Source organism: Paracoccus sp. SY, from assembly GCF_002901215.1.
GTDB classification, from domain to species: Bacteria; Pseudomonadota; Alphaproteobacteria; order Rhodobacterales; family Rhodobacteraceae; genus Paracoccus; species Paracoccus acridae.
Genome location: NZ_NWMQ01000012.1, coordinates 1 through 55409, shown reverse-complemented (window position 1 = coordinate 55409; position 55409 = coordinate 1). Strand labels below are relative to the sequence as shown.

The window sequence follows — 55409 nt, the reverse complement described above, 5'->3', positions numbered from 1 at the left end:
CGGCGACAGCCTGTTCGGGGAACCTGCGCTGGAACTGGCAGACCTCATCCGTCAGGATGCCTCGGGGAAGGGGATGATCAACATCCTGGCGGCCGACAAGCTGATGCAGTCGCCCCGGCTTTATGCGACCTTCCTGTTGTGGCTGTTGTCCGAACTGTTCGAACAACTGCCCGAAGTCGGGGATCCCGACCGCCCGCGCATCGCCTTCTTCTTCGATGAGGCGCATCTGCTGTTCGACGACGCGCCCAAGGCGCTGATCGAGAAGGTCGAACAGGTTGCGCGGCTGATCCGGTCAAAGGGGGTCAGCGTCTGGTTCGTCAGCCAGAATCCGACGGACATTCCCGATGCGATCCTGGGGCAGCTTGGCAACCGCATCCAGCACGCGCTGCGCGCCTTTACCGCCAAGGACCAGAAGGCGCTGCGCATGGCGGCCCAGAACTATCGCGCCAATCCCGATTTCGACACGGCGGATGCCATCCAGAACGTCGGCACCGGCGAGGCCGTCACCTCGCTGCTGGAAGCCAAGGGCGTGCCAGGCGTGGTGCAGCGGACGCTGATTCGTCCGCCCTTCAGCAGCCTTGGCCCCATCAGCGATGCCGAACGGGCCCAGATCATGAACGCATCCCCCATGGGCCTGAAATATGGTCAGGCCGTGGACCGCGATTCGGCCCACGAGATGCTGGCCCGGAAGGCAGAGGAAGCTGCAAGGGCCGTGGCACGCGCCGAGGCCGAGGCCAGGGAAAACGATGCGCTGTTCGACATGACGCGGGATGAATACCGCAACGCGCGCCGTTACAAGCCACGGGACGAAGGGCGCACCCGGTCGTCCCGCAGCGATTCGATCGTGGAAACATTCGGCAAGAGCCTGGCACGGCAGCTTGGCACGAAATCGGGCCAGGCCATCGTCAGGGGCGTGCTGGGATCGCTGTTCCGGGGCCGCTGATCGCCGCGCCCACCTGCGCCAGCATCGCCGCCCCCATCTGCGCGGCCGACCTGACCGCCACGGGGGCATCCGCGACTGCGGCGCGCATTTCGGCCAGGATGGCGATCATCAGCAGAACGTGCCGGTGCATGTCGTATTCCGCCGCACGTTGCAGACGGGCATCGTTCAGCAAGGCCTCTTCCGCCCGCAGGCGCGGCAGGGCGGCGCCCGGCGCGGGGCAGCGGTCGGTGCGAAGCAGCCGTTTGAGGTCACGATCGTGCTTCCATCCGGCCTGGCCTTCGCGCGCCGCGCGGATCAGGCAGCGCGGGCGGCGCAGCGGTTCGGCCACGGGGCGGGGGCGGAAGGCGATCACGTTCGACATGTAGCTCATTTCAGAACTGTCCCATTCAAGTTGGTGCGACCAGCTTCACACAACTTGGGCGGGTGTTGCCTGCCGCGTTGACGCAGCGTGCGCTGAGGCAACGCATCTTTAGGGTTTGTTAGGGAATGTTGCGGCTATCTGCTGAATATCAGCCGTTCCATTAACCACGCTTAACGCAACCCAAGGTAGTTAAGTTCCTTAAGCTGCCTAAGGATGACAAGGGACAAGACATGACGCTTTTGACCGGTGATTTCGCCATCGACAGCCTAGCAGCGGAGCACCGTTCGCCGACCGAGGCCATAGACACCCCCGCCAGCGACCTGCCGGATGATGCCAGGCTTTACCTTCGCCATGTCGAGGGAGGCCAGTCGATCCGCGCCCTGGCCCGGTTGGAAGGCTGCCACGCGTCGACCATCCTGCGGCGCATCCGCCGGTTCGAGGCGCGGCGCGACGACCCCCTGATCGACGGCGCCCTGACCGAGATCGCCGAAAGCCCGCGCAAGCTGGACGAACGCCAGGCGCTGCGCCTGTTGCGGCGGCTGGCCGAACCGGGGGCCGTTCTGGTGACGGCCGATGGGATGGACAAGGCCATCATCAGCCGCGACGACATCCGAACGGCGGTTCTTGAACGCTGGATCGCCGAAACCATGGCCCTGAAGGGCTGGGTGACGCCCTCGGCCGCGCCGGGACGGGTTCAGCGTTACGCGATCGCCCCTGCCGGGCGGGATGCCCTGCGCGCGATGCTGCGTTCGCCCCGGCAGCGCAAGGCGGTGCCCGGTCCCGCCGATTTCACCGACGCAAGCCCCGTCGCCAACGACAATGCCCCCGGCATGGCCGAGGCGCCTGCGGCCTTCGATCATGCCGACCGTCATCGCGTCTGGGAAAAGCGGGTCATCGAAGACCCCGAGGATGGTCGCCGTCGCCGCACCCGCGTCAACATCGCGGAAAGCCCGCTTCTGCTGCTGGCGCGCCGCCGCGATGGCGCGGGGAAACCCTTCCTGTCGCCCGGCATGGTCGCCGCCGGCGAACGCCTGCGCGAGGATTTCGAACTGGCGCAGATGGGTCCGCGCGTCACGCAGAACTGGACCGGCTTCATGACTTCGGGCATCGATGTCAGCCGCAGCGGCGGGGGCTATCGCGGCGGATCGGAATCGGCGCGCGACAGGGTGGCGATGGCCCTGCGCGATCTTGGTCCCGGCATGGGCGATATCGTCCTGCGCGTCTGCTGCTTTCTGGAAGGCATCGAATTGACCGAACGCCGCCTGGGGTGGTCGGCTAGGTCGGGAAAGATCGTGCTGCGTTTGGCGCTGATGCGGCTGGAACGGCATTATCAGGAAACCTATGGCAGCGGATCGCGTCTGATCGGATAAAGAAAAAGGGGCGCCTGTCGGGCGCCCCTTTCATAACAGGTCACTGGTTAACAAAACGCGTGCGAAGGATCATTCGGCAGCATGGCGATGCGCAGCCTTTTCCGCGCGCGCGGCACGGATCCCTGCCGCGTAAGCCGGGCTGATCCGCTCGAAATGCACAAGCACCCGTTCCAGAACATCCTCGTCCGCGCCTTCCATGGCGGCGGCGATGTTCTTGTAAAGCCGCACCCGTTCCTCGTCGTTCAGCACCTTGTCATGCAGCGCGCGGGGCTGTTCGTAATCGTCGATCAGTTGGCGATGCGGCTGGCGCGCGGCCACGCCGGACAAGCGCAGCGGCGGTTCGGCGAAGGACGGATCCTCGACGGCGCCGCCCCGGCTGTTCGGCTCGTAATAGGCATCCGTGCTGCCCGTCACCTGGCCGAAGAAGTTCATCTGCCCGTCCTTGTGGTAATGATGCACCGGGCATTTCGGCGCGTTCACCGGCAGGTGTTCGTAATGCGTGCCCAGACGATAGCGATGCGCGTCGGCATAGCTGAAGACACGAGCCTGCAGCATCTTGTCGGGCGAATAGCCGATGCCGCGCACCTTGTTGGACGGGCTGAAGGCCGCCTGCTCGATCTGCGCGAAATAGTTGTCGGCGTTGCGGTTCAGTTCGAACTGGCCGACCTCGATCAGCGGGTAATCCCCATGCGGCCAGACCTTGGTCAGGTCGAAGGGATCATAGGGCGTCTTTTCCGCGTCCAGCTCGGGCATGATCTGGACATACATCGTCCAGCGGGGGAACTCGCCCCGCTCGATCTTGCCGAACAGCGCTTCCTGATAGCCTTCGCGGGTGTGGCCGATGATCTCGGCGGCCTCGCCGTTGGTGTAATGGCGGTGGCCCTGCTGGGTCTTGAAGTGGAACTTGACCCAGAAGCGTTCGCCGTCCTTGTTCCAGAAGGAATAGGTGTGGCTGCCAAAGCCGTCCATGAAGGTCGGATCCTGCGGCAGCCCGCGGTCGGACATCAGGATGGTGACCTGGTGCAGCGATTCGGGCACCTGGCCCCAGAAATCCCACATCGCCGTCGCGCTGCGCAGGTTGGTGCGGGGATGGCGCTTCTGGGTGTGGATGAAGTCCGGGAACTTCAGCGGGTCGCGCACGAAGAAGACGGGCGTGTTGTTGCCCACCAGGTCCCAGTTGCCTTCGTCGGTATAGAATTTCAGCGCAAAGCCGCGCACGTCGCGTTCATGGTCGGCCGCGCCCATTTCGCCCGCCACGGTGGAAAAGCGCGCCAGCATCGGGGTGGTCTTGCCGACCGCCCCGAAGATCGAGGCGCAGCTGTATTGCGTGATGTCATGGGTCACCGTGAAGGTGCCGAAGGCGCCCCAGCCCTTGGCGTGGACGACACGTTCCGGGATCCGTTCGCGGTTCTGGTGGGCCAGCTTTTCCAGAAGCTGATAGTCCTGCATCAGCACCGGACCACGATCACCCGCGGTTTCGGTATGCTGGTTCGAGGCGATCGGCGCGCCTGCGGTGGTGGTCATCCTGGGGCGAAGGGTATCCTGGCTCATGCTGCGGCTCCTTGAAGTGGGTTTGGTTGCTTTTGGCATCACCTTGAAATAAAGGGAAATCGGATCTGGCGATCACATCCATAAGGACTGCTGATGAACCTTACCTTGCGCCAGTTGCGGTACTTCCTGGCTTTGGCCGAACAGGGGCATTTCACCCGCGCGGCCGAAATGATGCATGTCACCCAGCCCGCATTATCCATGCAGATCCGCGCGCTGGAGGATGAGGTCGGCAACCCCGTCGTGGAACGGACGCCTTCGGGGGTGGTGCTGACGCCCCAGGGCCGGGCGCTGGAGCTTCATGCACGGCGCGTCATGGCGGCAATGGCGGGGCTGGACCAGGCGATGCGCCAGCCGGGGCGGGGCGGGCGGCTGATGCTGGGCATGATCCCGACCGTAGCGCCCTATCTGCTGCCCGAGGCGCTGCCGATCCTGCGCGCCCGCGACATCGGCCGCGACCTGCATCTGCGGGAAGCCCAGACAGACAGGCTGATCGAGGAATTGTCCCAGGGGCGACTGGATGCGGCGGTCGTGGCGACGCCGCCAGATTCCGACGAACTCGCTGCCGTTCCGCTGTTCACCGACCCCTTCCTTCTGGCGGGCAGCCAGGACCGCATCGCCCGTCTGGGCACGCTCTGTCCCGAGCCGCGCGATCTGGATCCCGGCCAGTTGCTGCTTCTTGACGAAGGCCATTGCCTTGGTGACCAGGCGCTGGAGGTGTGCGGTCTGGGCCGCCGCAGCGCGCGGCTGGATCTGGGGGCTGCATCGCTGCCCACCCTCTGCCGTCTTGCCGCGCAGGGGATGGGGCTGACATTCCTGCCCCGGCTGGCCGCCCATCAGGAATGCGCCGCTGCCCCCGGCCTTGTGACAGTGGCCTTTCCCGATCCCCAGCCCTGCCGAGAAGTGTTGCTGCTTCGCCGTGCCACGACCCCGGCCGGCGGCTGGTTCGACGATCTGGCCGGGATCCTCGTCCAGGCGGCGGAACGGGTGATGGCGGGATAGCATAGGCCGCTTCCAAGCCCTTGTCCGCTTCACTTGACAGCGATGGCTGCAAGGCCGCAAAGGCGTCGCCGCAGGGCAGGGGATGGAACCGAACCTTCCATTTCGGCTTTGCCATCCATCGTCTTCACATCAGGAAATCCCCATGCAGGACATCATCGCCCTTACACAGCAACCCGAAGCCTGGGTGGCGCTGGGAACCCTTGTGGTGATGGAGGTGGTGCTGGGGATCGACAACCTGCTGTTCATCTCGATCCTGTCGAACAAGCTGCCGGAACATCAGCGCGAACGTGCCCGCAAGATCGGGATCGGGCTGGCGCTGATCATGCGGCTTGGCCTTCTGGCGACGATTGCCTGGATCGTGCAACTGACGCAGCCGGTGGTCACCATCCTGGGGAACGAGCTTTCCTGGAAGGACATCATCCTGATCCTGGGCGGCCTGTTCCTGGTCTGGAAGGCCACAAAGGAAATCCACCACCACGTCGATCCCGTCGATCACGAGGATACCATCGTCGGCACGGCAGCCATCGGTTTCGGCAGCGCCATCGTGCAGATCCTGATCCTGGATCTGGTGTTTTCCATCGACAGCATCATCACCGCCGTCGGCATGACCCCCCATGTCGAGATCATGGTCGTGGCCGTCGTCACCGCCGTGACCGTGATGCTGCTGGCCGCCAATCCGCTGGCGACCTTCATCGGCAAGAACCCGACCATCGTGATGCTGGCGTTGTCCTTCCTGCTGCTGATCGGCACGACGCTGATCGCGGAAGGCTTCGGCGTCCATGTCCCGAAAGGCTATATCTACGCCGCGATGGCCTTCTCGGCCATTGTCGAGGGATTGAACATGTGGGCGCGGAATGCGCGACTGCGCAGAAAGGCGCATTGAAGCACCAGGGGCCGCATCTTGCGGCCCTTCCCACCTTGATGTTCAGGAAAGGCTGGTACCCGAGGTCGGACTCGAACCGACATGCCTTGCGGCGGCGGATTTTGAATCCGCTACGTCTACCATTCCGTCACTCGGGCCTTCTATGCCTGCCCTAGCGCGGGGCAGGCGTCTTTGCAAGGGGGGTCACGCGCGGCCCAGTTTCCGCAGGCGGGCGTCGCGCAGCCGCGCGAAATCGTCGCCCGCATGATAGGACGACCGCGTCAGCGGCGTGGCCGAGACCATCAGGAAGCCCTTGCCATAGGCCGCCTTTTCATAGCCCGCGAATTCCTCGGGGGTGACGAAGCGGTCAACGCGGTGGTGCTTGGGCGTGGGTTGCAGGTACTGGCCGATGGTCATGAAGTCGATGTCGGCCGCGCGCATGTCGTCCATGACCTGCAGCACGCTGCCGCGATCCTCGCCCAGGCCGACCATGATGCCCGACTTGGTGAACATCGCCGGGTCCAGTTCCTTGACCTTCTGCAACAGCCGCAGCGAATGGAAATAGCGCGCGCCGGGGCGGACGGTCGGATAAAGGGCAGGGACGGTTTCCAGGTTGTGGTTGAAGACGTCCGGACGCGCCTCGACCACGATTTCCACCGATCCCGGTTTCGACTTCAGGAAGTCGGGCACCAGCACCTCGATCGTGGAATCGGGGCTGCGGTGGCGGATGGCGCGGATCGTCTGGGCGAAGTGGTCCGCCCCGCCGTCGTCCAGGTCGTCGCGGTCCACGCTGGTGATGACCACATGCTTCAGCCCCAGTTTCTGCACGGCATGGGCCACCCGGCCCGGTTCGAACACGTCGAGCGCGTTCGGCTTGCCGGTGGCGACGTTGCAGAAGGTGCAGCCGCGCGTGCAGATTTCGCCCATGATCATCATGGTGGCGTGGCCCTGCGACCAGCATTCGCCCACGTTCGGGCAGCCCGCTTCCTCGCAGACGGTGGACAGGCGGTTGTCCTTCATGATGTCGCGCGTGCGCTTGTAGCCTTCCGAGGTCGGCGCCTTCACGCGGATCCAGGCAGGCTTCTTGGGCTGTTCCTGATCGGGCCGATGGGCCTTTTCCGGGTGTCGCTGGTCGGGAATCCGAAGATCGCGCAAGGCATGTCCTTTCGGTCGCGGTTCGGCCAGAAATAACCGCTTCGCCGGTCCAGTGCAACGCATGGTCGCCATGCGCGGGTCGAAGATCAGGATGCCTGCCTGCCGCGCCGGACCAGCCGCGATACGAACCGAAGCGGCGCCGTCACCCGCCACGACGTGCTTGCCAGGAACGCAGCCTCGCACTGGCTTGTCTCGGCGCGGGCCTGGTCGCGCTCGGCCGTCAGCCGCTGGCAATTCGCTGCAAGGTCGTCGCGTTCGGCACGCAACTTCTGTTCAGCCTGCCGCGCCGCCTTCAAGTCGGCCGCAAGACGCGCGCGTTCCGCCGAAAGTCTGCTCGACTGGGCCTCCAGGCTGTCGCGTGTCTCTACGGCCCTGGCCAGTTCGGCCGAAAGCCTGTCCGCCCTTGCCTTTTCTTCCTGCGAGAGGGCAGAGGCTTCCTGAACCCTGCCGATCAGGTCCACCATGCGCAGCGACGCCACAGTGGGATCGTTCAGGGCGATCGACAGTTCCTGTCTTTCCGCCTGTTCCTGTTCCTGCTGGTCGGCGAATGTCTTCAACTGCCGTTCGGCGGTCTCGTGGCGTTCCATCAAGGTGCCGTGGCGCGCATTCAGTTCGTCGAATTCTGCCCTGCGGCGATCCAGCTGCCCGCCAAGATCGTCCAGCTTCCCCTGGAGGCTGGTGACCTCTTTCGCGCGCAACACGGATTTCCGTGCCAGGGCATCGTACAGGGGGCCGACCTGATCCATGGCGGCACGCATTTCGTCCAGGGTCGCATGATCCTCGCGGGCCTCGCCGTCGCGCGCCCAGCGATCCATGATGTCCAGCGTTTGCGTCAGCAGGGGCGGCAGGTCGTCCGCAGGCCTGTTCCGGTCCCGATCTTGGAAATGCTGCAAGTCGCGGCTGAGGAAGTCGTCAACCACCGACTGGACCGTCTCGGGCGGGCAGGGCCAGGCCAAGTCCAGCACCTGTGCGATGCGGACCATCTCGGACCGCCAGTCCGTCAGAAGCGACTCGTAGCAGGTAAAGGCCCGGGGCAAGTCGCGGCTTTCGGCCTCGGCATCCAGGATATGCCGTTCCCACAGAAGCAGCCCGTATTCCGCATCATAGCCCGTCCAGCGTGTCAGCGAAGGGGCAACATCCAGGGGCGGGCGATGGGTATGGATGACCAAGGGCCGGGCACCGAACCGGGTCAACGCCTTTCGCCAGAAGGGCATCAGCCGACAGACGCGCGGATCCTTCATGACGAAGACCGGCGCCTCGCCGTAATCCAGGGCCAGGGTATCCACGGCCTCGGCCAGGAACGGCTCGGCCGCGTCACTGTCAAGCCAGTCGTCTGGAAAGCGGCGCGGATCCCACCAGGTGGTGCCGGCTGCATCCAGCAGGCTGTCGTTCAACTTCATGATGCGGTTCGATTCGAAGAACCCCTTGGCGTTCATCTCGGTCCCGGCCATCAGGTCCTGGGGCAGCGCCGCCCCCAGATGGCCCACGACCCCCGCCAGCGCCGAGGTGCCCGACCGGTGCATCCCCAGGACGATCAGGGCGGTTTTCGCAAGCTTGGGATCTTCCATCATCTGCTCCGGCGCATTCCACGATACGGGCCAGGGCCCCGAGGCTGTTTGTTGGATAGGGGAAGGTTTGGCAAGTCCGGCCGGCAAGCCATGGGCGCTTGGTCCCAGACGCGCCCGAAGAACCGAAATGCCCCATGCGCCATCCGGGTTCTGGCCAGGTCGTCAACGATGTCGTGTAGGGGCGCGAACGGAACAAGTTCTTCGTCAAGAGGTTGGTTCGCCAATGCACCCTTTTTGAACGTAACGGAGGAAGGTATGTCTATCAAATCGCTTACCGCGCCGCTGGCGATCGCGGCCGCCCTCGGCTTTGGCTCCACCGCCTTTGCGCAGACGATGGTGGGGACGCAGGAAATCAGCGAAGCCGACATGGCTGCCGTTGCCGAACATTGCCGGACCCTGGCCATGGGTTCGGACGATCAGGCCACCAGCGCGACCGAGCCGGGCGGCGATGCCGGCAATTCCGGCAATGCGGACAACGATTCGGTGGCCGGAACCACCCCCGACACGGATGCCGGAACCATGGATGGCGCGCAGCCGACCACGGGCAATGAAGGCAACCAGGACAACGACTCGCCCGATCCGGCCATGGCTGCGACGGCTTCCGACAACACGGCCACCGCGACGACCGGGCTGGAAGGCAACCAGGATGCCGACCAGTTCTCGGGCACGATCAACATGGAGGTCATCACGCTGGCCGATTGCCAGGCTGCGGGGATGTAATCCTTCGGTCTCATCCTGCGACAGAAGGCAGCCTTTCGGGGCTGCCTTTTTTGATGGATCACGTCCCCGTGGCGGCCATTGGACGTCTTGAAACCGGGGCCGCCGGGAACCATCTGAGCGACAGGCGACCGGGAAGCGACTTTCCGTATCGCCTTGCAGCCAATGTTGAAGCGCCGCGAATTGCACCTGAGCCAGGGTCTGCCGCCCGTTGACCCCGCTGGCCCACAGGTCTAAACGGACGCCTAGCTAACCCGTCGCGGGCAGCCACAGCTTTTCCGCGGCCGACAAGGGAAACTTGCCCGTGGAAACCTTGCTCCAGGACTATCTGCCGATCCTCGTTTTCGCGGGAATGGCCTCGGCGCTGGCACTGATCCTGATCCTTGCGGCCGTTGTCGTCGCCGTGCGCAACCCGGACCCGGAAAAGGTCAGCGCCTATGAATGCGGCTTCAACGCCTTCGACGACGCGCGGATGAAGTTCGACGTGCGCTTCTATCTGGTGTCGATCCTGTTCATCATCTTCGACCTTGAAGTGGCCTTCCTGTTCCCCTGGGCGGTCAGCTTCGCGGGCCTGTCGGACGTGGCCTTCTGGTCGATGATGGTGTTCCTGGCCGTGTTGACCGTGGGCTTTGCCTATGAATGGAAGAAAGGTGCGCTTGAATGGGCGTGATGACCGGAATGAATACCGCCGGTCCCGACCGCGAGGTCGCGACCGCCGCGCTGAACCAGGAATTGCAGGACAAGGGTTTCCTGCTGACCAAGACCGAAGACGTCATCAACTGGGCGCGCAACGGCTCGCTGCACTGGATGACCTTCGGTCTGGCCTGCTGCGCGGTCGAGATGATGCATACCTCGATGCCGCGCTATGACGTGGAACGCTTCGGCACGGCGCCGCGCGCGTCCCCGCGCCAGTCGGACCTGATGATCGTCGCGGGCACCGTGACCAACAAGATGGCCCCGGCGGTCCGCAAGGTCTATGACCAGATGCCCGAGCCGCGCTATGTCATCAGCATGGGAAGCTGCGCCAACGGCGGCGGCTATTACCATTACAGCTATTCGGTGGTGCGCGGCGTGGACCGGATCGTGCCCGTGGACATCTATGTCCCCGGCTGCCCGCCGACGGCCGAGGCGCTGCTTTATGGCATCCTGCAACTCCAGCGCCGGATCCGGCGCACCGGCACGCTGGTGAGGTAAGTCATGGCCGTCTATCCCGACATCGACGCGCTGGAACAGCTTGCCGACCATCTTCGCCTGCGCTGCGGGGACCAGGTTCTGGATGCGACCGTCGCCTTCGGCGAGCTGACCGTGACCTCGACGCTGTCCAGCATCGTGGACCTGATCGAGTTTCTGCGCAGCGACAGCAGCTGCCGTTTCTCGACCCTGATCGACATCACCGCCGTTGATCATCCCGAACGGGTGCAGCGGTTCGACATGGTGTGGCACCTGCTGTCCATGTACCAGAACCAGCGGATCCGCGTGAAGGTCGCCATCCGCGAGGATGAAGTCGTGCCGTCGATCACGCGCATCCACCCCTGCGCCAACTGGCTGGAACGCGAAACCTTCGACATGTTCGGGATCCTGTTCTCGGGCCACCCGGACCTGCGCCGCATCCTGACCGATTACGGCTTCAGCGGCTTCCCCCTGCGCAAGGACTTCCCGACCACCGGCTATGTCGAGGTTCGCTATGACGAGTCCGAGAAGCGGGTGATCTATGAGCCCGTGCGCCTGACGCAGGAATACCGCCAGTTCGACTTCCTTTCGCCGTGGGAGGGCGCAAAATACGTGCTGCCCGGCGACGAAAAGACCAAGGGGTAAGGCCATGGACGGCGATATCCGCACCAACCAGTACGACGATGGTTCCGCCGACACCCTGGTCGGCGAACAGAAGATCCGCAACTTCAACATCAACTTCGGTCCCCAGCACCCGGCGGCGCATGGCGTGCTGCGCATGGTGCTGGAACTGGATGGCGAGGTCGTCGAACGCGCCGACCCGCATATCGGCCTGCTGCATCGCGGCACCGAAAAGCTGATGGAAAGCAGGACTTACCTGCAGAACCTGCCCTATTTCGACCGGCTGGACTATGTCTCGCCCATGAACCAGGAACATGCCTGGTGCCTGGTGATCGAGCGTCTGACCGGCACGGTCGTGCCGCGCCGCGCCAGCCTGATCCGGGTCCTGTATGCCGAAATCGGGCGGATCCTGAACCACCTTCTGGGCGTGACCACGGGGGCGATGGACGTGGGCGCCCTGACGCCGCCCTTGTGGGGCTTCGAGGCGCGCGAGGATCTGATGATCTTCTATGAACGCGCCAGCGGGTCGCGCCTGCACGCCAACTATTTCCGTCCGGGCGGCGTTCACCAGGACCTGCCGCCGGATCTGATCGACGACCTCGACGCTTGGTGCGACCGTTTCCCCAAGCTTCTGGACGACCTGGATACGCTTCTGACCGAGAACCGGATCTTCAAGCAGCGCCTGGTCGGCATCGGCATTGCCACCGAACAGGACGCGCTGGACTGGGGCTTTTCCGGGGTCATGGCGCGCGGTTCGGGCTTGGCATGGGACCTGCGTCGCTCTCAGCCCTATGAATGCTATGACGAATTCGACTTCAAGATCCCGGTCGGCCGGAATGGCGACAGCTATGACCGCTATCTGATCCGCATGCAGGAAATGCGGGAATCGACCAGCATCATGAAGCAGGCCATTCAGAAGCTGCGGGCAGAACCCGTGGGCGACGTGCTGACGCGCGGCAAGCTGACCCCGCCTCGGCGCGGAGAGATGAAGCGCGACATGGAAAGCCTGATCCACCATTTCAAGCTTTACACCGAAGGCTTCCGCGTTCCCGCAGGCGAGGCTTATGCCGCGGTCGAGGCCCCCAAGGGCGAATTCGGCGTTTATCTGGTCAGCGACGGGACCAATAAACCCTATCGCGCCAAGCTGCGCGCGCCGGGCTTTGGGCATCTTCAGGCCATGGACTTCCTGGCCAAGGGCCATCTTCTGGCCGACGTGCCCGCCCTGATCGCCACCCTTGATATCGTGTTCGGAGAGGTTGACCGCTGATGCTCCGCCGTCTTTCGCCGGTTCAGCCGGACAGCTTCGCATTCACGCCCGCCAACCTGGAATGGGCCTATGCCCAGATGACCAAATACCCGGAAGGCCGCCAGCAATCGGCGATCATCCCGGTTCTGTGGCGCGCGCAGGAACAGGAAGGCTGGCTGTCGCGGCCTGCCATCGAATACTGCGCCGAACTGCTGGGGATGCCCTATATCCGGGCGCTTGAAGTGGCTACATTCTACTTCATGTTCCAGCTGCAGCCTGTTGGCAGCATTGCGAATATCCAGATTTGCGGCACCACGACCTGCATGATCTGCGGGGCCGAGGATCTGATCGAGGTCTGCAAGCGCAAGATCGCGCCGACCCCGCATACCTTGTCCGCCGACGGCCGGTTCAGCTGGGAGGAGGTCGAGTGCCTGGGCGCCTGCACCAATGCGCCCATGGCCCAGATCGGCAAGGACTATTACGAGGATCTGACGTCCGCGAAGCTGGAAGAACTGATCGACGCCTTCTCGGCCGGTCAGGTGCCGCTGCCCGGCCCGCAGAACGGCCGCTATTCGTCCGAGCCTCTGGGCGGTCCGATCACGCTTGCCGACCTGAAGGGGCAGGGCGACCCGCTGAACGCAAGCGCCGCCCTAGCGCGCGACATCGGCGAGACGGTCAAGCGCATCGACGGGACCGAGGTGCCGATCCTGACCAAATGGCTACGCAACCCCGAAGCCGCCGTGGACGACCGGACTGGCGTGGATAGCGCGCCGGAAGCCGAACCGCGCCCCTCGGAAGGCGTGCCTGCGGATGCGACCGGCATAACCGAGCAGGAGGCGCAGGCCGCATCTGCCGCGCGTCCCGTATCGGACCGCAATCCCGCCGGTATCCGGGGGATCGAGGAAGCGGAACAGAAGGACGAGACGACGGACCGATAGGCCACGGGGAAGGCGATGGGCGGAACAGGGCAGGATCGTGATGCGGGCCAGATGCGGCTGGCGGCCCTTGTGATCGCCGGCGCCATGGGCCTGTGGCTGCTGGTCCAGGCGCTTGGCAGTTATTACGACTGGGCCGGGAAATGGGCCTATCTGGCGGATCTGGCCGCCATCGGAGCTTTTGTCTGGTCGCTGATCGTGACCTGGCGTATCTGGCGGCGCAGGAAGTCCTGACGCCCGGATGAGAGGATTGAGAACAGGATGCTGAAAGATCAGGATCGCATTTTTACCAACCTCTACGGGATGGGCGACCGTAGCCTGGCGGGCGCACGCAAGCGCGGCCACTGGGACGGCACGGCCGAGATCCTTGCCCGTGGCCGCGACAAGATCGTGGAACAGGTGAAGGCATCCGGGCTGCGCGGCCGGGGGGGCGCGGGCTTTCCGACCGGCCTCAAGTGGTCCTTCATGCCCAAGGAATCGGACGGCCGTCCGTCCTATCTGGTCATCAACGCCGACGAATCCGAACCCGCGACCTGCAAGGACCGCGAGATCATGCGCCACGATCCGCATACGCTGATCGAAGGCGCGCTGATCGCCAGCTTCGCCATGGGCGCGCACGCGGCCTATATCTATATCCGGGGCGAATTCATCCGCGAAAAGGAAGCCCTGCAGGCCGCGATCGACGAATGCTATGACGCAGGGCTGCTGGGCGCGAATGCTGCCAGATCGGGCTGGGACTTTGATATCTACCTCCATCACGGCGGCGGGGCCTATATCTGCGGCGAGGAAACAGCCCTGTTGGAAAGCCTGGAAGGCAAGAAGGGCATGCCCCGCATGAAGCCGCCGTTCCCGGCGGGCGCGGGTCTCTACGGCTGCCCGACGACTGTGAACAACGTGGAATCCATCGCGGTGGTCCCGACGGTGCTGCGGCGCGGCCCGGAATGGTTTGCGGGCTTTGGCCGCCCGAACAACGCAGGCGTCAAGCTGTTCGGCCTGACCGGGCATGTCAACACGCCCTGCGTGATCGAGGAAGCCATGTCGATCCCCATGAAGGAGCTGATCGAGAAGCATGGCGGCGGCATCCGCGGCGGCTGGAAGAACCTCAAGGCGGTGATCCCCGGCGGCGCCTCTTGTCCGGTGCTGACGGCGGAACAGTGTGAAAACGCCATCATGGATTACGACGGAATGCGGGAACTGCGGTCGTCCTTCGGCACCGCCTGCATGATCGTGATGGACCAGCAGACCGACATCATCAAGGCGATCTGGCGGCTGTCCAAGTTCTTCAAGCATGAAAGCTGCGGTCAGTGCACGCCCTGCCGCGAGGGCACCGGCTGGATGATGCGCGTGATGGAGCGTCTGGTGCGCGGCGATGCCGAGGTCGAGGAAATCGACATGCTGTTCGACGTGACCAAGCAGGTCGAGGGCCACACCATCTGCGCCCTGGGCGACGCCGCCGCATGGCCGATCCAGGGCCTGATCCGCAATTTCCGTGAGGAGATCGAGGACCGCATCAAGGCCAAGCGCACCGGACGCATGGGGGCGATGGCCGCGGAATGAGGGCAGGGGCGGCATATCACGCCCCTGTCGCGGGGTCGTGTCGGGCGAAAGTCCACGCCGGTGGTTATGTCGGAAGACGCAACCAACCAAGGACGCCTGCCATGATCCGCGCTGCCTTCGCTTCAATCGCCACGCTTGCTGCCCTGATGGGCCCTGCCGCCGCCCTGCCGCCCTTGTCGCAGGAACGCCACATCAACGACAGCCTGGTCCAGGCGCGTGTGGCCGACGTCCTGCGCAAGGGCTGCCCGACCCTTGACGCGCGCCTGGTCCGGGCCTTTTCCGAGGCCCGCAAGCTCAAGCGTTATGCGCTGGACCAGGGCTACAGCGAGTCGCAGATCGACGCCTTCCTTGACAGCAGGGACGAGCGTCGTCGCATCTATGCCGAGGCCGACCGCTATATGGTCGCCAATGGGGTGGTGAACGGCCAGCCCGACACGTTCTGCCGTCTGGGGCAGCAAGAGATAGAACGGAAGACGATCGCCGGATCGCTTCTGGTTGCCAGGTAAGGAAGAAACCGATGGCCGACTTGCGGACAATCAAGATTGACGATGTTGAGATCGCGGTCGATCCCAACCTGACCCTGATCCAGGCCTGCGAGATGGCGGGTATCGAGATCCCGCGCTTTTGCTATCACGAACGGCTGTCGATTGCCGGCAACTGTCGGATGTGCCTGGTCGAGGTGGTGGGCGGCCCGCCCAAGCCTGCCGCAAGCTGCGCCATGCAGGTCAAGGACTTGCGCCCCGGTCCCGATGGCGCGCCTTCGGAAATCCGCACCAACAGCCCCATGGTCAAGAAGGCCCGCGAGGGCGTGATGGAGTTCCTGCTGATCAACCATCCGCTGGACTGCCCCATCTGCGACCAGGGCGGCGAATGCGATCTGCAAGACCAGGCAATGGCTTACGGCGTGGACTTCAGCCGCTATCGCGAACCCAAGCGCGCGGCCGAGGAGCTGAACCTGGGTCCGCTGGTCGAAACCCACATGACCCGCTGTATTTCCTGCACCCGCTGCGTGCGCTTCACGACCGAGGTCGCGGGCATCAGCCAGATGGGCCAGACCGGGCGCGGCGAGGACAGCGAGATCACCAGCTATCTGAACGAGACGCTGGCATCCAACCTGCAGGGCAATATCGTCGATCTGTGCCCGGTGGGCGCTTTGGTCAGCCGTCCCTATGCTTTCCGCGCACGGCCCTGGGAGTTGCGCAAGACCGAAAGCGTCGATGTGATGGATGCGCTTGGCAGCAATATCCGCATCGACGTGAAGGGGCGCGAGGTCATGCGCATCCTGCCGCGCAACCATGACGACGTGAACGAGGAGTGGATCAGCGACAAGACCCGCTATGTCTGGGACGGGCTGCGCCGCCAGCGGCTGGACAAGCCCTATATCCGCGAGAACGGCAAGCTGCGCCCGGCCACCTGGGCCGAGGCTCTGTCGGCGGCGGCCGCTGCGATGAAGGGCCGCAAGGTCGCCGGTCTGGTGGGCGATCTGGCCCCGGTCGAGGCCGCGTTCAGCCTGAAGCAACTGGTCGAGGGTCTGGGCGGCAATGTCGAATGCCGCACCGATGGCGCACGGCTGCCTGCGGGCAACCGGGGCGCCTATGTCGGCAACGCGACGATTGCCGACATCGACGGCGCGAAACGCATCCTGCTGATCGGCACCAACCCGCGCGACGAAGCGCCCGTCCTGAACGCTCGCATCCGCAAGGCCTGGGCGCATGGCGCGCAGGTCGCGCTGATCGGCGATCCGGTCGATCTGACCTATGACTATCACCACCACGGCAATGATCGTGCCGCGCTGACCCATCTGGTCAAGGACGACCTCAAGTCCACCGCAGGCACGCCCGGCATCGTGATCGTGGGCCAGGGTGCCCTGCGCGAGGCGGACGGGGAAGCCGTGCTGGCCAATGCCATGCGCATCTGCGAACTGGACGACTGCAAGCTGATGATCCTGCACAGCGCGGCTTCGCGTGTTGGCGCCATGGATGTGGGCGCCGTGACCGAGGGCGGGCTGGCTGCGGCCATCGACGGGGCCGAGGTGATCTACAACCTCGGCGCGGACGAGGTGGATGTCGCGCCGGGTGCCTTCGTGATCTATCAGGGCAGCCACGGGGATCGCGGCGCGCATCGGGCCGATATCATCCTGCCCGCCGCCTGCTATACGGAAGAAAACGGCCTGTTCGTGAACACCGAGGGGCGTCCGCAACTGGCCCTTCGCGCGAACTTTGCGCCTGGCGAGGCCAAGGAGAACTGGGCGATCCTGCGCGCACTGTCCGCCGAATTGGGACAGGCGCTGCCTTGGGACAGCCTGACGCAACTGCGTCGCGCGTTGGTGCAGGCCGTGCCGCATCTGGCGATGATCGACCAGGTGCCGGAAAACGAATGGCGCCCGCTTGATCGGCTGGATCTGGGCAAGGCCACGTTCCGCTATGCGATCACGGATTTCTACCTGACGAATCCGATCGCCCGATCCTCGCCCCTGATGGGAGAGTTGTCGCGGATGGCGGCGGCCCGCAGGCAATCGCCCGCCATGGCGGCCGAGTGACCACCATGCGGCCAGCGTCCTGCCAGCCACGGTTCGCGGTCGCAGCCCTTGCCGGGGCTGCGATCCTGTCCGGCTGCGCAGGCGATGCCGGCGGCGAACGCCCTCCGGCCAAGCCCGCCACGATGACGGCAAGGGTCGCGACCCCTGGCGCCGCGCCGGGCAAGGCACCGCTGACGCTGGCCCGCATCTCGACCAAGTCGGGCGAGATCCTGATCCTGGAACCCGATGGCAAGGTCACGACCATGGCGCTCGACAGCCCGGAAGGGCAGGACGCCTTCGCCGTGACCGAGGCCGATCTGATGGCGCTGAACGCGAACCTGGATCTGGACCTGGGCGGGATGGTTGCCGCAGACCTGCCGCCGCGGCAGACCGCGCAGGAAAAGGCGCTCGAGGAATTCGCGGCCCGGACCCAGCCCGCGCTGCCGAGCTGGGTCGAGGGCACCGAACTTGACCCCGAGGATTTCCTGGGCGCCCGCGTGGCATCGCTGGATCCGAAGGGGTCCGGCGATCTTGTCGAGGTGACGGCAAATCTGCGCAAGGGGGTGGACGCCGATATCGCCTTCTCGTATGCCACCTGCGCACTGGCCGGTTGGGCCAAGCGGAATGGCGAGGCATATGGCCGCCATGTGCGCACGCTGCAGGACACGCGGGATGGCAAGCTGACTATCGGGGCCGCGTTCACGCTGTCGGATCAAAGGCCGATGGGTTTGCGTGTGATGGAAACGGAAGACACCTTGCGCGAATGCAAGGAACGCGGCATTCCCGCCGCGTAACGGGATAGGGACGGGCATGGCTGAATTCTGGGCATCCTCTCTGGGCATGACGATCCTGATGCTGGCGCAGGGTCTGGCGGTGATCGCCTTTGTCATGCTGTCGCTGATCTTCATGGTCTATGGCGACCGCAAGATCTGGGCCGCCGTGCAGATGCGGCGCGGACCGAACGTGGTCGGCCCCTGGGGGCTGCTGCAAACCTTCGCCGACGCGCTGAAATATGTGCTGAAGGAAATCGTCATTCCTGCGGGCGCGGACAAGTTCGTCTTCTTCCTGGCGCCCTTCCTGTCGATGACCCTGGCCCTGCTGGCCTTTGTGGCGATCCCCTTCGCGCCCGGCTGGGTGATGGCCGACATCAACGTGGGCATCCTGTTCATCTTCGCCGTCTCCTCGCTCGAGGTTTACGGCGTGATCATGGGCGGCTGGGCCTCGAACTCGAAATATCCGTTCCTGTCCTCGCTGCGGGCGGCGGCGCAGATGATCTCGTATGAGGTCAGCCTGGGCCTGATCATCATCGGGGTCATCATCTCGACCGGGTCGATGAACATCACCGCCATCGTCGAGGCGCAGGCCGGCGCGGGGCTGCTGTCCTGGTACTGGCTGCCGCATCTGCCGATGCTGGTGCTGTTCTTCGTGTCGGCCCTGGCCGAGACGAACCGCCCGCCCTTCGACCTGGCCGAGGCGGAATCCGAACTGGTCGCGGGCTTCATGGTCGAATACTCGTCCACGCCCTATCTGCTGTTCATGGCGGGCGAATACATCGCGATCTGGCTGATGTGCGCGCTGATCAGCCTGCTGTTCTTCGGGGGCTGGCTGTCGCCCATTCCGGGCATCCCGGACGGCGCGCTGTGGATGTTCCTGAAGATGGTCTTCTGGTTCTGGATGTTCGCCATGGTGAAGGCCATCGTGCCGCGGTACCGCTATGACCAGTTGATGCGGATCGGCTGGAAGGTGTTCCTGCCCCTGTCGCTGGGCTGGGTCGTCCTGGTCGCCTTCCTTGCCCGCTTCGAGGTCTTCGGATCGTTCTGGGCCCGCTGGGCAGGGGCATAAGACATGGCTTATTCCAACAAGATCGCCGAAATGCTGGCCAATGCGTCCGAAACAGACAAGGTCGAGTTCGCGCATTTCCTGGCCAACAATCTGGACAGTGCCGAACAGTCCCGTGACGGCGCCAGGGTCCGCGCCTATGTGGCGGCATTCGACCGCTTCGCCGCGCCCAAGCAAGGGGAAGAATTCTGATGGCTTTCGACATCGCCCGCGCGACCAAGTATTTCCTGCTGGTCGATTTCCTGAAAGGGTTCGGCCTTGGCGTGAAGTACTTCTTCGCGCCCAAGGCGACCATCAACTATCCGCACGAAAAGGGGCCGCTGTCGCCGCGCTTCCGGGGCGAACACGCGCTGCGCCGCTATCCCAACGGCGAGGAACGCTGCATCGCCTGCAAGCTGTGCGAGGCGATCTGCCCCGCCCAGGCGATCACCATCGACGCAGAACCGCGCGAGGATGGATCGCGCCGGACCACGCGCTATGACATCGACATGACCAAGTGCATCTATTGCGGCTTCTGCCAGGAAGCCTGCCCGGTCGATGCCATCGTGGAAGGCCCGAACTTCGAATTCGCGACCGAGACGCGCGAGGAGCTGTTCTACGACAAGCAGAAGCTTCTGGACAACGGCGCCCGCTGGGAGGCCGAGATCGCCCGCAACCTGTCCATCGACGCGCCCTACAGATGAGCGACGCCTTCACCAAGCTGTTCCAGCAGATGATGCAGTCGGGCCAGGAAATGGCCCGCGCATTCAATCCTGCCTTGGAAACCTTCGATCCGCGCGCGTTCGAGAAGATGATCCCGACCATGCCGGCGGACATGCTGGAGATGTGGTTCGGGCGCACCTTCAACCGGGACGGGCTGGACGCCAAGACCCGGCTGCTGGTGACCCTTGCCGCGCTGACCGTCCAGGGCGCCCACGCCGAGCCGCAGTTGCGCCTGACCATTCGCCACGCCATCGAGGCAGGCGCGACCGCGCGCGAGGTGGCCGAGGTCATCTATCAGATGGGCATGTTCGGCGGCATCCCGGCCATGCAGAAGGCGCTGGAAATCGCCCAGGGCGTATTCACCGAACATGAAGGGAAACAGGCCGAATGATCACCTTCGCCTTTTATCTGTTCGCCATCTCGGTCTGCACGGCGGGCTTCATGGTGGTCCTGTCCAGGAACCCGGTCCATTCGGTGCTGTGGCTGATCCTGGCCTTCATCGCCTCGGCCGGTCTGTTCGTTCTGCAGGGCGCCGAATTCGTGGCGATGCTTCTGGTGATCGTCTATGTCGGCGCGGTCGCGGTGCTGTTCCTGTTCGTCGTGATGATGCTGGATGTCGATTTCGCGCAGCTTCGCGGGGAACTGGCGGGCTATCTGCCGCTGGCGGGGCTGATCGGTCTTGTCCTCTTGGCATTGCTGGTCATTGCCTTTGGCGGTTGGGAAATTGCCGGCCAGGCCACGGATCTGCGTGCCGCGCCTGTCCTGGACCAGGCGATGAACACCAATGCCATCGGCAGCATTCTTTATGACCGCTATCTGCTGCCGTTCCAGATTTCGGGGCTGATCCTGCTGGTCGCAATGATCGGCGCGATCACCCTGACCATGCGTCACCGGCGCGACATCAAGCGCCAGGACGTGCTGGAACAGATGTATCGCGATCCGGCCAAGGCCATGGAACTGCGCGACGTGAAGCCGGGGCAGGGGCTATAAGCCCCCCTTGCCTGGCCGACAGACATTGAACGGGTAACGACCCGAAGGGACGAAAGACGATGATAGGCTTGACACATTACCTTGTCGTGGGGGCGATCCTGTTCGTCGCCGGGATCTTCGGCATCTTCGTGAACCGCAAGAACGTCATCGTCATCCTGATGTCGATCGAACTGATCCTGCTGTCGGTCAACATCAACTTTGTGGCCTTCTCGGCCCATCTGGGCGATCTGGCGGGGCAGGTCTTTACCATGTTCATCCTGACCGTCGCCGCGGCCGAGGCCGCCATCGGCCTGGCGATCCTTGTGGTGTTCTTCCGCAACCGCGGCTCGATCGCGGTGGACGATGTCAACGTGATGAAGGGGTAAGCGGTCATGGTGCAATTCATCCTGTTCGCGCCCCTGGTTGCCGCCCTGATCGGCGGCTTCGGCTGGCGCATCATCGGCGAAAAGGCCGCGCAGTTGCTGACCACGGGCGTGCTGTTCGTCTGCGCCCTGTTTTCCTGGATCGTCTTTCTGGGCTTCAACGGCGAGACCCAGCACATTCCGGTCATGGACTGGATCGTCTCGGGCGATTTCAGCGCCGAATGGGCGATCCGCCTGGACCGCCTGACGGCCATCATGCTGATCGTGGTGACCACGGTCTCTGCGCTCGTTCACCTGTATTCGATGGGCTACATGGCCCATGACGACAACTGGACACATCACGAACACTACAAGGCGCGCTTCTTCGCCTATCTGTCCTTCTTCACCTTCGCCATGCTGATGCTGGTGACGGCGGACAACCTGCTGCAGATGTTCTTCGGCTGGGAAGGCGTGGGCGTCGCATCCTACCTGCTGATCGGTTTCTATTACCGCAAGCCGTCCGCCAACGCCGCCGCCATCAAGGCCTTCATCGTCAACCGCGTCGGCGACTTCGGCTTCCTGCTGGGCATCTTCGGCCTGTGGTGGATGACGGGTTCCATCCAGTTCGACGCGATCTTCGCGCAGGTGGCGGAACTGGCGAATGTGCAGATGCGCTTCCTGTGGACCGAATGGAATGCGGCAAACCTGCTGGCCTTCCTGCTGTTCGTGGGCGCGATGGGCAAGTCGGCGCAGCTGTTCCTGCACACCTGGCTGCCCGATGCCATGGAAGGCCCGACCCCGGTGTCCGCGCTGATCCACGCCGCGACCATGGTGACGGCCGGCGTGTTCCTGGTCTGCCGCATGTCGCCGCTGTTCGAGTTCGCGCCCGAAACCAAGATGTTCATCACGATCATCGGCGCCTCGACCGCGTTCTTCGCGGCGACGGTCGGCCTGGTGCAGAACGACATCAAGCGCGTGATCGCCTATTCGACCTGTTCGCAGCTGGGCTATATGTTCGTGGCGGCGGGCGTGGGCGTCTATTCGGTGGCGATGTTCCACCTGTTCACGCATGCCTTCTTCAAGGCGATGCTGTTCCTGGGCGCGGGTTCCGTGATCCACGCGATGCACCATGAACAGGACATGCGGAACTATGGCGGGCTGCGCAAGAAGGTGCCCTATACCTTTGCGGCCATGCTCATCGGCACGCTGGCCATCACCGGCGTGGGCATTCCGCTGACCCATATCGGCTTTGCAGGTTTCCTGTCCAAGGACGCCGTGATCGAAAGCGCCTATGCATCCGGCGTGGGCTATGCCTTCTGGCTGCTGGTGATCGCGGCGCTGATGACCAGCTTCTATTCCTGGCGGCTGATGTTCCTGACCTTCTGGGGTGCGCCGCGCCCGCAAAAGGTCTGGGACGCCGAGATCAAGGCCGAGGAAGAGGTCCAGCCCGTTCCCGCCGCCCATGGACATGGCCTGCACGGCCACGATGACCACGGTCATCACGACCCGATGCACGCGCATCACCATGCCCATGAAAGCCCGCCGGTGATGACTGCGCCTCTGGCCGTTCTAGCCCTGGGTTCGATCTTCGCGGGCATGATCTGGTACGGCAGCTTCTTCGGCGACGACGTGCAGCGCTTCTTCGGCCTGCCCGAAGCCGCGCATGAGCAGGCCGAGGGCGGCCATGGCGAGGCGCTTGACGGCGCCGTGGCCGAGGCGCCGCATGGCGAGCCTGCAGGTGCCGCGACCCATGCCGCCGCCGGTGCCGCCAGCGACCCGGCCGAGGAGACCGCGGCGGACGGCCACGAGGCCCTTGCAGGATACGAGCAGGGCGCGATCTTCATGCGGTCCGATAACCACGTCATGCATGACGCGCACTACGTCCCGACCTGGGTGAAGCTGTCGCCCTTCGTGGCGATGCTGATCGGGCTGGGTCTGTCCTGGCTGATGTATATCCGCTACCCGAATGCGCCGGCGAAACTGGCCGCTCAGCAGCCCGCCTTGTACCAGTTCCTGCTGAACAAGTGGTATTTCGACGAGATCTATCACTTCGTCTTCGTCCGGCCCGCCTTGTGGATCGGCCGCAAGCTGTGGACGGGCGGCGACGGAGCGGTTATCGACGGCGCCATCAACGGGGTGGCCATGGGAATCATCCCGCGCCTGACGCGCTTCGCCGGTCGCGTGCAGTCGGGCTATGTGTTCCATTATGCCTTTGCGATGGTCGTGGGCATCGTGGGCTTGCTGATCTGGGTGATGATGCGGGGCGCGCACTGACATGACGAACCTTCTTTCGATCATCACCTTCCTGCCGATCGTGGCAGCGGGGATCCTGGCCCTGTTCCTGCGCGGCGACGACGAGGCCGCGCAGCGCAATGCCAAGTGGCTGGCGCTGATCGCCACCACGGCCACCTTCCTGATCTCGCTGTTCGTGCTGGCGGGCTTCGACCCGGCCAATACCGGCTTCCAGTTCGTCGAGGATCATCCCTGGATCATGGGCCTGCGCTACAAGATGGGCGTGGACGGCATCTCGGTCCTGTTCGTGATGCTGACGACCTTCCTGATGCCGCTGACGATCCTGTCCACCTGGGACGTGAAAACCCGCGTCAAGGAATACATGATCGCCTTCCTGGTGCTGGAAGGCCTGATGATCGGCGTCTTCACGGCGCTTGACCTGATCCTGTTCTATCTGTTCTTCGAGGCCGGCCTGATCCCGATGTTCCTAATCATCGGCATCTGGGGCGGGGCGAACCGCATCTATGCGACGTTCAAGTTCTTCCTTTACACCTTCCTCGGATCTGTCCTGATGCTGGTGGCGATGATCGCGATGGCGCGGATGGCGGGCACGACGGATATCGTTGCCCTGCTGGATCCCGCACGGACAGCGTTCCCGTCGGACACCATGCGCGTGCTGGGCATCACCGTGGTCGGCGGAATGCAGACGCTGCTGTTCCTGGCCTTCTTCGCCAGCTTCGCGGTCAAGATGCCGATGTGGCCGGTCCATACCTGGCTGCCGGACGCGCACGTCCAGGCCCCGACCGCTGGGTCGGTCGTGCTGGCGGCGGTGCTGCTGAAGATGGGCGGATACGGCTTCCTGCGCTTCAGCCTGCCGATGTTCCCCGTGGCCAGCGACATGCTGCAACCGCTGGTCTTCTGGATGTCTGCCATCGCCATCGTTTACACCTCGCTGGTGGCCTTGGTTCAGTCCGACATGAAGAAGCTGATCGCCTATTCGTCGGTCGCCCACATGGGCTTCGTCACCATGGGAGTCTTTGCCGCGAACCAGCAGGGCCTGGACGGGGCGATCTTCCAGATGGTGTCGCATGGCTTCATCTCGGGCGCGCTGTTCCTGCTGGTCGGCGTGATCTATGACCGGATGCACACGCGGGAAATCGACGCCTATGGCGGGCTGGTGAACCGGATGCCGGTCTATGCACTGGTCTTCCTGTTCTTCACGATGGCGAACGTGGGCCTGCCCGGCACCTCGGGCTTCGTGGGCGAATTCCTGACCCTGATGGGCACCTTCAAGGCCAATACCTGGGTCGCCTTCGTCGCGGCGACCGGCGTGATCCTGTCGGCCGGCTATGCGCTGTGGCTTTACCGCCGCGTGACGCTGGGCGCCCTGATGCGCGAAAGCCTGAAGACCATCACCGACATGACCCCCCGCGAAAGGTGGATCTTTGCGCCGCTGATCATCATGACGCTGTATCTGGGCGTTTATCCGCGCGCCGTCACCGACATCACCGGCCCCGCCGTCGAGGCGTTGCTGGTCAACTATCACGAAGCCCTGCCGCATGACGGACGCGACGGGCTGGCCGTGACCGCCCAGGCGGACGCGGCCGATGCCAGCCATTGAGGAAAGCACGATGACCGCGCTCGATTTCTCGACCATCCTGCCGGAACTTGTGCTGGCGATCTATGCCATGGCGGCCCTGATGGCCGGCGCTTATTTCGGCAAGGACGCGATCGCGCGTCCGATCCTGTGGGCCACCGTCGCTGCGCTGCTGCTGGTCGGGCTTTACGTCGGCTTTGCCGACCGCCCGGCGCAGGTAGCCTTTTTCGGCATGTTCACCGACGATGCCTTCGCCCGGTTCGCCAAGGTGACGATCCTGATCTCGGCCGCCGCCGTCCTCGCGATGAGCGCCGAGTATATGGAGCGTCACAACCTGCTGCGCTTCGAGTTTCCGATCCTGATCACCCTGGCCGCCATCGGGATGATGATGATGGTCTCGGCCAGCGATCTTCTGTCGCTGTACATGGGATTGGAACTGCAGTCGCTGGCGCTTTACGTCGCCGCCGCCATGCGCCGGGACAGCGTGAAATCGTCCGAGGCCGGGTTGAAGTATTTCGTCCTCGGTTCGTTGTCCTCGGGGATGCTGCTTTACGGCGCCTCGCTGGTCTATGGCTTCTCGGGCACCACCAGCTTTGCCGGCATCGTGCAGGTGGTGGTCGGCGGGCAGTTGTCCGTGGGCCTGCTGTTCGGCCTGGTGTTCCTGCTGGTCGGGCTTGCCTTCAAGGTCTCGGCGGTGCCGTTCCACATGTGGACGCCCGACGTCTATGAAGGTGCGCCGACGCCGGTGACCGCCTTCTTCGCCACCGCGCCCAAGGTCGCGGCCATGGCGCTGATCGCGCGGCTGATGTTCGATGCTTTCGGCAACGTGCCGGGCGACTGGGGCCAGATCATCGCGGCGCTTGCCGTGCTGTCGATGTTCCTGGGATCCATCGCCGGGATCGGTCAGCGCAACATCAAGCGCCTGATGGCCTATTCCTCGATCGCGCATATGGGCTTTGCCCTGGTCGGCCTTGCGGCCGGGACGGCTTTCGGCGTCCAGTCGATGCTGCTGTATATGGCGATCTATGCGGTGATGAACGTGGGCACCTTCGCCTTCATCCTGTCGATGGAACGCGACGGGCGGCCGATCACGGATCTGGAAAGCTTGAACCGCTTCGCTCAGGTCCATCCGGTCAAGGGCTTTGCGGTCCTGTTCCTGATGTTCAGCCTGGCAGGCGTGCCGCCCTTCCTGGGCTTCTTCGCCAAGTATGGCGTGCTGACGGCGGCCGTGCAGGCGGGCATGTCCTGGCTGGCGATCCTGGGCGTGATCGCATCGGTCATCGGGGCGTTCTATTACCTGCGCATCGTCTATTACATGTGGTTCGGGGCCGAGAGCGAGGGCGTGGAAAGCCGCATGGGCGCGGTGCAGTATCTGGCGCTGATCGTCCCAGCCGCGATGCTGCTGATCGGCGCGGTGTCCATGTGGGGCGTCGATACCGCTGCGGCGACCGCCGCGGACTCGCTGGTGGCCATGGCCACCGTGCCTGCCGATGCGGCGCTTCTTCCCGACACCTCGGCCGAGATTCCTGCCGTTGAGTAGCGGCACCTCGCTGTCGGTCTGGCCCCAGGGCGTGGCCCGCCACGTCCTGGAACAGGTTGACAGCACGAATGCCGAGGCAATGCGGATGGCGCCCGCGCTGTCCGGTCCGACCTGGATCATGGCGCGCCGCCAGACGGCGGGCCGCGGCCGGCGGGGCCGGGCCTGGACGGATCCACCCGGCAATTTCGCGGCGACCCTTGTCCTGCGTCCCGAAGGCGGTCCGGCGGATGCCGCGCGGCTGTCCTTTGTCGCGGCGCTTGCCGTGCATGACGCCCTGCGCCAGCTTTGCGGGCCGCAGCTGAACGTGGCGCTGAAATGGCCGAACGACGTGCTGCTGAACGGCGGCAAGCTGTCGGGCATCCTGCTGGAAAGCATCGGGTCCGGCGGCGCGATCCAGGCCCTGGCCATCGGCATCGGCGTCAACCTGGCCGCCGCGCCGGAGACGGGCCTGCTGGAACCCGGCGCGACCCGTCCGGTCGGCCTGCTGGGCGAAACTGGCCTGACCGTCAGGCCCGACGATTTCCTGGCGACGCTTGCCCGCGCCTTCGACGACTGGCACCGGCAGATGCGGACCTATGGCTTCGGCCCCATCCGCGAGGCATGGCTGGCCCGCGCCACCCGCCTGGGCGAGACGATCATCGCCCGCACCGGCACGACCGAAACGACCGGGCGCTTTGACGGGATCGACGAAACAGGCGCGCTGATCCTCTCCGGCCCGAGGGGCAGGCAGGCGATCCCAGCGGCCGACATCTATTTTGCGGGGGTATGACCCGTGCTTCTGTGCATCGACACCGGAAACACCAACACGGTCTTCTCGATTTGGGACGGCGGGCGTTTCCTGGCGCATTGGCGCATCTCGACCGATCATCGGCGGACGGCGGATGAGTACTTCGTCTGGCTGTCCACGCTGATCGAAGGGCAGAAGTTCGGTCTGGACATCGACGCCTGCATCATCAGCTCGACGGCGCCCCGCGTGGTCTTCAACCTGCGCGTGCTGTGCAACCGGTACTTCGACACCCGGCCGCTGGTCGTGGGCAAGCCCGACTGCCTGCTGCCGGTCGATCCGCGCGTGGACGAAGGCACCGTGGTTGGTCCCGACCGGCTGGTCAACACGGTGGCGGCCTTTGCGCGTCACGGGCCGGATCTGATCGTCGTGGATTTCGGCACTGCGACCACCTTCGACGTGGTGGACGTGGACGGCGCCTATATCGGCGGGGTGATCGCGCCCGGCGTGAACCTGTCGCTTGAAGCCCTGCACATGGGCGCGGCCAGCCTGCCGCATGTCGATGTGACCATGCCTGCCCGCGTGATCGGCACCAATACCGTCGCCTGCATCCAGTCGGGTATCTTCTGGGGCTATATCGGTCTGGTGGACGGGGTCGTGCGCCAGATCCGCGCGGAACGGGACCGCCCGATGAAGGTCATTGCAACCGGAGGGCTTGCGCCGTTGTTCGATCAGGGGTTTGACCTGTTCGACGCAATCGAAGACGATCTGACCATGCACGGGCTGCGGCTCATTCACGATTACAACAAGGAGATGGGCAATGGCTGAGCGCCTGATCTATCTGCCGCTGGGCGGCGCGGGCGAAATCGGCATGAATGCCTATGTCTATGGCTATGGCACGCCTGGGCGCGAAAGGCTGATCCTGGTCGATCTGGGCGTCAGCTTCGGCGACATGGACAGCAGCCCGGGCATCGACCTGATCATGCCCGACCTGTCCTGGCTGGAACAGAACCGCGACCGGCTGGAGGCGATCTTCGTCACCCATGGGCACGAGGATCACCTGGGCGCCCTGGGGCACCTTTATGGACGCCTGAACGTTCCCATCTATGCCCGGCAGTTCACCGGTGCCCTGGTCCGCCTGAAGTTGGAGGAACAGGGGCATTCGCCCTCGGTCGTCAACATCGTGGGCGCGCGCCCGGAAGTGACGCAGGTCGGCCCCTTCACCGTGCAGTTCGTCCCTGTCAGCCACTCCATTCCCGAAAGCGCCGCGCTGATCATCGACACGCCCGCGGGCCGGGTCGTTCATACCGGCGATTTCAAGCTGGACGGAACGCCGGTGGTGGGCGATCCCTTCGATCCGATCGCCTGGCACCACATCGCGGCCGAGGGGCGGGGCATCAAGGTCCTGACCTGCGACAGCACCAACATCTTCTCGACCCATCCCGGCCGGTCCGAGGCGATGCTGGCCAATCCGATCCTTGAATGGGTCGTGGCGCAGAAGAACATGGTGGTCGCCACCACCTTCGCCAGCAACATCGCACGGCTGAAGACCCTTTCGGATGCCGCCATTGCCGCGAACCGCAAGGTTTGCCTGCTGGGCCGGGCCATGCGCAAGATGGTCGCGGTGGGCCTGGAAACCGGCGTCCTGACGGATTTCCCCGACACCATCGGCCCCGAGGAAGCCGCCAGCCTGCCGCGCAACCAGGTCATGCTGCTGGCGACCGGCAGCCAGGGCGAACGTCGTGCCGCAAGCGCGCAACTGTCCCGCGGGCGTTACCTGGGGCTGATGCTGAAGGAAGGCGACAGCTTCCTGTTCAGTTCCAAGACCATCCCCGGCAACGAACGCTCTGTCGGGCGGATCATGAATTCGCTCAGCGAATTGGGGGTCGAGGTGTATGACGCCGATGACGGGCTTTATCACGTCTCGGGGCACGCCAACCGGCCGGACATCGCGGCTTTGCACGAGCTTCTGAAGCCGCAGATCGTCATCCCCATGCATGGCGAGCATCTGCACCTGCGCGAGCATGTCATGATGGCCCGCGCCAAGGGGATCGCGGCCGAAATCGCGACCAACGGCACCATGCTGGACCTGACCGGCGATGCGCCGCGCGTGGTGGACCAGGTGGAAACCGGGCGGCTGTATCTGGACGGCACCGTGCTGATCGGCGCCATGGACGGCGTGGTCCGCGACCGCATCCGCATGGCGCTGAACGGCCACGCGCTTGTCAGCGTGATCGTGGACGAGGATGACAACGTCCTGCCCGACGCCTGGGTGGAACTGATGGGCCTGCCCGGCCGCACCCGGGGCGGCGAGGATCTGGGCGCGCATATCGAGGGCGAACTGTCCGAGTTCCTGGAAGGCGCGGACGCCCGCGTGGTGCGCGACGACGCCAAGATGGACGAAGCGATCCGCAAGATCACCCGCCAGGTCGCGATGGAGGAAATCGGCAAGAAGCCCGAGGTGACGGTCATCATCAGCCGGTTGATGGGGGAATAGGGCGGGGTGCTGATCGCCCATCTTCCTGCCGGCTATCTGATAGGCAAAAGACTGGGCAGGGGGCATCCTGCCGCAACGGGGCTGATTGCAACAGGGCTGGTCGCTTCCGTCCTGCCCGACCTTGATCTGGTGTGGTTCTATCTGGTCAATGATCGGCAGAACCTTCATCATGAATTCGTCTTTCACTGGCCGCTGTTCTGGGTGGCCTTGGCGCTGATCCTGTCGCTGATCTCGAAAGGACTGGGCTGGCGTCAGGCTTTTCCGTTCATCGGCGTAGCACTTGCCAGCCTGCTGCTTCACATGGTCCTGGACAGCGTAGCAGCCGGAATCGGCTGGCTGATGCCCTTCAGCGATGCCCAGATCAATCTTGTGGTCGTCCCGGCCCGCTACGATTGGTGGGTCCAGAGCTTTGTCCTGCACTGGACCTTCTTGCTGGAACTGGCGATCTGCGGATGGGCCGCCTTTGTTTTTGCGCGAAACCGAAGGCAGGTGGCGCGGCCTTGACGCGGCCGGCAGCGCGGTGCAATCCCCCGCCATGTCCGACACATCCAAATCCACCTTCGACCCGAACCCGCCGCGCCGCAATTTCTATGGGCGGCGGCATGGCAAGACCCTGCGCCAAAGCCAGAAGGGCTATCTGTCCGAAGATCTGGGCGAATTGCGCCCGCGCGGTATCACCGTGGGCGACAACCCGGACCGGCGCCCCATCGACCCGGCCGCCATCTTCGGCGATGACCGCCCCATCTGGCTGGAGGTGGGCTTCGGCGGGGGCGAGCACATGGTCCACATGGCGGCCCGATACCCCGATATCGGCATCATCGGCTGCGAGCCGTTCATCAACGGCGTCGCCATGCTGCTGGGCAAGATCCGCAACGCCGGCGTCACGAATGTCAGCGTTCATCCAGGGGACGCGCGCGACCTGATGGATGTGCTGCCGGATGCCTCGATCAGCCGGGCCTTCCTGAACTATCCCGACCCTTGGCCCAAGGCGCGTCATCACCGCCGCCGTTTTGTCACGCCCGAACACCTGATCCCCCTGGCCCGCGTGATGAAGCCCGGCGCCGAGTTCCGCGTGGCGACCGACATCCCCGACTATATGCGCCAGACGCTGGAGGAGGTGCCGCAGGCGGGCTTCGACCTGATCGGCGACAGCCCGGTCGCCTGGGACGACTGGCTCAGCACCCGCTATGAACAGAAGGCCCTGCGCGAGGGCCGCGTGCCGCATTACGCCACCTTCCGCCGCAAGGGCTGAGGGTGGGGGTGACGGGGCCAAAAAAGGCTCTTGTCACCACCCCGGGCCATCCCTATACCGGCCGGCGGAGTGGTGGCCGAGTGGTCGAAGGCACACCCCTGCTAAGGGTGCAGGCGGGAAACCGTCTCGAGGGTTCGAATCCCTTCCACTCCGCCATCCTGTCCATTTCTCAGCACATGATCCCGCCCCAGTTGCGGCGCGTGAATTTTTTGCAAGTTGCGGGAACCTGTCCCGCTTTCGGCGGTTGTTCGCTTTCCCAATATCTGGTCGCTGATCCGGCCGATGCCGGAGTATCGACCAGTTTTAAATAGTTTTTCACCGTGTTTTCCATGCATTTGCAGCAATCAGGTTGGCAGGATGCAATCGAATTTATTGCCAATCCGTTAATCTGGCTTTCTAATCCAACTACGACTTTCGGAGAGGAAAACAATCATGCTGCAAGACTCCGCCTATGCGCAGTTGCTGAACTTGATTGCCGCCCGCGGCCAGCAATGGCTTCGCAACCGGATCGAACTGATGGCAAGCGGTCCCGAATCCCTGGATCGGCTGGCGGATATCGCGATTGCGGCACATGTCTGCACGGGACTTCGCGGTGCTGAAACACCTCTAAGAACCTTTCTCCGCAGTCGAATTTCAGATGATGAATTTGATAATCTTCTTGGCAGATATCAGAACAATAAACTGAACTTCGCGAATTTCGGAGACGTGGCATTTCTGGCCGCCTCGGACGATTGCTGTTCTTCGACCCTCGCATCCGACGTCCAGACGACCGCAGTTTCGCCGGCCATGACCGGCAAGCCCAAGGCCTTGCTGCCCGAACAGGCCGAGGCCTTTCTGCGGCAGCCGATCCCGGAGGACCGGCTGGACGAAGGCATGATCGACACCTATGCCACGGTTCTGTCCCTTGCCTATCGGTTCGGAGCAGAAAGGCCGCGTTTTGCCAGCGCACGCAGCTATGGCGACGCCTTTGCCAACTGCCTGCGTCTTGCGGACTGGGCGCAGCGCAACGGCAAGCTGCTGCCCTTGGTGCAGATGATCTTCTGCCTTTGCCTGATCGACCCCGACCATGATGTCAGGGAAATGCTGGCCGATGTCATCTCCAGCCAGCGGCCGGACGGATCATTCCCGGCCCGTATCGGTTTCGGAACGGCCGACCAGGAGGACGAGGCGCTGCGGCCGACATTGGCCACCGTCGTGGCCTTGCACATGGCTATCCATCGCTGCTGGCGCACGCCGCGGCCCAATCTGCGGTTGGCTGCCTAGAACAGACCCTCGATCTGTCCCAGGTCGTTCAGGCCGATGGTTTCTGCGGCGGGATGGCGGGGCAGGCCCGGCATGGTCATGATCTGGCCGCAGATCGCCACCACAAAGCCCGCACCTGCGTTCAGCCGGACTTCGCGGACCGGAATGACATGGCCTTCGGGGGCGCCGCGCAGGTCGGGATCCGTCGAAAAGGAATACTGCGTCTTCGCGATGCAGACGGGCAGGTGGCCGTAACCCTCGGCTTCCCAGGTTTCCAGTTGGGCACGAATGCCGGGCAGGGCCTCGACATGGGCGGCGCGGTGGATGCGGGTGCAGATCGTCTCGATCTTCTGCCACAGGGGCATCGAATCGGGATAAAGGGTATGAAAGTCGGCCTGGCCCTTCTCAACCAGGGTCACGACATGACGGGCCAGGTCTTCGGCACCGGCCCCGCCCTTGGCCCAGTGCTGGCACAGGATCGCGGTCACGCCGTGACGGCTGCAATAGTCCTGGAGGGCGGCAATCTCGGCCGGGGTGTCGCCGTGGAAATGGTTGACCGCCACGACCAGCGGCACGCCGAAGCTGCGCAGGTTCTCGATATGCCGGCCCAGGTTGGCGCAGCCACGCCGGACTGCGTCCACATCCTCGGCCCCCAGGTTGTCCTTGGCAACGCCGCCGTTCATCTTCAACGCGCGGACGGTCGCCACAAGCACCGCAGCGGCAGGGGAAAGCCCAGCCAGGCGGCACTTGATGTCCAAGAACTTCTCGGCCCCCAGATCGGCCCCGAAGCCTGCCTCGGTCACGACATAATCAGACAGGCGCAGCGCGGCGTCGGTGGCGATCACGCTGTTGCAGCCATGGGCGATATTGGCGAAGGGCCCGCCATGAACCAGGGCGGGGTTGTTTTCCAGCGTCTGCACCAGGTTCGGCTGCAAGGCATCGCGCAGCAGCACCGTCATGGCGCCGTCGGCCTTGAGGTCGCGTGCGGTCACCGGACGGCGGTCGCGGGTATAGGCAACGACGATCCGCCCCAGGCGGGCGTGCAGGTCGTTCAGGTCGCGCGACAGGCACAGGATCGCCATCACCTCGGATGCGACGGTGATGTCGAAGCCGGTCTGGCGCACAAAACCGTTCGACACCCCTCCAAGGCCCACGACGATGTCGCGCAGCGCGCGGTCGTTCATGTCCATCACGCGGCGCCAGGTGATGCGCCGCGTGTCGATGTCCAGGTCGTTGCCCCAATAGATGTGGTTGTCGATCATCGCCGCCAGCAGGTTGTGTGCCGCCGTGATCGCGTGGAAATCCCCGGTGAAGTGGAGGTTCATCTCCTCCATGGGCACGATCTGGGCATGGCCGCCACCCGCTGCGCCCCCCTTCATGCCGAAGTTCGGGCCCAAGCTGGCTTCGCGGATGCAGACCGCCGCGCGCTTGCCGATGCGGTTCAGCGCGTCGCCCAGGCCGACGGTCGTGGTGGTCTTGCCCTCGCCCGCCGGGGTGGGGTTGATGGCCGTGACCAGAACCAGATTGCCGCGCGGACGGGATGCCAGCCCCTCCAGCGTCTGGTGCGAAATCTTGGCCTTGTCGGGGCCGTATCGCAGGATATTGTCTTCGGCCAGGCCCAGCCTGGCGGCAATGTCGGCAATGGGCAGCTTGCGCGCGGCGCGGGCGATCTGGATGTCGGTTGTCATGGACCGGGCATGGCCCGGCCCGTATCGCCTGTCAACCGGCTCCACGCCGGTATCTTACCAAAGACCGGGGTCAGTCGTTGCGCGTCAGTTCGGCCCGGACGGCGGCGCGCAGTTCCGGCAGCAGGTCGTTTCCGAACCAGGGATTGCGGCGCAGCCATCCGGTGTTGCGCCAGGACGGATGGGGCAGGGGAAAGACCGATGGGGCATGATCCCGCCAGGACGCCACTGCGCCCGTCACGTCGCGCAGCCCCAGATGCCAGCGGATCGCATGGCCGCCGACCAGAAGCGTCAGCCGGGGTCGCAGTTCGGCCATGACGCTGGCTCTCCAGGTCCGTGCGCAGACGGGCGGGGGCGGCAGGTCGGACCCGCGCGCGTCATAGCCTGGAAAGCAGAAGGCCATGGGCACGATGGCGATGCGGTCACGGTCATAGAAGACCGATTCCCCGATCCCCATCCAGTCGCGCAGCCGGTCGCCGGATCGGTCGGTGAAAGGCCGGCCGCTGAGATGCACCCGCATTCCCGGCGCCTGCCCCACGACCAGGATGCGGGCGGCGGGCTGGAACCAGGTCACGGGGCGGGGTTCATGCGCAGTGGCGGTGGCCGCAAAGCGCGGCGCGCAGAGGCGGCAGTCCTGGATGGAGCGTTCGAGCAGCGACATGAGGCAGAGATAGTGAAAATGCGCCGGGAATGAAGGGTGACAAACAAATGTGGAACATGCATCACGAAGGGGAAAACTGGACAGCGCACTCGCCTGCCCATAAGGGTTGAAGGGGTCGCGCGGCGGCAGGAAGGGCGAATGCTGGAATTCGACAACGTCTCGAAGTCGTTCTGGACGGGAACACGGCGCAAGGTGATCCTGGACCGCGCCTCGTTCCGGGTCGAACTTGGCAATTCCCTGGGCATCCTGGCCCCGAACGGCACCGGCAAGACGACGCTGATCAACATGATGTGCGGGCTGGAAAAGCCCGATGAGGGCACGATCCGGCGCAGTTGCCGCATCTCTTTCCCCCTAGGCTTCATGGGCGGCGTTGTCACCAAGCATTCAGCCAACGAAAACGCCCGCTATATCGCCCGGATCTATGGCCTGGATCCCGACTATGTGTCCGCCTTCACCCGGTGGCTGACCGATATCGACGAATATTTCGACATGCCGGTCGGCACCTATTCGGCCGGGATGCGGCAGCGGTTCACATTCGCGCTGCTGCTGGCGCTGGAATTCGACATCTATCTGATCGACGAGGGGATGCCGCAGACCACCGATGCGGCATTCAACCGCAAGGCAGGGGCGGTGCTTTACGACCGGCTGAAGACCTCGACCGTGGTGATCGTGTCCCACCAGCCCGCCACGATCGAGAAGTTCTGCCGGTCCGCCGCCATCCTGCGGGACGGGCGGCTTTACCATTTCGAATCCCTTGCTGAGGCGAAACAGTATTATGACTACACCGCCTAAGGTCCGCCGGTATCACGCCTCGGCCGCCGAATCCGTCCGGCCCTCGGCGCAGGATGGCGCGCAGCCCTCGGCCGATGCCAAGATCCGGGTCACGGTCCGCAAGCGCGTGGCGAACACCGCGCAGGATGACGAACGCGAACGTCTGATGCGGACCGATCCGGTCGATGACGGGCTGTCGCATGTCGGCCCGGCCCCTGCCGAAGACAAGGCATCCGACGGTGATCTGGACGCGCAGCTTGCCCTGATACGCAAGGAAAACCTGTCCGACCGCCAGTTGCGCATCGCCCGGCGCATCGCCGCGCTGCACCAGATTGAGGCTGCCTCGACGAGGAAGCCGTGCTGCGCCTGCGCCAACGCGGGATCGACCCCTCGCATCGCGCAGCCCTGAGCCAGATCCTGTCCAGCGAGGGAAGCCGCGCCCAGGCCAAGCCGGCCGCGAACACGCCCGCGATCATGCCGCGCAAGCAAGCCACCCCGGTGCCGCAGCCCGGAACCCAGGTGGCGCCGTCGCGCCCCGACCTTCCTTCGCGCGAAGTCCTGACCGAGGAAAAGCGCGCAGCCGAAATCTTTCGCATCCAGCAGGACATCGCCCGGCGCAGGCGGCGTCGGATGGCCTTGCTGGCCTTGCGTCTTCTGGCATTTGTCATCCTGCCGACGGCCCTGGCCGGGTGGTATTACTTCCGCGTGGCCTCGCCCCTTTATGCGACCGTATCGCAGTTCCGGATCCAGTCGGCGGAAGGCCAGGGCGGCGCCTCGGCAGGCGGGCTGGGCGGGCTGCTTGGGGGATCGCAACTGGCGACGAACACCGATTCCGTCGCTGTGCAAAGCTATCTGACATCGCGCGATGCGATGCTGCGGCTGGATGCAGACAAGGGTTTTCGGCAGGCCTTCCAGGATCCCGCCATAGATCCCGTCAAGCGTCTGGCCCCCGACGCCACGAACGAGGAGATGTTCGACCTGTACAAGAAGTCGGTCAAGATCGGCTATGACCCGACCGAAGGCATGATCGACATGGAGGTGATCGCACCCGATCCGCAGCAAAGCCACGACTTCTCGCTGGCCCTGATCGCCTATGCCGAAGAGCAGGTGGACCGGATGACCTCTCGGCTGCGGGACGACCAGATGGAAGGGGCCATCGCGATCTATCAGGACGCCGAGGCCAAGGTTCTGGCGGCGCAGCGCCGCGTGCAGGAATTGCAGCAGACGCTGGGCGTCCTGGACCCGGTGGCGGAAGGGACCGTCGTGATGAACCAGGTGTCGGCCCTGGAAACGCAACTGGCGACCAAGCGGCTGGAACTTGGCCAGTTGCTGTCCAATCCCCAGCCCCTGCAAAGCCGCGTGGCCGCCTTGCGCGGCGACATCGCCCGGCTTGAGGAGATGATCGCCGAAACCCGCCAGCAACTGACCCAGGGGGGCGAGGATCGCAATTCCCTTGCGCTGATCTCGGGCGAATTGCGCATCGCCGAAAGCGACCTGCTGACGCGCCAGGAACTACTGGCGACGGCTGCGGCGCAGATGGAGGCCGCCCGGATCGAGGCCAACAAGCAGGTGCGTTACCTGTCGCTGTCGGTGGCCCCCGTCGCCCCGGACGAGGCGACCTATCCCAAGGCCTTCCAGAATACGCTGGTGGCCTTTCTGATCTTTTCGGGTATCTATCTGATGCTGTCGCTGACAGCGTCCATTCTTCGCGAACAGGTATCCACATGACCCGGCCCAAGCATATCCGCATCCGCGATCTGTCCTGCGGCAACGATCTGCCTTTGGTCGTGATCGCCGGACCCTGCCAGCTGGAAACGCTGGACCATGCGCTGATGATCGGCGAACGGATGGCAGAGGCCTGTGCGCGCGCTGGCGCGGGCTATGTCTTCAAGGCCAGCTATGACAAGGCCAATCGCACCTCGCTTTCGGGCCGTCGGGGAGTTGGGATCGACGAGGGGCTGGAAATTCTCGCCACGGTCCGTGACCGGCTGGGCTGCCCCGTGCTGACCGATGTGCATGATGCCGACCAGGCGGTTCGCGCCGCGCAGGTCGCGGACGTGATCCAGATCCCGGCCTTTCTGTCGCGCCAGACGGACCTGCTGCTGGCCGCAGGCAGGACGGGCGCTGTCGTCAACATCAAGAAGGGTCAGTTCCTTGCCCCCTGGGACATGGCGAATGTGGCGGACAAGGTGGCTTCGACCGGGAACCACAACATCCTTCTGACCGAACGCGGGGCCAGCTTCGGCTACAATACCCTGGTTGCCGACATGCGGTCGCTGCCGATCATGGCGCGGACCGGATATCCGGTGATCATGGACGCGACCCATTCCGTGCAGCAGCCGGGCGGGCAGGGCGGATCGTCGGGCGGTCAGCGCGAATTCGCGCCCGTGATGGCGCGGGCGGCGGTGGCCCTTGGGGTGGCGGGCGTGTTCATCGAGACGCACGAGGATCCCGACTGCGCGCCGTCGGACGGGCCGAACATGATCCCGCTGGATCAGATGCCCGCGTTGATCTCCTCGCTGATGGCGTTCGACCGGCTGGCCAAGGCCGATCCGGTGATGGGCTAGGCCCGACCCGCCGCATCGGCCGATGCCCAGGCCCATTGGAAGTTATAGCCGCCCAGCCAGCCTGTGACATCGACGCATTCGCCGATGAAGAACAGTCCCGGCACCTTGCGCGCCTGCATTGTGCGCGCATCCAGGTCGCGGGTGTCGATGCCGCCCAGCGTCACCTCGGCCGTGCGATAGCCCTCGGTCCCCACGGGCCGGACCTGCCATCGGTTCACCCGCGCGCCGATGGCATCCAGCCGGGTGTTCGGCTGATCGGCCACCCGCGCCTGTGCCAGTCCCATCTCCTCGCAGATTGCCGCGGCCAGTCGCGTGGGCAGACTGCGGCCCAGGACGGATGAAACGGACGCGCGCCCGGCCCCCGACCGTGCGGCCTTCAGGTCCGCCGCGACGTCGTGATCGGGGGCGAGGTCGATCTGCAAGCTGTCCCCCGGCTGCCAGAAGCTTGAGATTTGCAGGATCACCGGCCCGCTGAGGCCGCGATGCGTGAACAGCAGCGCGTCGCGGAACTGCCCGCCCCTGTGACTGATCCGGGCTTCGACCGAAACCCCGGCCAAGGGGCGGCACAAGGCCAGCTCCTGTTCGGCAAAGGTCAGCGGCACAAGGCCAGCACGCGTGTCCACCAGCCGCAACCCGAATCGGGTCGCAATATCATAGGCGATGCCGGTCGCACCGATCTTCGGAATCGACTTGCCACCCGTGGCCACGACCAGTTGCGCGGCATGGATCGCGCCCTGTTCGGTGTTGACCACAAAGCCGTTTCCGTCATGGGTCACCGCCTGGGGCCGGAGCTGCATCCGCAGGTCCGCCCCCCGCATCCGGTCAAGAAGCATTCGGGTGATCTGCGTGGCCTTGCCGTCGCAGAAAAGCTGCCCTTGCGTCTTTTCATGCCAGGCGATCCCTGCGCGATCCACCAGGCTGACGAAATCGGAAGCCGTGAACCTGGCCAAGGCACTGGCGGCGAAGCGGGGATTGCGGGACAGGAAGCGATCCGGGGCGCTTGCCAGATTGGTGAAATTGCATCGCCCGCCCCCCGAGATTCGGATTTTTTCGCCCGGATCGCGCGCGTGGTCGATCACCATCACGCGCCGTCCCTGCCGCAGGGCGGATCCCGCGCAAAACAATCCTGCCGCCCCGGCGCCCATTATCAGAAGATCCACCTGTTCCATCCGGGCGGCATAAAGCGCCGCCGCAAGACAAACAAGTTTCGTGAATTTTCGACTTGCACCCCCCCGCGGGCTTGGCTATTCACCCCCACACAGTTGGGGCGTGGCCAAGTGGTAAGGCATCGGTTTTTGGTACCGTGTACCGTAGGTTCGAATCCTACCGCCCCAGCCAAATGCATCAGAAAATTCTGGACATCAGGAGCTTGTAGCTCTCACGAATCTCTCTGTCCGCCTAGGTAGCTTGGCTGTGACACAGACTGTGGCACACGCTCTGTCACACCCGAGTCTGCATGCAAAAGCATCAGGACGCCCTGCCAACTCCAAGACGGCAGGTCTGTACCTGCTCAAGCGCGGCCCCGTCTTTTATTTTCGTCGCTGCAACTCTGCCCGCCCTACCGAGATAAAGGCGATCCTTGACGAAATGATGCGCGCCGAACTGCACCGCATCATCCTGGACCTGGATGCTTTGGGCCATGACCCTTCGACTGATCGAGGAGCGGGTTCGAAAGCTCAAAGCCGAAAATGCCACCTCGAGAGAGGCCGCGAAACTCCGTGACTATCAGGTGATCGAGCAAGGCCTGCTTGAGGCAGCCTCCAACCTCGGCATGAGGCTGGAAATCCCCTTCAGCGGCGCTCTCGGGCGCCAAGCTCTGGCAAAGTCGCGTGCGTTGAAAGAGGCCGAACTCCGCTTCGAGGAGGGAGACGATATCGCCAGAGGCGCACAGGAATTGATTGCCGACCACCTTGCAAGCGATCTCACGACGGTGAACCAAGTTCCGGTCACGCTCAAGATGGCCGTCGACAACTCCCTGATTCATGCTATCTCAGCATATGCGCAACAAGTATGTGGCAACCGGCCGCATAGCCTTGGAGTTCTTCGGCGACGTCACATTGCAGGCGATTGGTCCTGCGGGCGTCGAGAACCTGATGAGGTTCATTCTCCTTCTGCCTAAGAACCACGGCAAAAAACCGCAATCAGGAAACCTGCGAGATGCTGTCGAAGAAGATTGCGCGTGCGGATGAAGAGGACGAAAAGCACTTGGTCGCGATACGGGCCAGTGCGGACATTTCGGACCTTTCTTGGTGTTGCCGCACCCGTGGCTCCCGCCGCAGAAGCCGAGGCTCGCCCATTGCATTGACGTTTTCAAAACTGGCAACAGGAATGGTTCAGTTCCTGCTCCGGCGCCGAAGTCCGCGCCGGGGCAGGGGATAGCTACCTGGGCTCAGCTTCCTGCGCCGGCGCTCACTGTCTCGAAGAAGAGGTCGCGCCAGTCGTTGGTGTCGTGCTGGATAAGACCTACGCGCGCCATGTAGTTTACATAGGGCAGCAGCCGTTCCGGCTCGGTGGTCCAGCGTGTCTGCTCATCGGTGATCAACGCCACGATTTCGTCGTGCGTCATTGGTGAGGACTCGGCCTCGGCCCATATCCGGGCGGCCTCTTCAGGGTTGGACTTGATGAAGTCGATGCTTTCGTTCAATGCCCCCATGAAGACGTTCATGAACTCGGGGTTTTCTTCCACGAATTCAGCTCGGCTCCAGACTACCGTAAAAGTGTGCGGCCCCCCGACGACATCGTAGCTGTCTACCACCTTGTGCGCGCGTTCGTCCTTGAGTTCCAGGTTCTGGAACGGCGGCGAACCGAAGTGGGCGTTGATCTCTGATTGCCCGCCAAGCAGCGCCAGTTGTGCGTCAGGGTGGCCCATCGACACGGTGAAAGCGTCCAGATCGGCATGGCGACCCTCGCCCAGATATTTTTCGGCCGCCATCTGAAGGGTGATCGCCTGGATCGACGTCTTTACAGCTGGCAGAGCGATCTTGTCCGAACTGTCGAAGTCGCTCAGCTCCTTGACCTCGGGATCGACGGTAATCAGGTGAAGCGGCATCGACGACAACGCCGTGACCCCTTTCACCTTCATGTTGTTTTGGGTGCGTGCCCAGATCGTCAGCATCGGCGGTGTGCCGCCTGCAGCGAGGTCAAGGTTGCCCGACAGCAGTGCTTCGTTCATCCCCGAGCCGCCAGTAAAGCGCAGCCATTCCGCCTTGATCTCAAGCCCGGCTTCGGCGGCGTGTTTTTCCAGCAGTCCTTGCTCTTCTATCAGCGTAAGCGGCAGGTAGCCGATGCCGAACTGCTTGGCGAGCCGGACTTGGGTGACTTCGGCAACTGCGGGCATTGCAGCGAAGCCGGCAAGTCCCAGGGCCATAATCGCTGAAAGCATGTTGTTCTTCATGGTTTCCTTCCTCCCTATGTGCCGCCCTTGCGGCGAATGTCGGAGGTCCCACGCAGGCGGGGCCTCCTGTCGTCGCATGTCAGTGCTGTACTCCCCAGCGCTGGATCGTGCGGCGCTCGATCGTGCGGAAGACGAGATTCTCGACCACCAGGCCTATCAGGATCACGGTCAGAAGGCCGGCAAAGACCATCGGGATGTCGAGCATGTTCTTGTTCTCGAAGATGAACCAGCCAAGGCCCCCGGAGCCTGAGGATACGCCGAAGACCAGTTCGGCCGCGATCAGGGTTCGCCATGCAAACGCCCAGCCGATCTTCAGACCAGTCAGAATTGATGGGAACGCCGCCGGGATCAGGATCTTGGTGATAAAGGCAAAGCCCTTCAGACCATAGTTCCGTCCAACCATCTTCAGTGTCTTGGACACACCCAGAAAACCTGAGTGGGTGTTCAGCGCGATTGCCCAGGTTACCGAATGAACCAGCACAAAGATCAGGCTGGCATTGCCCAAGCCGAACCAGATCAGTGCAAGCGGCAGCAACGCGATGGCGGGCAGCGGGTTGAACATCGAGGTCATCGTTTCCAGGAAGTCAGTTCCGATGCGCGAGGCAATCGCCACCGCCGTCAGTACCGCAGCCAGCCCGATCCCGATCGCATAACCCATCAGCAGGACCTTGAGGGAAACCCACGCCGCCGCCAGCAGGGTGCCGTTAATCAAGGAGCTGAAGAATGCACTGGCCGTTGCGGTGAAGGTCGGGAACAGCAGTTCGTTGTTCAGCGTGCGGCCGTAGATTTCCCAGATACAGGCCAGGACCACCAGAATCACGAGCTTGCGCAGCGCTGGTTCGCGATAGAGCACTTCGAAGGTCGAGAGCTTCTGATTGATGACCGTCAGCTCCTCTCCTCCGCCTTCGACATCCTTGTTGAAGATCTCGGCACGCTTGCTTGTGGCCCGCTGGCTAAAATCGATTGCGATGGCTTCAGACATGTTCGACCTCCTCCTGGATTTCGTGGGCGAAGAGCGTCTCGTGGATATAGCGTTCCAGCTCTGCGGCTTCTTTTGGATCGGTCGTGCTGTTGATCTCTGCCTTGACGCGGCCGGGGTGGGGGGACAGCAGCAGGATACGGCTGCCGATCTTGATCGCTTCGGCGATCGAGTGGGTGACGAACAGGACGGTGAAGCGGGTCTCATCCCACAGCTTCAGCAGTTCGTCCTGCATCTTGCGCCGGGTTAGGGCATCCAAGGCCGCAAAGGGTTCGTCCATCAGCAGGATGTCTGGTTCCATCGCCATGCCGCGTGCGATGGCCACGCGTTGCTTCATGCCGCCTGACAGCATGTGCGGGTGGCTGTCGGCAAATTTCGAAAGGCCGACCTTGTCCACGTAATGCAGGGCTTTCTCCTCGGCCTCGCGGCGTGACATCCGTTTGGCGCTTTGCAAGGCGAAGGCGACGTTCTGCTTGACAGTCTTCCACGGCAGAAGCTGGTCGAACTCCTGGAAGACCATCATGCGGTCCGGGCCAGGCTCGGTGATCTTGCGACCCTTGAGCCTCATCTCGCCTTCGGTAGGGGTCATGTAGCCACCCACCGCCTTTTGCAACGTGGACTTTCCGCACCCCGAAGGACCCAGAAGAATGAAGCGATCGCCCTGATGCACGTCGAAGCTGACGCGATAGGTTGCTGTGATCAGATGCTGCGGCGTCTTGTACTGGAGCGTCACGCCCTCGACTGCGAGCAGCGGCTCATTTGGCTGCATGGTTCCTCCCTGGTGTCTGGCTGGCACATCGCCTCCCGAACGATGCGCGGTCGTTGCTGGTAGTCCGCAGGCCAAGCTTGCAGCAGATGCCTTGGCGCCTGATCGCGGATCCGAATAGCAGGAAATCCTTCCTTGGCACCTCTCCTCGTCGTCGTCAGGCACAGGTGTCGTGATTGGACGAAGTGCCTCAGGGAGAAGGTATCGGATAGGTTATTTTAATAAAATACATTAATTCTAATGACTATGTAAAAAATTTCTTACAAGTCGGTTGGGCTTTAGAGAACACTTATTTTTCGGCGGTTTGCTGCGATTTGGCTATCCTCCACTCAACATGTAAGAAAAAATTACATATTAGGTTAGATTTTAGGATTTTGTGTTAGTCGTTCTCTCGAGTTAGTTGGGTGGAAAGGTCCAGCCAACAGGTGCGCTGTGAGTAAAAATGAAAAGACCCTGCAGGTTTCGGTCTGGCGAGGTACTGAAGATGGCGGTGCCTTTCAAACCTTCCATGTTCCTGCACAGGATAGCCAGACAGTCCTAGACGTCGTGACGTGGATCCAGCAATCCGCCGATCCCACCCTCACCTATCGCTATGCCTGCCGTGTCGGAATGTGTGGCTCCTGTGCCATGATGGTGAACGGAGAGCCGCGCTGGACTTGCCGGACCCATGTCAGCCGGGTGCTGGATGGCGACCGGCTTCAGATCGCACCGCTGCGGAACCTACCGGTCATCAAGGATCTGGCCGCCGATATGGACCCGTTCTTCGACAAATGGGTCAAGGCAGGCGGCGTTCATCGCCCGTCGCGTACGAGGGAAGAGCCGATCCAGAAAGTGAATCCGGAGTCTTCTGGCCGGGTTGAGGCAAACAAGGGCATTGAATGCATCAACTGCTCTGTTTGCTACGCAGCTTGCGACACGGTGGCGGGAAACGAGGATTATCTTGGCCCCGCAGCCCTGCAGCGGGCATGGACACTCTATAACGACGAAAAGGTGCAGGACCGAGGTGCGATCCTTGACGCGGTCTCCGGTTCTGACGGGTGCTTGAACTGCCACACGCAGGGAAGCTGCACACGCTACTGCCCGAATGAACTCGATCCCCTCGGCGCTATCGCTGGCCTGAAGCGTGCGGTTGCGTCTTCCTTCTTCAAGCGGAGCGCCTGACGATGCTTAACCTTCGTCTCTACATGGCGCAGCGGCTCAGCGCGATGGTGATGGCGCCGCTGGTGCTGGGTCATATCGCGGTCATGATCTACGCGATCCAGGGCGGGCTTTCGACGGCCGAGATACTGGGCCGCACGCAGGGCAGCATCCTGTGGTTCCTGTTCTACGGCAGCTTCGTCTTGGCCGTGTCGATCCATGCCGCCATTGGGCTGCGGGTGATCGTCCACGAAACGACCGGGCTTCGCGGCGGATGGCTTGAAATCTTCACCTGGGGCACGGGGATCGTGCTGCTTCTGATGGGGGCGCGGGCTGTAATGGCCGTGACAATGCTGTGAAATTCAAGCCGCATCGCCAACATCCGCTATGGCTTGCCTACATGCTGCATCGTGTGTCGGGGCTGGGGCTCGCGCTCTTCCTGCCAGCACATTTCTACGTGTTGTCGATGGCCGTAACGCAACCGCAGAGCCTCGATCACTTCCTGAGTTTTGCGGCGAACCCACTCGTCAAGGTCGCCGAGTTCGGACTGGTCTTCCTGCTTGCGATCCACTTCTTCGGTGGGCTGCGGCTGCTCGCGCTGGAATTCCTGCCCTGGTCCGCGCGTCAAAAGAGTTTGGCCGCGGCTTCGGTCGCCGGGGCTTTCCTGATCTCGGGCACTTTCCTTTTGCGAGCGGTGTAAAATCATGTCCCTGAACGTCCATATCGAACGCGAAGAAACCGATATTCTGATCCTCGGCTCAGGCGGGGCTGGGCTTTTCGCAGCCCTTCATGCCCAGCAGACCGCGCCTGCCGGCACCCGCATCACCCTTGCCGTCAAGGGGCTTATCGGGAAATGCGGCTGCACCCGCATGGTGCAGGGCGGCTACAACGTTGCGCTTGGCGGCGGCGACACCGTCGAGCGGCACTTCATGGACACGATCAACGGCGGCAAGTGGCTGCCCAATCAGGACATGGCTTGGCGGCTGTGCGAGCAGGCTGTGGTCCGCATCACCGAGCTTGAAAATGAAATCGGTTGTTTCTTCGACCGCAACGCGGACGGAACGCTGCACCAGAAGGCCTTCGCGGGCCAGACCGCCGACCGCACTGTCCACAAGGGCGACCTGACGGGTATCGAGATCATCAGCCGCCTGATGGAGCATGTGCTGGCGCGCCCGATCCAGAAACTGCAGGAACACCGTGCTATTGGCCTGGTCCCCACGCCCGATGGCGCATCGCTGTCCGGGGTGCTGTTCATCGACATGCGGACTGGGCGCTTCCGCTTTGTTCGCGCGAAATGCGTGATGATGGGCACCGGGGGCGGTCCCACCATGTATAAATATCACACTCCCTCGGGCGACAAGACCATGGACGGGCTGGCGATGGCGCTGCGGGTCGGCCTGCCGCTGCGCGACATGGAGATGGTCCAGTTCCACCCGACCGGCCTTTTGGCGGGCGATCATACCCGCATGACTGGCACCGTGCTGGAGGAAGGGCTGCGCGGGGCGGGCGGCCAGCTTCTGAACGCCAGGGGCGAGCGGTTCATGTTCGACTATGACTCGCGGGGCGAGCGTGCGACGCGCGACGTGGTCAGCCGTGGCATCTATGCCGAGATGCGCAAGAACAACAATCCCGAACAGGTCGGCATGTTCATCTCGATGGGCCATCTGGGCCCGGAAAATGTCCGCAAGAAATTCGCGGGCATGGTCAAGCGCTGCGCCGATTGCGGCTTCGACCTGGCCGCGGGCAAGGTCGAGGTTGTGCCGACGGCGCATTACTTCATGGGCGGCGTCGTGGTCGATCCCGACACCCGCACCGCAATGGAGGGGCTGTATGTCGCCGGCGAGGACGCGGGCGGGGCGCATGGATCGAACCGGCTGGGCGGGAACGGCGTTGCGAACTCCACCGTCTTCGGTGGGGTCGCGGGCGACGTCATGGGCATGGATGTCCGCCGCATGGGCCTACGCGAGCCTGATGAGCACATACTCGCCGCCGAGGTTGAGCGGGCGATCCATCCGCTGACCCGCAAGCCGGGCCATGTGCAAAGCCTGCGCCACAAACTGCAGGAAGCGATGTGGGAGGACGTGGGTGTCATGCGGACCGGCGCAGGACTGGAACGCGGTCAGCGCCGGGTTGCAGAGATCCAAGCCGAGCTGATGGACACCGGCGTTGATCCCTCGAATCTGGCCTTCAACCTGACTTGGCACGATTGGCTGAACGTGGCCTCGCTGACCGAAATTTCGGCTGTGATCGCGCGTGCGGGCGAACTGCGCGAAAACTCTCGTGGCGCCCATTTCCGGGAAGATTTTCCGGAACCGGGTGACATGGAAAGCTCGTATTTCACACTGGCGCAGATGCGCGGGGGCGAGCTGACCCTGACACGCGAGGACGTCCAGTTTACGATCGTCCGCCCCGGCGAAACCATCTTGCCCGAAAGCGAGCCCGAAACGCTGCTCGCGGCCGAGTAGTGCCGTGCCCATGCCAGTTTCAGGAGGAAAAGACGTGATCCCCATCAAACTCATCCAATCCACTGCCGAAGATCTGATGGCCAAGGCCGCGATTGAGATCCCCGAGGACTATCTCCACGGCCTCAAGAGTGCTGCCCGAACCGAGGATGGCGACCTGTCGTCCTTCGTGCTTCAGGCGATGCTGGAAAATTACGAGGCCGCCAAACAGGATCGCCGGGCGATGTGCGGGGATACCGGAACCCCTCGCTGGTATGTAAAGATGGGTAACGATGCCCGTGTCGAGGGCGGCCCCGTTGCCCTGGAAGCGGCGCTGCGGCGGGCCACCGCCAACGCCACCCAGTCGGTGCCGCTGCGGCCAAACCGCGTACATCCCCTGTGGCGCACGGACCACGACAACAACGTCGGCATCGGTGCGCCTGAAATCGAATACGGCTACGAGCCCGAGGGCGAGTGGATCGACCTCATCACTGTCCACAAGGGCGGGCTATTCGGTACGGATTACCGGATGCTGTTCCCTTCCGATGGTATCCAGGGGATCAAGCGCTTCTATCTGGACAGTCTTGTGGCCTTCGGCAAGCGCGGCTTGGCGTGCCAGCCGGCGATCATTGGGATCGGCCTGGGCGGCTGCAAGGACACCTGCATGGTGCTGGGCAAGCGGGCGGCCTGCCTGCGCACGGTGGGCGACCGCAATGCCGACCCTCGTATTGCCGCGCTGGAGGAGGAGTTGAAGGAACTCGGCAACTCGATCGGCATGGGCGCAATGGGCTTCGTGGGCAAGAACATGGTTATCGATGCCCATATCGAGGTCGGCTACTGCCACACTGGCGGGATGCAGATGTCGGTCCATGCCTTCTGCCTGTCCTCGCGCCGCGCTGTGGCCCGTATCTTCGCGGATGGCCGGGTCGAGCATCGCACCGATCCAGACTGGTTTACCCCATATCAGCGCCGCGAGACGGTCGAGTGGAACAAGGAACCCGCACTGGAGGCCGCCGAATGAAACTGCGCGAAGTCGTTCTGTCCACGACCCCCGCCCCCGAGGAGATCGCAGCGCTTCGGCTGGGTGACATCGTCTATCTCAGTGGGCTGATGTATACGGCGCGCGAGGGCGTCTACATGCGCGCTCTGGAGGACAAGGCGAATATCCCGATGGAGTTGCCGTCTCAAAGCGCGGCGAACTTCCATTGCTCGCCCGCCGCCAGCATCCGCAAGGACGGCAGCTTCGACATGGGCGCAGTGACAGCCACGGCCAGCTTCCGTTTCACGAAATGGCTTCCAGAATGGATTGCGAAGTCGGGCGCCAAGCTGATCGTCGGCAAGGGCGGCATGTCATCAAAGGACTACAAGGAATACTTTGTTCCAAACGGTGCCATCTACCTGTCCACCGTCGGCTATGGCACCGGCGCGCTTCTTGGTCGCGGGGTCGAGAATGTCGAGGCGGTCCACTGGCACGAAGAACTGGGTCTGGCCCAAGCCATGTGGGTGCTGAAATGCAACCGAATGGGACCGTTCCTTGTCGCCTCGGACCTTGAGGGCAACTGTCTGTTCGAACGCGAGAACGCCAAGATTTCCGAAAATCTGGAGCGCGTCTATGAAGGCACCAAGCCAGCGGTACTGAAGCGTTTCGGCGAGACGGACAATCGGGCAGACGAGTTGATCGGATGACCGCCGCCGATGTGACGCAGGTGCCTGGCCGGGTGCTGGAGCGGGGACGCGAGCTTTTCCCAGGCATCGTCTCGGCCGTGACCGTCGCGCTGGCGGCGAAGTTCATCTCGGAACATTATGGCGCGCCGGTCATGTTGATGGCGCTGCTGCTGGGCATGGCTTTTAGCTTTCTGGCCGAGCCGAACACGACGACCGCGCAGGGAGTTGAGTTCGCTTCGAAGAAGGTGCTGCGCTTCGGCGTGGCGCTGCTCGGTCTTGGTATTACCGTCCAGCAGATCGCTGCGGCAGGACTGCCGGTTGTCGGCATCACGCTGGGGGGCGTCGCCTTGACGATTGGCTCGGGCGTCCTGCTGGCGCGCATCTTTGGGCGAACGTTACCCTTCGGGTTGCTGACTGGCGGGGCAGTGGCGATCTGTGGCGCCTCGGCGGCGCTGGCGATCTCCTCTGTCCTTCCCAAGGACGACCCCAACCATGAACGAGATACGGTCTTCACAGTCATCGCCGTGACGGCGCTCTCAACCCTTGCCATGATCGTTTATCCAATGATCGGCGCGGCGCTGGGCCTGTCGGACCACGCTATGGGCGTGTTCTTTGGTGCTACGATCCATGATGTGGCGCAGGTCGTAGGCGCCGGCTATTCGGTCTCGGACGAGGCAGGAGCCACCGCGACATTTGTCAAGCTGTTGCGGGTCGCGCTGCTGGTGCCTGTGGTTGTTACCCTATCTCTATGCTTTGCCCGCCACCCAGGCGCCACACCTGGCGGCACGCTGCCCATTCCTTTCTTTGTCCTGGGATTTGCAGCATTGGTTCTTATCGGTAGCACCGACTTCATCCCCGAAGCGGTAACCACATTGCTGCTGGAACTGTCGCGGTGGTGCCTCATCACGGCCATTGCGGCTCTTGGAATGAAAACCTCGCTGCGCAAGCTGGCCGAAGTCGGGCCCCGCGCGATCGCGATGGTGTGCGGTTTGACAGCCATCCTCGCTGGTTTCGCGCTGGCCGCAATCCTGCTGCTCCACATCTGATCTCGACCGGAAGGACCGACCCATGTTCATAGACATGCGCACCTATACCCTGAAGAACGGGAATGTCTCAAAGTTCCTCAAGCTCTATGAGGCAGAGGGGCTGGCCGTGCAGACGCGTATCCTCGGGAAGATGATGGGCTACTACTTCACCGACATCGGGCCGCTTAATCAGGTGGTCCACATGTGGGGTTATGACAGCATGGACGACCGCTGGGAACGTCGAAAGGCGCTGCAGGCTTCTGATGAATGGCAGGCCTATGCGGTACAGATGCGCCCGCTGGTGGATCACATAGAGAACAAGATCCTGATCCCTGCGCCGTTCTACAATCCGGTATGACGACTGGCACACGGATCAACGGACAGGGGCGGCAAAGCAATTTGCCGCCCTTGATCATTTCTATCGGAGGTGGGCTATGATGCACAATCGGCCGAGGGCTGGGCGCTCCTCTTCCCCGGACGGACCTGTCCTGCGGGATGTGTGATGGGTGTTCCAGCGTGGTGAAGCCGTTCAGGACTGCGACCCTGACCTGGAACTCAGAACCCCTACGCTTGAGCGCTTTGTTATAGGCGGGCCAGTTTCTGGTCTTGTAGGTCGCGGTGTCGGTTTGCTCATTCCGACCAGCTGTCAAACTGAACTCACCGGATGAATCCCTCTCAGGATTTGTGCAACAGAGCCTCGGCGGCGTGTCACACCATCTCTCGTAAGGCCAGGATCGCGCCCGAGGTGAACATCAGAAAGATCAGCAGGAAACGGAACTGATCGTCCGCAAGCCGCCGAAAGATCACGAGCCCCACTTGCGCGCCGATCATCGTCACCGGCAGGGCAATTGCCATCAGCATCAAGGTCTGTGGCGTGTAGAGCCCATTCAGCAGGAACAGCATCGCTGTAAGGGCCAACACGACAACATTGAAGGGTTGAAGCACCGCGCGAGTTTCACCCTTTGGCCAGGGCCGCATGGCGCACCACATGGTCGGCAGCGCCCCTGAAAGCGATGCCGCACCGCCTAAAATTCCCCCAGCGAACCCCACAAAGCTGTCCAGGACCGGCGTACTCCGCTCGAAGCGCGGCAGAGAGCGGCGGATAAGGAAAAACCCACCGTAAAGCAGCATGAACGTCGCAATCACGATCTTCAGCATCGTCGCGCTGACGAGTGACAGCAGACCTACCCCCAGCGGTATCCCCATCAGCGCCGGCATCAGGAAACGAGCCAGTCTTGCAGGGTTGCGCCGGATCTCGCTGCGTACGGTCCATAGCCCCTGCAAGCCGCTGACCACGGACATGACAACCACAATGGCGACGGCCTGCGCCGCCGGCAAGACCTGGAGCCAAAAGCCAAGCGCGAAAAGTGCTGTGCCAAAGCCTGCAAGGCCGTTGACGAGCCCACCTGCAAATGCGCCCGCCAGAAGGACGGCAAGAAATTCGATGCTCATGTCAGACGGCTTGCGCGATCGCTTCGGGGGAGAACGTGCCAATCTGCAATGCACGCTCGATAGCTGCAGTAACTTCCTCGATGACGCGCATCTTCGTGCTGTCCTTTCGGTAGGTCAAGCCAAGTTCCCTTACGGGGCCACCGTCTTCAGCAAGGCGAATGCGGCGCAGGGGCGGCTGGTTGGCAACCTTCATGCAAGGTTCGGGAATGATCGACACGCCGAGATCAGCCAGCACCATGCCGTAGATTGCTTCAAGGCTTGCCAGTTCCATGGTATCGCGCACGGTGATGTCGTTATCCTCCAGCCACTTTTCCACAAGCGTGCCGACCACGGCATCGCGCGAGAAGCGAATAAATGGGTTGGATTGCAGCACCTGGACCGGATCGTCGCTTTTGACCTTGCGGGAGGCGATCAAAATCATCTCCTCGCGCGCAAGTGGCTGCCATAGAAGCCCCAGCGGCATGATCCCTGGCCGCGACGTAATTGCCGCATCCAAGGCCCCTCGTTCAAGTTGGTGAACCAGATGGGTCGTCAAGCCCGGAAACAGCCTGACATGAAGTTCAGGACAGTTCGCTTTCAGCAGCGCGGTCGAGAACGGGACAATGGCCGTAAGCGATGTGGGTACTGCACCAAGGGTGAATTCGCCCTTCAGTCCGTCATCACCAAGCACCGAAGGGACAATGTTGTCATAGGCGCGGACAACTTCGCGTGCCCGAGCCAGCAGAGCACGTCCTATAGGCGTAAATTCCGGTGTTCTTGTGGAACGGTCGAAGATCTCGACCTGCCACTGGGCTTCGAGCGTGCGCATCTGCTGGCTAACGGCAGCGTGGGTGACGAATACTGCATCGGCTGCTGCGCTAAATGTCTCATGATCGGCTACCGCGATCAGCGTCTTGAGCATTCTGATAGACACGCTGGCTTCCTTGTTAAGTGGAAGATTGTCTTACAGCCAGTGTTAGAAAAGCTGCATTTTGATTAGCTGATCTTACGATTTGCTGCTTTTCTGTAAAGCGCAAGTACTATTGGCAGTGCATCTCCATCAACTCCGGTTCGATCGACTCTCATGCGTGTTTTGGCCGCCGAAGCATTGTTGGTCCCCACGGCGCGCGAAACGCACGATTTCTGTCGTGAGTACGTCCAGCGTGTCAATCACGTCAGCCTCCTCTCTGGCGGCATCGGCAATCACCGAGAACTCGGTGCAGGCAACAAGCTGGACGGCTGCCCCTTGGCGGACAAGATCGCTGGCCGCACTTGCCAGAACGGCGCGTGCGGCAGGTGTCGCCCCTTCGCTTTTGATCGTGCGGATTGCCGCCAGCAACGCGGTCTGATCGGCAGGATAGATCGCCGTCATCCCCTCTTTCTCAAGCGCCGTATCAAACAGGCCAATGCGTTGGATCGCAGGTGATCCCAAGATCCCGATTTTTGCACCGTGTCCGGCTTGCAGGGCAGCCTTGGCAGAGAGCGCGACCATGTCAATCAGCGGTATGCTTACAGCTGCGCGGATCGCGGGCGCGTAATGATGGGCGGTGTTGCAGGGCATTGCCAAGGCCTCTGCGCCGGCGTCCTTCAATCTGCGGGTCATGGCGGCCAGAACCGGGGCCGGATCGGCGCCGATCCCCTCGATCAGCGCCGAAATCCGAGACGGGACCTGCGGGTTTTGGTCCACGATCAAGGGGATGTGGTCGCTGTCGTCCCGTGCCGGAGTCGCGCCGATCACGCGCGCCATGAGGAGGACCGTTGCTTCCGGTCCCATACCTCCGAGGATTCCCACCCGCCGCGGCGCCGTCACAACGCGCCCTCGAACAAGCGGACAAGATCTTTGTGTCGGTCATTGAAGCGAAAAGGCTGCGGCTGCCCCGCTGAAGGTCGGGGCAGCGCACCGGGGTGAAGTGGCTGGAACCGGGACGCAGGCGCCACGGCTCAGGCCGCCGATGCCGCCTGAATGCGGCGCTCGCTGAAGTCGAAAGCGGCAGTATAGCCAAACAACGCGGCCGCGCCGCCCGTGTGCAGGAAAACCACCCGTTCGCCTTTCTTGAAGCGTCCCTTGCGGATCAAGTCGATCAATCCAGCCGCCCCTTTGGCAGAATAGACCGGGTCGAGCAGGATGCCTTCAAGTTCGGCGAACATGGCAATGGCCTCCATCCCGCCGGGAGTGGGGATACCATAGCCGTCGCCCACATAATCGGTGTTGGCGACCACGTCTTCGCGCTTCACCGCGCCCGCTGCGCCAATCGTCGTGGCCGTGGCTTGGGCAAGAGCAAAAACGTTTTCCTCCTGCTTGGCTCTGGGGGCACGCACGCCTATTCCCAAAAGGGGAACCTGGGCGTTCATCGCCTTGAGCCCCGCGATCAGCCCCGCCTGCGTGCCGGCGCTTCCTGTCGCATGTACCAGATGGTCGATGACAAGGCCTCGGTCATTGGCCTGTCCCAGCAGTTCGAAGGCGCAGTTGACATAACCCAGCGCCCCGGTCGGGTTTGAGCCGCCGCCCGGAATGGTATAGACCTTGCGTCCCTTTGCGCGCATCCGGTCTGCCGCCTTTTCCAGTTCAGCATTCATGTCCAGACCGCCGTCGAATGTCTCGGTCGTGGCCCCATGCAGGTGGTCCAGCAGGACGTTGCCGTTATGATTGTAGTCAGCATCCTTGCTGCCCGTGCGATCCTCAAGCAGGAGATGGCATTCATACCCCATTCGGGCGGCAAAAGCGGCGGTTTGACGGGCGTGATTGGATTGGGTCGCCCCCTGCGTCATCACCACCTCGGCGCCCTGGGCCTCAGCCTCTGCCATCAGAAATTCAAGCTTTCGAGTCTTGTTGCCGCCTGTGGACAACCCCGTGCAGTCGTCGCGCTTGATCCAGATTTCGGGTCCGCCAAGCTCTCGCGTTAGGCGGTCGAGCCGTTCCAGCGGGGTCGGCAGATGCGCCAGAAAGATACGGGGAAACCGTGACAGCAGCATAGGAGCAATCCTTGATGTGACGACAAGTGCATCATCCGTCGAGATGGCGCCGCTTGCAAATGCGAATTTCAGCGAACACTATGCAAGATGAGCATATTATGAGGGTAAATAATGCGGCTGGAATGGATTGAAGATATCCTCGCGGTGGCTGACACCGGCTCGCTCATCCGTGCGGCCGAACGGCGCAACCTTTCCCAATCCGCCTTTTCGCGCCGTATCCGCATGATCGAGGATCAGCTTGGCACCGAGCTGTTCGACCGCACGCGGAAACCTGTCGAGTTGCATCCCGCCGCCTTCGAGCAATACCAGGAAATGCGCGAATTGGCGCTGCGGCTGCGCCGCCTGGCCGCGGCCTTAGGCGACGACTCCCACGCCCGGACGCACGTCGTCATTGCCAGCCAGCACGCAATTACGACCGCCATTGCTCCAGCCTTCGTGCAGCGTATCGCCGCATCGCATGACATCGGCATTCGGCTGCGTTCAGGCAATCGCGACGAGTGTTACATGCAACTGCTGACACGGCATTCCGACATCATGCTGTTCTACACGACGTCCAGGCAGCCGCTGACGATAGAGCCAGGCTTCGTGGAACTGCACTCAATCGGCTTCGACAGCTTGATCCCTGTCTTTGCGGCATCGTGTCTCGCTGGGCTGGAGGCAGATATTGCACGGGGTGAGCTGCCAGTCGTCACCTACCCTGATGAGGTCTTCTTCGGCCGCGTCTTGCGCGATGACATCAGGTCCCGCATCGCCGGGGTTACCCTGCGACCCAAAGCGGAGACGGCCTTGACGCTGGCGGCACTGCAACTCGCCGCAACCGGGACCGCGGTGGCGTGGGTTCCCGAGGCGCTGGCGCGGGCGCAAATAGTGTCCGGTCAACTTGCAGATCTGACCCCTCGCTGGGGTGCGCAATCCTTGCAGCTGATGGCTGCCCGCCTCAGAGCCGCGCACTCCTCTGTCGCCGAAGAGGTGTGGCGGGCGATTGTCAGCCCCAAACGCAGCTGATCGCAAGCTGACCCATGCCCACTCATGAACCGCTTCAACGCGCTTGGAAACGTCGGGATCGAACGCTTGGCATAAGGTTAGTGGGTAGGGGAACTTACCTCAAAAAGTGAGTTCCGCAACCACGCCTCCGCCAGACATCATGGTCAGGCGCGCGCATGGCCCAAAGCCCACTGCTTATGTTGTTTCAGGGAAGTAGAACGTCGAACTCTCTCGCATGAGCCTGACGACCGCCAAGGGTGGATTCACAAACAAAGTGCAAATGACAGAGTAATACAGGTATTTGCATGAGGTTGACGAATGGCTTCCCACTACCAGCACCTGAGTTTTGAAGAACGTCGGAAGATTGCCAAATGGCGGGAAGGCAAGATGCCGGTGCCGGA

60 protein-coding genes and 3 tRNA genes (1 of these 63 running past the window's edge) are annotated in these 55409 nt (G+C 63.3%); 46 read left to right on the top strand and 17 right to left on the bottom strand.

Features of this window, described 5'->3' with window-relative positions:
* Positions 1-943, top strand: partial view of a helicase HerA-like domain-containing protein gene (locus CK944_RS11460; protein ID WP_103173197.1) — the 3' portion only. 620 nt of this gene lie to the left of the window's left edge; only the last 943 of its 1563 coding nucleotides appear in the window; the start codon falls outside the window, past its left edge; it ends in the stop codon at positions 941-943.
* Here CK944_RS11460 and CK944_RS11455 read toward each other — a convergent pair.
* Positions 906-1313, bottom strand: a complete 408-nt coding sequence (locus CK944_RS11455; RefSeq protein ID WP_192877754.1) for a DUF6477 family protein — start codon at positions 1311-1313, stop codon at positions 906-908. The two genes, CK944_RS11460 and CK944_RS11455, sit on opposite strands and share 38 nt — an antisense overlap.
* 221 nt (positions 1314-1534) lie before the next feature.
* On the opposite strand from CK944_RS11455, the gene CK944_RS11450 reads away from it, so the two are divergent.
* Positions 1535-2674 (top strand): DUF6456 domain-containing protein, encoded by a 1140-nt coding sequence (locus CK944_RS11450; protein ID WP_239986047.1) that lies wholly within the window; start codon positions 1535-1537, stop codon positions 2672-2674.
* A gap of 69 nt (positions 2675-2743) precedes the next feature.
* Here the strand turns inward: CK944_RS11450 and CK944_RS11445 are convergent, their stop codons facing one another.
* Complete coding sequence (locus CK944_RS11445; protein ID WP_103173196.1) at positions 2744-4225, bottom strand: catalase; 1482 nt, start codon at positions 4223-4225, stop codon at positions 2744-2746.
* Between the two features lie 93 nt (positions 4226-4318).
* On the opposite strand from CK944_RS11445, the gene CK944_RS11440 reads away from it, so the two are divergent.
* Positions 4319-5224, top strand: a complete 906-nt coding sequence (locus CK944_RS11440) for a hydrogen peroxide-inducible genes activator (RefSeq protein ID WP_103173195.1) — start codon at positions 4319-4321, stop codon at positions 5222-5224.
* 142 nt (positions 5225-5366) lie between these two features.
* Positions 5367-6107 (top strand): TerC family protein, encoded by a 741-nt coding sequence (locus CK944_RS11435; protein WP_103173194.1) that lies wholly within the window; start codon positions 5367-5369, stop codon positions 6105-6107.
* A 53-nt stretch (positions 6108-6160) separates the two neighbouring features.
* Here CK944_RS11435 and CK944_RS11430 read toward each other — a convergent pair.
* From CK944_RS11430 to CK944_RS11420, 3 genes are all read right to left on the bottom strand, one after another.
* A tRNA-Leu gene (locus tag CK944_RS11430) sits at positions 6161-6244 on the bottom strand.
* Positions 6245-6290: 46 nt separating this feature from the next.
* Positions 6291-7304, bottom strand: a complete 1014-nt coding sequence (lipA, locus tag CK944_RS11425) for a lipoyl synthase (RefSeq protein WP_370463833.1) — start codon at positions 7302-7304, stop codon at positions 6291-6293.
* Between the two features lie 23 nt (positions 7305-7327).
* Entirely contained in the window at positions 7328-8812 is a 1485-nt protein-coding gene (locus tag CK944_RS11420) for a sulfotransferase family protein (protein ID WP_103173192.1), read from the bottom strand.
* A gap of 252 nt (positions 8813-9064) precedes the next feature.
* Between CK944_RS11420 and CK944_RS11415 the strand changes: the two genes are divergently transcribed.
* The 26 genes from CK944_RS11415 to CK944_RS11290 all read left to right on the top strand — a co-directional run bounded on the left by CK944_RS11415 (position 9065) and on the right by CK944_RS11290 (position 31443).
* Positions 9065-9529: a hypothetical protein gene (locus CK944_RS11415; protein WP_103173191.1), complete on the top strand. Its 465-nt coding sequence runs from the start codon at positions 9065-9067 to the stop codon at positions 9527-9529.
* A gap of 301 nt (positions 9530-9830) precedes the next feature.
* Positions 9831-10196 (top strand): NADH-quinone oxidoreductase subunit A, encoded by a 366-nt coding sequence (locus CK944_RS11410; protein WP_103173238.1) that lies wholly within the window; start codon positions 9831-9833, stop codon positions 10194-10196.
* On the top strand, positions 10187-10720 hold the full coding sequence (locus CK944_RS11405) for an NADH-quinone oxidoreductase subunit B family protein (RefSeq protein WP_103173190.1): 534 nt from the start codon (positions 10187-10189) through the stop codon (positions 10718-10720). The genes CK944_RS11410 and CK944_RS11405 overlap by 10 nt, the downstream gene beginning before the upstream one ends.
* 3 nt (positions 10721-10723) lie before the next feature.
* Complete coding sequence (locus CK944_RS11400) at positions 10724-11341, top strand: NADH-quinone oxidoreductase subunit C (protein WP_103173189.1); 618 nt, start codon at positions 10724-10726, stop codon at positions 11339-11341.
* 4 nt (positions 11342-11345) lie between these two features.
* Positions 11346-12584: an NADH-quinone oxidoreductase subunit D gene (locus CK944_RS11395; protein WP_103173188.1), complete on the top strand. Its 1239-nt coding sequence runs from the start codon at positions 11346-11348 to the stop codon at positions 12582-12584.
* On the top strand, positions 12584-13501 hold the full coding sequence (gene nuoE / locus CK944_RS11390) for an NADH-quinone oxidoreductase subunit NuoE (RefSeq protein ID WP_103173187.1): 918 nt from the start codon (positions 12584-12586) through the stop codon (positions 13499-13501). Before CK944_RS11395 ends, nuoE begins: the two co-directional genes overlap by 1 nt.
* A 15-nt stretch (positions 13502-13516) precedes the next feature.
* Complete coding sequence (locus CK944_RS11385) at positions 13517-13732, top strand: DUF5337 domain-containing protein (RefSeq protein WP_103173186.1); 216 nt, start codon at positions 13517-13519, stop codon at positions 13730-13732.
* A 27-nt stretch (positions 13733-13759) separates the two neighbouring features.
* Complete coding sequence (nuoF, locus tag CK944_RS11380) at positions 13760-15055, top strand: NADH-quinone oxidoreductase subunit NuoF (RefSeq protein ID WP_103173185.1); 1296 nt, start codon at positions 13760-13762, stop codon at positions 15053-15055.
* 101 nt (positions 15056-15156) lie between these two features.
* Complete coding sequence (locus tag CK944_RS11375) at positions 15157-15561, top strand: DUF5333 domain-containing protein (RefSeq protein ID WP_103173184.1); 405 nt, start codon at positions 15157-15159, stop codon at positions 15559-15561.
* An 11-nt stretch (positions 15562-15572) separates the two neighbouring features.
* A complete protein-coding gene (nuoG, locus tag CK944_RS11370; RefSeq protein WP_103173183.1) occupies positions 15573-17594 on the top strand; it encodes an NADH-quinone oxidoreductase subunit NuoG in 2022 nt (673 codons plus the stop codon).
* A gap of 5 nt (positions 17595-17599) precedes the next feature.
* Entirely contained in the window at positions 17600-18367 is a 768-nt protein-coding gene (locus CK944_RS11365; protein ID WP_103173237.1) for a hypothetical protein, read from the top strand.
* 16 nt (positions 18368-18383) lie between these two features.
* The gene (gene nuoH / locus CK944_RS11360) at positions 18384-19415 is read left to right on the top strand and encodes an NADH-quinone oxidoreductase subunit NuoH (protein WP_103173182.1); all 1032 of its coding nucleotides are present in this window, start codon (positions 18384-18386) and stop codon (positions 19413-19415) included.
* 3 nt (positions 19416-19418) lie between these two features.
* Complete coding sequence (locus CK944_RS11355; RefSeq protein WP_103173181.1) at positions 19419-19604, top strand: hypothetical protein; 186 nt, start codon at positions 19419-19421, stop codon at positions 19602-19604.
* Positions 19604-20095 (top strand): NADH-quinone oxidoreductase subunit NuoI, encoded by a 492-nt coding sequence (gene nuoI / locus CK944_RS11350; RefSeq protein ID WP_103173180.1) that lies wholly within the window; start codon positions 19604-19606, stop codon positions 20093-20095. The genes CK944_RS11355 and nuoI overlap by 1 nt, the downstream gene beginning before the upstream one ends.
* Positions 20092-20505 carry a carboxymuconolactone decarboxylase family protein gene (locus CK944_RS11345; protein WP_103173179.1) on the top strand — a complete coding sequence of 138 codons (414 nt, stop codon included), beginning with the start codon at positions 20092-20094 and terminating at the stop codon, positions 20503-20505. The genes nuoI and CK944_RS11345 overlap by 4 nt, the downstream gene beginning before the upstream one ends.
* Positions 20502-21104, top strand: a complete 603-nt coding sequence (locus CK944_RS11340) for an NADH-quinone oxidoreductase subunit J (protein WP_103173178.1) — start codon at positions 20502-20504, stop codon at positions 21102-21104. The genes CK944_RS11345 and CK944_RS11340 overlap by 4 nt, the downstream gene beginning before the upstream one ends.
* Positions 21105-21163: 59 nt before the next feature.
* Positions 21164-21469, top strand: coding sequence for an NADH-quinone oxidoreductase subunit NuoK (gene nuoK, locus CK944_RS11335; RefSeq protein WP_103173177.1), 306 nt, complete (start codon positions 21164-21166; stop codon positions 21467-21469).
* A 6-nt stretch (positions 21470-21475) separates the two neighbouring features.
* Positions 21476-23719: an NADH-quinone oxidoreductase subunit L gene (gene nuoL, locus CK944_RS11330; protein ID WP_103173176.1), complete on the top strand. Its 2244-nt coding sequence runs from the start codon at positions 21476-21478 to the stop codon at positions 23717-23719.
* A 1-nt stretch (position 23720) separates the two neighbouring features.
* Complete coding sequence (locus CK944_RS11325) at positions 23721-25298, top strand: NADH-quinone oxidoreductase subunit M (RefSeq protein ID WP_103173175.1); 1578 nt, start codon at positions 23721-23723, stop codon at positions 25296-25298.
* A 10-nt stretch (positions 25299-25308) separates the two neighbouring features.
* On the top strand, positions 25309-26814 hold the full coding sequence (gene nuoN, locus CK944_RS11320; RefSeq protein WP_103173174.1) for an NADH-quinone oxidoreductase subunit NuoN: 1506 nt from the start codon (positions 25309-25311) through the stop codon (positions 26812-26814).
* A 10-nt stretch (positions 26815-26824) separates the two neighbouring features.
* A complete protein-coding gene (locus tag CK944_RS11315; RefSeq protein WP_103173236.1) occupies positions 26825-27583 on the top strand; it encodes a biotin--[acetyl-CoA-carboxylase] ligase in 759 nt (252 codons plus the stop codon).
* Positions 27584-27586: 3 nt separating this feature from the next.
* Complete coding sequence (locus CK944_RS11310; RefSeq protein ID WP_103173173.1) at positions 27587-28366, top strand: type III pantothenate kinase; 780 nt, start codon at positions 27587-27589, stop codon at positions 28364-28366.
* Positions 28359-30035: a ribonuclease J gene (locus tag CK944_RS11305; RefSeq protein WP_103173172.1), complete on the top strand. Its 1677-nt coding sequence runs from the start codon at positions 28359-28361 to the stop codon at positions 30033-30035. Before CK944_RS11310 ends, CK944_RS11305 begins: the two co-directional genes overlap by 8 nt.
* A 6-nt stretch (positions 30036-30041) precedes the next feature.
* Positions 30042-30539, top strand: coding sequence for a metal-dependent hydrolase (locus CK944_RS11300; protein ID WP_103173171.1), 498 nt, complete (start codon positions 30042-30044; stop codon positions 30537-30539).
* A gap of 31 nt (positions 30540-30570) precedes the next feature.
* Positions 30571-31287 carry a tRNA (guanosine(46)-N7)-methyltransferase TrmB gene (gene trmB, locus CK944_RS11295; RefSeq protein WP_103173235.1) on the top strand — a complete coding sequence of 239 codons (717 nt, stop codon included), beginning with the start codon at positions 30571-30573 and terminating at the stop codon, positions 31285-31287.
* A 66-nt stretch (positions 31288-31353) separates the two neighbouring features.
* Positions 31354-31443, top strand: a tRNA-Ser gene (locus CK944_RS11290).
* A gap of 13 nt (positions 31444-31456) precedes the next feature.
* Here CK944_RS11290 and CK944_RS23205 read toward each other — a convergent pair.
* Positions 31457-31618 carry a hypothetical protein gene (locus CK944_RS23205; protein ID WP_158247990.1) on the bottom strand — a complete coding sequence of 54 codons (162 nt, stop codon included), beginning with the start codon at positions 31616-31618 and terminating at the stop codon, positions 31457-31459.
* Between the two features lie 101 nt (positions 31619-31719).
* On the opposite strand from CK944_RS23205, the gene CK944_RS11285 reads away from it, so the two are divergent.
* Positions 31720-32550, top strand: coding sequence for a hypothetical protein (locus tag CK944_RS11285; protein WP_103173170.1), 831 nt, complete (start codon positions 31720-31722; stop codon positions 32548-32550).
* On the opposite strand, the gene CK944_RS11280 is transcribed toward CK944_RS11285, so the two are convergent.
* Both CK944_RS11280 and CK944_RS11275 read right to left on the bottom strand, forming a co-directional pair.
* The gene (locus tag CK944_RS11280; RefSeq protein WP_103173169.1) at positions 32547-34217 is read right to left on the bottom strand and encodes a formate--tetrahydrofolate ligase; all 1671 of its coding nucleotides are present in this window, start codon (positions 34215-34217) and stop codon (positions 32547-32549) included. The genes CK944_RS11285 and CK944_RS11280 overlap by 4 nt on opposite strands.
* A gap of 70 nt (positions 34218-34287) precedes the next feature.
* Positions 34288-34875: a uracil-DNA glycosylase family protein gene (locus CK944_RS11275; protein ID WP_103173168.1), complete on the bottom strand. Its 588-nt coding sequence runs from the start codon at positions 34873-34875 to the stop codon at positions 34288-34290.
* A 138-nt stretch (positions 34876-35013) separates the two neighbouring features.
* Here CK944_RS11275 and CK944_RS11270 point away from each other — a divergent pair, with 138 nt between their 5' ends.
* The 4 genes from CK944_RS11270 to kdsA are packed head-to-tail and all read left to right on the top strand — an operon-like array spanning position 35014 to position 38213.
* Positions 35014-35667 carry an ABC transporter ATP-binding protein gene (locus tag CK944_RS11270; RefSeq protein WP_103173167.1) on the top strand — a complete coding sequence of 218 codons (654 nt, stop codon included), beginning with the start codon at positions 35014-35016 and terminating at the stop codon, positions 35665-35667.
* Positions 35651-36055: a hypothetical protein gene (locus tag CK944_RS23995; protein ID WP_239986046.1), complete on the top strand. Its 405-nt coding sequence runs from the start codon at positions 35651-35653 to the stop codon at positions 36053-36055. Before CK944_RS11270 ends, CK944_RS23995 begins: the two co-directional genes overlap by 17 nt.
* Positions 36004-37374: a capsule biosynthesis protein gene (locus CK944_RS11265; protein WP_239986045.1), complete on the top strand. Its 1371-nt coding sequence runs from the start codon at positions 36004-36006 to the stop codon at positions 37372-37374. The genes CK944_RS23995 and CK944_RS11265 overlap by 52 nt, the downstream gene beginning before the upstream one ends.
* Positions 37371-38213, top strand: a complete 843-nt coding sequence (kdsA, locus tag CK944_RS11260) for a 3-deoxy-8-phosphooctulonate synthase (RefSeq protein WP_103173166.1) — start codon at positions 37371-37373, stop codon at positions 38211-38213. The genes CK944_RS11265 and kdsA overlap by 4 nt, the downstream gene beginning before the upstream one ends.
* Here the strand turns inward: kdsA and CK944_RS11255 are convergent.
* On the bottom strand, positions 38210-39382 hold the full coding sequence (locus tag CK944_RS11255; RefSeq protein WP_103173165.1) for an NAD(P)/FAD-dependent oxidoreductase: 1173 nt from the start codon (positions 39380-39382) through the stop codon (positions 38210-38212). The two genes, kdsA and CK944_RS11255, sit on opposite strands and share 4 nt — an antisense overlap.
* Positions 39383-39476: 94 nt before the next feature.
* Between CK944_RS11255 and CK944_RS11250 the strand changes: the two genes are divergently transcribed.
* Positions 39477-39551 (top strand) — tRNA-Gln (locus tag CK944_RS11250).
* Positions 39552-39852: 301 nt separating this feature from the next.
* Positions 39853-40332, top strand: a complete 480-nt coding sequence (locus tag CK944_RS11245) for a hypothetical protein (RefSeq protein WP_103173164.1) — start codon at positions 39853-39855, stop codon at positions 40330-40332.
* A gap of 270 nt (positions 40333-40602) precedes the next feature.
* Here the strand turns inward: CK944_RS11245 and CK944_RS11240 are convergent, their stop codons facing one another.
* The 3 genes from CK944_RS11240 to CK944_RS11230 form a co-directional block, all read right to left on the bottom strand.
* On the bottom strand, positions 40603-41607 hold the full coding sequence (locus tag CK944_RS11240; RefSeq protein ID WP_103173163.1) for an ABC transporter substrate-binding protein: 1005 nt from the start codon (positions 41605-41607) through the stop codon (positions 40603-40605).
* Positions 41608-41686: 79 nt separating this feature from the next.
* Positions 41687-42589: an ABC transporter permease gene (locus CK944_RS11235; protein WP_103173162.1), complete on the bottom strand. Its 903-nt coding sequence runs from the start codon at positions 42587-42589 to the stop codon at positions 41687-41689.
* Complete coding sequence (locus CK944_RS11230; RefSeq protein WP_103173161.1) at positions 42582-43355, bottom strand: ABC transporter ATP-binding protein; 774 nt, start codon at positions 43353-43355, stop codon at positions 42582-42584. Before CK944_RS11230 ends, CK944_RS11235 begins: the two co-directional genes overlap by 8 nt.
* A 429-nt stretch (positions 43356-43784) precedes the next feature.
* On the opposite strand from CK944_RS11230, the gene CK944_RS11225 reads away from it, so the two are divergent.
* Genes CK944_RS11225 through CK944_RS11190 form a run of 8 tightly spaced genes read left to right on the top strand, consistent with a single transcriptional unit; the run spans position 43785 to position 49978 of the window.
* Entirely contained in the window at positions 43785-44513 is a 729-nt protein-coding gene (locus CK944_RS11225; protein WP_103173160.1) for a succinate dehydrogenase/fumarate reductase iron-sulfur subunit, read from the top strand.
* A 2-nt stretch (positions 44514-44515) separates the two neighbouring features.
* Complete coding sequence (locus CK944_RS11220) at positions 44516-44848, top strand: succinate dehydrogenase (protein WP_103173159.1); 333 nt, start codon at positions 44516-44518, stop codon at positions 44846-44848.
* On the top strand, positions 44845-45189 hold the full coding sequence (gene sdhC, locus CK944_RS11215; protein ID WP_103173158.1) for a succinate dehydrogenase, cytochrome b556 subunit: 345 nt from the start codon (positions 44845-44847) through the stop codon (positions 45187-45189). Before CK944_RS11220 ends, sdhC begins: the two co-directional genes overlap by 4 nt.
* A 4-nt stretch (positions 45190-45193) precedes the next feature.
* On the top strand, positions 45194-46954 hold the full coding sequence (locus CK944_RS11210) for an L-aspartate oxidase (protein ID WP_103173157.1): 1761 nt from the start codon (positions 45194-45196) through the stop codon (positions 46952-46954).
* 34 nt (positions 46955-46988) lie between these two features.
* Positions 46989-47951, top strand: coding sequence for a fumarate hydratase (locus tag CK944_RS11205; RefSeq protein WP_103173156.1), 963 nt, complete (start codon positions 46989-46991; stop codon positions 47949-47951).
* The gene (locus CK944_RS11200) at positions 47948-48616 is read left to right on the top strand and encodes a fumarate hydratase C-terminal domain-containing protein (RefSeq protein WP_103173155.1); all 669 of its coding nucleotides are present in this window, start codon (positions 47948-47950) and stop codon (positions 48614-48616) included. The genes CK944_RS11205 and CK944_RS11200 overlap by 4 nt, the downstream gene beginning before the upstream one ends.
* A complete protein-coding gene (locus CK944_RS11195) occupies positions 48613-49641 on the top strand; it encodes a YeiH family protein (protein WP_103173154.1) in 1029 nt (342 codons plus the stop codon). The genes CK944_RS11200 and CK944_RS11195 overlap by 4 nt, the downstream gene beginning before the upstream one ends.
* A 22-nt stretch (positions 49642-49663) precedes the next feature.
* On the top strand, positions 49664-49978 hold the full coding sequence (locus tag CK944_RS11190; RefSeq protein ID WP_103173153.1) for an NIPSNAP family protein: 315 nt from the start codon (positions 49664-49666) through the stop codon (positions 49976-49978).
* Positions 49979-50328: 350 nt separating this feature from the next.
* On the opposite strand, the gene CK944_RS11185 is transcribed toward CK944_RS11190, so the two are convergent.
* The 4 genes from CK944_RS11185 to CK944_RS11170 form a co-directional block, all read right to left on the bottom strand.
* Complete coding sequence (locus CK944_RS11185; protein ID WP_103173152.1) at positions 50329-51072, bottom strand: sulfite exporter TauE/SafE family protein; 744 nt, start codon at positions 51070-51072, stop codon at positions 50329-50331.
* 1 nt (position 51073) lies between these two features.
* The gene (locus CK944_RS11180; RefSeq protein WP_239986043.1) at positions 51074-51973 is read right to left on the bottom strand and encodes a LysR family transcriptional regulator; all 900 of its coding nucleotides are present in this window, start codon (positions 51971-51973) and stop codon (positions 51074-51076) included.
* Between the two features lie 138 nt (positions 51974-52111).
* The gene (locus CK944_RS11175) at positions 52112-52843 is read right to left on the bottom strand and encodes an aspartate/glutamate racemase family protein (protein WP_371411666.1); all 732 of its coding nucleotides are present in this window, start codon (positions 52841-52843) and stop codon (positions 52112-52114) included.
* Between the two features lie 149 nt (positions 52844-52992).
* Positions 52993-54024: a D-cysteine desulfhydrase gene (locus CK944_RS11170; RefSeq protein ID WP_103173149.1), complete on the bottom strand. Its 1032-nt coding sequence runs from the start codon at positions 54022-54024 to the stop codon at positions 52993-52995.
* Between the two features lie 111 nt (positions 54025-54135).
* Between CK944_RS11170 and CK944_RS11165 the strand changes: the two genes are divergently transcribed.
* Positions 54136-55029, top strand: a complete 894-nt coding sequence (locus tag CK944_RS11165; protein WP_103173148.1) for a LysR family transcriptional regulator — start codon at positions 54136-54138, stop codon at positions 55027-55029.
* Positions 55030-55213: 184 nt separating this feature from the next.
* On the opposite strand, the gene CK944_RS23740 is transcribed toward CK944_RS11165, so the two are convergent.
* On the bottom strand, positions 55214-55409 hold a 196-nt coding region (locus CK944_RS23740; protein ID WP_205049022.1), incomplete at its 5' end, for a hypothetical protein.

Bases quoted from the DNA above. Each gene is read 5' to 3' on its own strand.
- CK944_RS11230 (WP_103173161.1), bottom strand. From the start codon at position 43,355: ATGCAGCCAAATGAGCCGCTGCTCGCAGTCGAGGGCGTGACGCTCCAG.
- CK944_RS11405 (WP_103173190.1), top strand. From the start codon at position 10,187: ATGGGCGTGATGACCGGAATGAATACCGCCGGTCCCGACCGCGAGGTC.
- nuoF (WP_103173185.1), top strand. From the start codon at position 13,760: ATGCTGAAAGATCAGGATCGCATTTTTACCAACCTCTACGGGATGGGC.
- CK944_RS11165 (WP_103173148.1), top strand. From the start codon at position 54,136: ATGCGGCTGGAATGGATTGAAGATATCCTCGCGGTGGCTGACACCGGC.
- CK944_RS11170 (WP_103173149.1), bottom strand. From the start codon at position 54,024: ATGCTGCTGTCACGGTTTCCCCGTATCTTTCTGGCGCATCTGCCGACC.
- CK944_RS11445 (WP_103173196.1), bottom strand. From the start codon at position 4,225: ATGAGCCAGGATACCCTTCGCCCCAGGATGACCACCACCGCAGGCGCG.
- lipA (WP_370463833.1), bottom strand. From the start codon at position 7,304: ATGCGTTGCACTGGACCGGCGAAGCGGTTATTTCTGGCCGAACCGCGA.
- CK944_RS11280 (WP_103173169.1), bottom strand. From the start codon at position 34,217: ATGACAACCGACATCCAGATCGCCCGCGCCGCGCGCAAGCTGCCCATT.
- CK944_RS11180 (WP_239986043.1), bottom strand. From the start codon at position 51,973: ATGCTCAAGACGCTGATCGCGGTAGCCGATCATGAGACATTTAGCGCA.
- nuoH (WP_103173182.1), top strand. From the start codon at position 18,384: ATGGCTGAATTCTGGGCATCCTCTCTGGGCATGACGATCCTGATGCTG.
- kdsA (WP_103173166.1), top strand. From the start codon at position 37,371: ATGACCCGGCCCAAGCATATCCGCATCCGCGATCTGTCCTGCGGCAAC.
- CK944_RS11420 (WP_103173192.1), bottom strand. From the start codon at position 8,812: ATGATGGAAGATCCCAAGCTTGCGAAAACCGCCCTGATCGTCCTGGGG.
- CK944_RS11210 (WP_103173157.1), top strand. From the start codon at position 45,194: ATGTCCCTGAACGTCCATATCGAACGCGAAGAAACCGATATTCTGATC.
- CK944_RS11200 (WP_103173155.1), top strand. From the start codon at position 47,948: ATGAAACTGCGCGAAGTCGTTCTGTCCACGACCCCCGCCCCCGAGGAG.
- nuoI (WP_103173180.1), top strand. From the start codon at position 19,604: ATGGCTTTCGACATCGCCCGCGCGACCAAGTATTTCCTGCTGGTCGAT.
- CK944_RS11385 (WP_103173186.1), top strand. From the start codon at position 13,517: ATGGGCGGAACAGGGCAGGATCGTGATGCGGGCCAGATGCGGCTGGCG.
- trmB (WP_103173235.1), top strand. From the start codon at position 30,571: ATGTCCGACACATCCAAATCCACCTTCGACCCGAACCCGCCGCGCCGC.
- CK944_RS11275 (WP_103173168.1), bottom strand. From the start codon at position 34,875: ATGTCGCTGCTCGAACGCTCCATCCAGGACTGCCGCCTCTGCGCGCCG.
- CK944_RS11185 (WP_103173152.1), bottom strand. From the start codon at position 51,072: ATGAGCATCGAATTTCTTGCCGTCCTTCTGGCGGGCGCATTTGCAGGT.
- nuoL (WP_103173176.1), top strand. From the start codon at position 21,476: ATGGTGCAATTCATCCTGTTCGCGCCCCTGGTTGCCGCCCTGATCGGC.
- CK944_RS11355 (WP_103173181.1), top strand. From the start codon at position 19,419: ATGGCTTATTCCAACAAGATCGCCGAAATGCTGGCCAATGCGTCCGAA.
- CK944_RS11440 (WP_103173195.1), top strand. From the start codon at position 4,319: ATGAACCTTACCTTGCGCCAGTTGCGGTACTTCCTGGCTTTGGCCGAA.
- CK944_RS23995 (WP_239986046.1), top strand. From the start codon at position 35,651: ATGACTACACCGCCTAAGGTCCGCCGGTATCACGCCTCGGCCGCCGAA.
- CK944_RS11345 (WP_103173179.1), top strand. From the start codon at position 20,092: ATGAGCGACGCCTTCACCAAGCTGTTCCAGCAGATGATGCAGTCGGGC.
- CK944_RS11235 (WP_103173162.1), bottom strand. From the start codon at position 42,589: ATGTCTGAAGCCATCGCAATCGATTTTAGCCAGCGGGCCACAAGCAAG.
- CK944_RS11325 (WP_103173175.1), top strand. From the start codon at position 23,721: ATGACGAACCTTCTTTCGATCATCACCTTCCTGCCGATCGTGGCAGCG.
- CK944_RS11195 (WP_103173154.1), top strand. From the start codon at position 48,613: ATGACCGCCGCCGATGTGACGCAGGTGCCTGGCCGGGTGCTGGAGCGG.
- CK944_RS11365 (WP_103173237.1), top strand. From the start codon at position 17,600: ATGCGGCCAGCGTCCTGCCAGCCACGGTTCGCGGTCGCAGCCCTTGCC.
- CK944_RS11400 (WP_103173189.1), top strand. From the start codon at position 10,724: ATGGCCGTCTATCCCGACATCGACGCGCTGGAACAGCTTGCCGACCAT.
- nuoK (WP_103173177.1), top strand. From the start codon at position 21,164: ATGATAGGCTTGACACATTACCTTGTCGTGGGGGCGATCCTGTTCGTC.
- CK944_RS11285 (WP_103173170.1), top strand. From the start codon at position 31,720: ATGCTGCAAGACTCCGCCTATGCGCAGTTGCTGAACTTGATTGCCGCC.
- CK944_RS11435 (WP_103173194.1), top strand. From the start codon at position 5,367: ATGCAGGACATCATCGCCCTTACACAGCAACCCGAAGCCTGGGTGGCG.
- CK944_RS11255 (WP_103173165.1), bottom strand. From the start codon at position 39,382: ATGGAACAGGTGGATCTTCTGATAATGGGCGCCGGGGCGGCAGGATTG.
- CK944_RS11305 (WP_103173172.1), top strand. From the start codon at position 28,359: ATGGCTGAGCGCCTGATCTATCTGCCGCTGGGCGGCGCGGGCGAAATC.
- CK944_RS11220 (WP_103173159.1), top strand. From the start codon at position 44,516: ATGCTTAACCTTCGTCTCTACATGGCGCAGCGGCTCAGCGCGATGGTG.
- nuoN (WP_103173174.1), top strand. From the start codon at position 25,309: ATGACCGCGCTCGATTTCTCGACCATCCTGCCGGAACTTGTGCTGGCG.
- CK944_RS23205 (WP_158247990.1), bottom strand. From the start codon at position 31,618: ATGGAAAACACGGTGAAAAACTATTTAAAACTGGTCGATACTCCGGCA.
- CK944_RS11395 (WP_103173188.1), top strand. From the start codon at position 11,346: ATGGACGGCGATATCCGCACCAACCAGTACGACGATGGTTCCGCCGAC.
- nuoG (WP_103173183.1), top strand. From the start codon at position 15,573: ATGGCCGACTTGCGGACAATCAAGATTGACGATGTTGAGATCGCGGTC.
- CK944_RS11190 (WP_103173153.1), top strand. From the start codon at position 49,664: ATGTTCATAGACATGCGCACCTATACCCTGAAGAACGGGAATGTCTCA.
- CK944_RS11240 (WP_103173163.1), bottom strand. From the start codon at position 41,607: ATGAAGAACAACATGCTTTCAGCGATTATGGCCCTGGGACTTGCCGGC.
- CK944_RS11245 (WP_103173164.1), top strand. From the start codon at position 39,853: ATGACCCTTCGACTGATCGAGGAGCGGGTTCGAAAGCTCAAAGCCGAA.
- CK944_RS11270 (WP_103173167.1), top strand. From the start codon at position 35,014: ATGCTGGAATTCGACAACGTCTCGAAGTCGTTCTGGACGGGAACACGG.
- CK944_RS11375 (WP_103173184.1), top strand. From the start codon at position 15,157: ATGATCCGCGCTGCCTTCGCTTCAATCGCCACGCTTGCTGCCCTGATG.
- CK944_RS11455 (WP_192877754.1), bottom strand. From the start codon at position 1,313: ATGAGCTACATGTCGAACGTGATCGCCTTCCGCCCCCGCCCCGTGGCC.
- CK944_RS11415 (WP_103173191.1), top strand. From the start codon at position 9,065: ATGTCTATCAAATCGCTTACCGCGCCGCTGGCGATCGCGGCCGCCCTC.
- CK944_RS11340 (WP_103173178.1), top strand. From the start codon at position 20,502: ATGATCACCTTCGCCTTTTATCTGTTCGCCATCTCGGTCTGCACGGCG.
- nuoE (WP_103173187.1), top strand. From the start codon at position 12,584: ATGCTCCGCCGTCTTTCGCCGGTTCAGCCGGACAGCTTCGCATTCACG.
- CK944_RS11450 (WP_239986047.1), top strand. From the start codon at position 1,535: ATGACGCTTTTGACCGGTGATTTCGCCATCGACAGCCTAGCAGCGGAG.